The organism is Carboxylicivirga sediminis (genome assembly GCF_018156225.1).
Taxonomy (GTDB): Bacteria; Bacteroidota; Bacteroidia; order Bacteroidales; family Marinilabiliaceae; genus Carboxylicivirga; species Carboxylicivirga sediminis.
The window spans coordinates 1-54,756 of sequence record NZ_JAGTAR010000037.1; the positions used below are offsets into that span (position 1 = coordinate 1).

48 protein-coding genes are annotated in these 54,756 nt (G+C 41.3%); 17 read left to right on the forward strand and 31 right to left on the reverse strand.

Going from position 1 to position 54,756, the window contains the following annotated elements; genetic code table 11:
• Positions 1-268 precede the first annotated feature (268 nt).
• From KDU71_RS18895 to KDU71_RS18920, 6 genes are all read right to left on the reverse strand, one after another.
• Positions 269-859, reverse strand: a complete 591-nt coding sequence (locus tag KDU71_RS18895; RefSeq protein ID WP_212192671.1) for a hypothetical protein — start codon at positions 857-859, stop codon at positions 269-271.
• Between the two features lie 146 nt (positions 860-1,005).
• Entirely contained in the window at positions 1,006-1,353 is a 348-nt protein-coding gene (locus tag KDU71_RS18900) for a trypco2 family protein (RefSeq protein ID WP_212192672.1), read from the reverse strand.
• Between the two features lie 191 nt (positions 1,354-1,544).
• Positions 1,545-2,222 carry a DUF5675 family protein gene (locus KDU71_RS18905; protein WP_212192673.1) on the reverse strand — a complete coding sequence of 226 codons (678 nt, stop codon included), beginning with the start codon at positions 2,220-2,222 and terminating at the stop codon, positions 1,545-1,547.
• Positions 2,223-2,225: 3 nt separating this feature from the next.
• Positions 2,226-2,705 carry a hypothetical protein gene (locus KDU71_RS18910; RefSeq protein ID WP_212192674.1) on the reverse strand — a complete coding sequence of 160 codons (480 nt, stop codon included), beginning with the start codon at positions 2,703-2,705 and terminating at the stop codon, positions 2,226-2,228.
• Positions 2,706-2,732: 27 nt separating this feature from the next.
• Complete coding sequence (locus KDU71_RS18915; protein WP_212192675.1) at positions 2,733-5,048, reverse strand: hypothetical protein; 2,316 nt, start codon at positions 5,046-5,048, stop codon at positions 2,733-2,735.
• Between the two features lie 65 nt (positions 5,049-5,113).
• Positions 5,114-5,833, reverse strand: a complete 720-nt coding sequence (locus KDU71_RS18920) for a DUF6261 family protein (RefSeq protein WP_212192676.1) — start codon at positions 5,831-5,833, stop codon at positions 5,114-5,116.
• Between the two features lie 971 nt (positions 5,834-6,804).
• On the opposite strand from KDU71_RS18920, the gene KDU71_RS18925 reads away from it, so the two are divergent.
• Complete coding sequence (locus KDU71_RS18925; protein ID WP_212192677.1) at positions 6,805-7,413, forward strand: hypothetical protein; 609 nt, start codon at positions 6,805-6,807, stop codon at positions 7,411-7,413.
• A gap of 91 nt (positions 7,414-7,504) precedes the next feature.
• A complete protein-coding gene (locus tag KDU71_RS18930; protein WP_212192678.1) occupies positions 7,505-8,068 on the forward strand; it encodes a hypothetical protein in 564 nt (187 codons plus the stop codon).
• A 66-nt stretch (positions 8,069-8,134) separates the two neighbouring features.
• Here the strand turns inward: KDU71_RS18930 and KDU71_RS18935 are convergent, their stop codons facing one another.
• Positions 8,135-8,917 (reverse strand): GNAT family N-acetyltransferase, encoded by a 783-nt coding sequence (locus KDU71_RS18935; RefSeq protein ID WP_212192679.1) that lies wholly within the window; start codon positions 8,915-8,917, stop codon positions 8,135-8,137.
• A gap of 342 nt (positions 8,918-9,259) precedes the next feature.
• Here KDU71_RS18935 and KDU71_RS18940 point away from each other — a divergent pair, with 342 nt between their 5' ends.
• Entirely contained in the window at positions 9,260-9,799 is a 540-nt protein-coding gene (locus KDU71_RS18940; protein WP_212192680.1) for a ubiquitin-like protein, read from the forward strand.
• Between the two features lie 129 nt (positions 9,800-9,928).
• On the opposite strand, the gene KDU71_RS18945 is transcribed toward KDU71_RS18940, so the two are convergent.
• Genes KDU71_RS18945 through KDU71_RS18975 form a run of 7 tightly spaced genes read right to left on the reverse strand, consistent with a single transcriptional unit; the run spans position 9,929 to position 21,338 of the window.
• Positions 9,929-13,030: a GH92 family glycosyl hydrolase gene (locus KDU71_RS18945; protein ID WP_212192681.1), complete on the reverse strand. Its 3,102-nt coding sequence runs from the start codon at positions 13,028-13,030 to the stop codon at positions 9,929-9,931.
• Positions 13,031-13,050: 20 nt separating this feature from the next.
• Entirely contained in the window at positions 13,051-14,814 is a 1,764-nt protein-coding gene (locus KDU71_RS18950; protein ID WP_212192682.1) for a class I mannose-6-phosphate isomerase, read from the reverse strand.
• Positions 14,814-16,106 (reverse strand): GH36-type glycosyl hydrolase domain-containing protein, encoded by a 1,293-nt coding sequence (locus KDU71_RS18955; RefSeq protein WP_212192683.1) that lies wholly within the window; start codon positions 16,104-16,106, stop codon positions 14,814-14,816. The genes KDU71_RS18950 and KDU71_RS18955 overlap by 1 nt, the downstream gene beginning before the upstream one ends.
• Entirely contained in the window at positions 16,096-18,477 is a 2,382-nt protein-coding gene (locus KDU71_RS18960) for a GH92 family glycosyl hydrolase (protein WP_212192684.1), read from the reverse strand. Before KDU71_RS18960 ends, KDU71_RS18955 begins: the two co-directional genes overlap by 11 nt.
• Before the next feature lie 5 nt (positions 18,478-18,482).
• The gene (locus tag KDU71_RS18965; RefSeq protein ID WP_212192685.1) at positions 18,483-19,658 is read right to left on the reverse strand and encodes an MFS transporter; all 1,176 of its coding nucleotides are present in this window, start codon (positions 19,656-19,658) and stop codon (positions 18,483-18,485) included.
• Between the two features lie 3 nt (positions 19,659-19,661).
• The gene (locus tag KDU71_RS18970) at positions 19,662-20,600 is read right to left on the reverse strand and encodes an ROK family protein (RefSeq protein WP_212192686.1); all 939 of its coding nucleotides are present in this window, start codon (positions 20,598-20,600) and stop codon (positions 19,662-19,664) included.
• Between the two features lie 9 nt (positions 20,601-20,609).
• A complete protein-coding gene (locus KDU71_RS18975; protein ID WP_212192687.1) occupies positions 20,610-21,338 on the reverse strand; it encodes a GntR family transcriptional regulator in 729 nt (242 codons plus the stop codon).
• 8 nt (positions 21,339-21,346) lie between these two features.
• Here KDU71_RS18975 and KDU71_RS18980 point away from each other — a divergent pair, with 8 nt between their 5' ends.
• The 3 genes from KDU71_RS18980 to speB all read left to right on the forward strand — a co-directional run bounded on the left by KDU71_RS18980 (position 21,347) and on the right by speB (position 24,743).
• Positions 21,347-22,393, forward strand: coding sequence for an SDR family oxidoreductase (locus KDU71_RS18980; RefSeq protein ID WP_212192688.1), 1,047 nt, complete (start codon positions 21,347-21,349; stop codon positions 22,391-22,393).
• A 90-nt stretch (positions 22,394-22,483) separates the two neighbouring features.
• Positions 22,484-23,896: a type III PLP-dependent enzyme domain-containing protein gene (locus KDU71_RS18985; RefSeq protein WP_212192689.1), complete on the forward strand. Its 1,413-nt coding sequence runs from the start codon at positions 22,484-22,486 to the stop codon at positions 23,894-23,896.
• Positions 23,886-24,743 (forward strand): agmatinase, encoded by an 858-nt coding sequence (gene speB / locus KDU71_RS18990; RefSeq protein ID WP_212192690.1) that lies wholly within the window; start codon positions 23,886-23,888, stop codon positions 24,741-24,743. Before KDU71_RS18985 ends, speB begins: the two co-directional genes overlap by 11 nt.
• Before the next feature lie 445 nt (positions 24,744-25,188).
• Here the strand turns inward: speB and KDU71_RS18995 are convergent, their stop codons facing one another.
• The 3 genes from KDU71_RS18995 to KDU71_RS19005 form a co-directional block, all read right to left on the reverse strand.
• Positions 25,189-25,869: a hypothetical protein gene (locus KDU71_RS18995; protein ID WP_212192691.1), complete on the reverse strand. Its 681-nt coding sequence runs from the start codon at positions 25,867-25,869 to the stop codon at positions 25,189-25,191.
• Positions 25,870-25,980: 111 nt separating this feature from the next.
• Positions 25,981-26,391, reverse strand: a complete 411-nt coding sequence (locus KDU71_RS19000; protein WP_212192692.1) for a DUF2721 domain-containing protein — start codon at positions 26,389-26,391, stop codon at positions 25,981-25,983.
• Positions 26,392-26,588: 197 nt separating this feature from the next.
• Positions 26,589-27,287, reverse strand: a complete 699-nt coding sequence (locus KDU71_RS19005) for an HAD family hydrolase (protein WP_212192693.1) — start codon at positions 27,285-27,287, stop codon at positions 26,589-26,591.
• A 79-nt stretch (positions 27,288-27,366) separates the two neighbouring features.
• On the opposite strand from KDU71_RS19005, the gene KDU71_RS19010 reads away from it, so the two are divergent.
• Positions 27,367-27,717 (forward strand): translation initiation factor, encoded by a 351-nt coding sequence (locus KDU71_RS19010; RefSeq protein ID WP_212192694.1) that lies wholly within the window; start codon positions 27,367-27,369, stop codon positions 27,715-27,717.
• 75 nt (positions 27,718-27,792) lie between these two features.
• Here the strand turns inward: KDU71_RS19010 and KDU71_RS19015 are convergent, their stop codons facing one another.
• The 5 genes from KDU71_RS19015 to KDU71_RS19035 form a co-directional block, all read right to left on the reverse strand.
• Positions 27,793-28,971, reverse strand: coding sequence for a TolC family protein (locus KDU71_RS19015; protein ID WP_212192695.1), 1,179 nt, complete (start codon positions 28,969-28,971; stop codon positions 27,793-27,795).
• Positions 28,968-32,078: an efflux RND transporter permease subunit gene (locus tag KDU71_RS19020; protein WP_212192696.1), complete on the reverse strand. Its 3,111-nt coding sequence runs from the start codon at positions 32,076-32,078 to the stop codon at positions 28,968-28,970. The genes KDU71_RS19015 and KDU71_RS19020 overlap by 4 nt, the downstream gene beginning before the upstream one ends.
• An 11-nt stretch (positions 32,079-32,089) precedes the next feature.
• Positions 32,090-33,595 (reverse strand): efflux RND transporter periplasmic adaptor subunit, encoded by a 1,506-nt coding sequence (locus KDU71_RS19025; RefSeq protein WP_212192697.1) that lies wholly within the window; start codon positions 33,593-33,595, stop codon positions 32,090-32,092.
• A gap of 173 nt (positions 33,596-33,768) precedes the next feature.
• Positions 33,769-34,053, reverse strand: coding sequence for a hypothetical protein (locus KDU71_RS19030; protein ID WP_212192698.1), 285 nt, complete (start codon positions 34,051-34,053; stop codon positions 33,769-33,771).
• An 83-nt stretch (positions 34,054-34,136) separates the two neighbouring features.
• A complete protein-coding gene (locus KDU71_RS19035; protein WP_212192699.1) occupies positions 34,137-34,490 on the reverse strand; it encodes a hypothetical protein in 354 nt (117 codons plus the stop codon).
• A 247-nt stretch (positions 34,491-34,737) separates the two neighbouring features.
• Between KDU71_RS19035 and KDU71_RS19040 the strand changes: the two genes are divergently transcribed.
• Positions 34,738-35,448 carry a phosphatase PAP2 family protein gene (locus KDU71_RS19040; protein WP_244828593.1) on the forward strand — a complete coding sequence of 237 codons (711 nt, stop codon included), beginning with the start codon at positions 34,738-34,740 and terminating at the stop codon, positions 35,446-35,448.
• Here the strand turns inward: KDU71_RS19040 and KDU71_RS19045 are convergent.
• The 5 genes from KDU71_RS19045 to KDU71_RS19065 form a co-directional block, all read right to left on the reverse strand.
• On the reverse strand, positions 35,445-36,353 hold the full coding sequence (locus tag KDU71_RS19045) for a DMT family transporter (RefSeq protein WP_212192700.1): 909 nt from the start codon (positions 36,351-36,353) through the stop codon (positions 35,445-35,447). The genes KDU71_RS19040 and KDU71_RS19045 overlap by 4 nt on opposite strands.
• Positions 36,354-36,443: 90 nt before the next feature.
• A complete protein-coding gene (gene nhaA / locus KDU71_RS19050) occupies positions 36,444-37,823 on the reverse strand; it encodes a Na+/H+ antiporter NhaA (RefSeq protein ID WP_212192701.1) in 1,380 nt (459 codons plus the stop codon).
• Between the two features lie 10 nt (positions 37,824-37,833).
• Positions 37,834-38,550: a nucleotidyltransferase family protein gene (locus tag KDU71_RS19055; RefSeq protein WP_244828598.1), complete on the reverse strand. Its 717-nt coding sequence runs from the start codon at positions 38,548-38,550 to the stop codon at positions 37,834-37,836.
• A 156-nt stretch (positions 38,551-38,706) separates the two neighbouring features.
• On the reverse strand, positions 38,707-40,143 hold the full coding sequence (locus KDU71_RS19060; RefSeq protein ID WP_244828595.1) for a RapZ C-terminal domain-containing protein: 1,437 nt from the start codon (positions 40,141-40,143) through the stop codon (positions 38,707-38,709).
• A 23-nt stretch (positions 40,144-40,166) separates the two neighbouring features.
• On the reverse strand, positions 40,167-40,856 hold the full coding sequence (locus KDU71_RS19065; RefSeq protein WP_212192703.1) for a DUF554 domain-containing protein: 690 nt from the start codon (positions 40,854-40,856) through the stop codon (positions 40,167-40,169).
• Between the two features lie 213 nt (positions 40,857-41,069).
• Here KDU71_RS19065 and rocD point away from each other — a divergent pair, with 213 nt between their 5' ends.
• Complete coding sequence (rocD, locus tag KDU71_RS19070) at positions 41,070-42,296, forward strand: ornithine--oxo-acid transaminase (protein ID WP_280516755.1); 1,227 nt, start codon at positions 41,070-41,072, stop codon at positions 42,294-42,296.
• A 40-nt stretch (positions 42,297-42,336) separates the two neighbouring features.
• Here rocD and KDU71_RS19075 read toward each other — a convergent pair whose 3' ends face one another.
• A complete protein-coding gene (locus KDU71_RS19075) occupies positions 42,337-42,753 on the reverse strand; it encodes a DsrE family protein (protein WP_244828597.1) in 417 nt (138 codons plus the stop codon).
• Between the two features lie 41 nt (positions 42,754-42,794).
• Between KDU71_RS19075 and KDU71_RS19080 the strand changes: the two genes are divergently transcribed.
• The 3 genes from KDU71_RS19080 to KDU71_RS19090 all read left to right on the forward strand — a co-directional run bounded on the left by KDU71_RS19080 (position 42,795) and on the right by KDU71_RS19090 (position 45,747).
• Positions 42,795-43,322 (forward strand): hypothetical protein, encoded by a 528-nt coding sequence (locus KDU71_RS19080; RefSeq protein WP_212192704.1) that lies wholly within the window; start codon positions 42,795-42,797, stop codon positions 43,320-43,322.
• Positions 43,307-43,711 (forward strand): hypothetical protein, encoded by a 405-nt coding sequence (locus KDU71_RS19085; protein WP_212192705.1) that lies wholly within the window; start codon positions 43,307-43,309, stop codon positions 43,709-43,711. Before KDU71_RS19080 ends, KDU71_RS19085 begins: the two co-directional genes overlap by 16 nt.
• A 92-nt stretch (positions 43,712-43,803) precedes the next feature.
• Positions 43,804-45,747 (forward strand): LTA synthase family protein, encoded by a 1,944-nt coding sequence (locus KDU71_RS19090; RefSeq protein ID WP_212192706.1) that lies wholly within the window; start codon positions 43,804-43,806, stop codon positions 45,745-45,747.
• Between the two features lie 218 nt (positions 45,748-45,965).
• Here KDU71_RS19090 and KDU71_RS19095 read toward each other — a convergent pair whose 3' ends face one another.
• Entirely contained in the window at positions 45,966-46,559 is a 594-nt protein-coding gene (locus KDU71_RS19095; RefSeq protein ID WP_212192707.1) for a hypothetical protein, read from the reverse strand.
• A gap of 186 nt (positions 46,560-46,745) precedes the next feature.
• Positions 46,746-48,539: an arginine--tRNA ligase gene (argS, locus tag KDU71_RS19100; protein ID WP_212192708.1), complete on the reverse strand. Its 1,794-nt coding sequence runs from the start codon at positions 48,537-48,539 to the stop codon at positions 46,746-46,748.
• 209 nt (positions 48,540-48,748) lie between these two features.
• Here argS and KDU71_RS19105 point away from each other — a divergent pair, with 209 nt between their 5' ends.
• On the forward strand, positions 48,749-50,743 hold the full coding sequence (locus KDU71_RS19105; protein ID WP_212192709.1) for a sensor histidine kinase: 1,995 nt from the start codon (positions 48,749-48,751) through the stop codon (positions 50,741-50,743).
• A 9-nt stretch (positions 50,744-50,752) separates the two neighbouring features.
• Here KDU71_RS19105 and KDU71_RS23330 read toward each other — a convergent pair whose 3' ends face one another.
• Entirely contained in the window at positions 50,753-51,394 is a 642-nt protein-coding gene (locus KDU71_RS23330) for an energy transducer TonB (RefSeq protein WP_212192710.1), read from the reverse strand.
• A gap of 160 nt (positions 51,395-51,554) precedes the next feature.
• On the opposite strand from KDU71_RS23330, the gene KDU71_RS19115 reads away from it, so the two are divergent.
• From KDU71_RS19115 to tpiA, 4 genes are all read left to right on the forward strand, one after another.
• Positions 51,555-51,797, forward strand: coding sequence for a hypothetical protein (locus tag KDU71_RS19115; protein WP_212192711.1), 243 nt, complete (start codon positions 51,555-51,557; stop codon positions 51,795-51,797).
• Between the two features lie 279 nt (positions 51,798-52,076).
• Positions 52,077-52,634, forward strand: coding sequence for a DUF1599 domain-containing protein (locus KDU71_RS19120; RefSeq protein ID WP_317195174.1), 558 nt, complete (start codon positions 52,077-52,079; stop codon positions 52,632-52,634).
• Between the two features lie 13 nt (positions 52,635-52,647).
• Positions 52,648-53,856, forward strand: coding sequence for a BT_3928 family protein (locus tag KDU71_RS19125; protein WP_212192712.1), 1,209 nt, complete (start codon positions 52,648-52,650; stop codon positions 53,854-53,856).
• A 16-nt stretch (positions 53,857-53,872) separates the two neighbouring features.
• Positions 53,873-54,628, forward strand: coding sequence for a triose-phosphate isomerase (tpiA, locus tag KDU71_RS19130; protein ID WP_212192713.1), 756 nt, complete (start codon positions 53,873-53,875; stop codon positions 54,626-54,628).
• The last annotated feature ends 128 nt before the right edge of the window (positions 54,629-54,756 follow it).

Here is a 54,756-nt window from a genome sequence, read left to right on the forward strand (position 1 = left end):
GTTCGACGTAAAATTTTGAACTCAGAACGCTTACAAATAGTGAGTTTCAAGTGTATATTGACGAAAGAATAGCGGGCTATTTTGAGTCGATTACACGAAGAAAATTGCTGTTTATAAGCGGGATTGCCAAGCTTTGAATAAATAACTGATTTACTGCTTCAAATTTTATCGCAATAGTTCTCTATTTCTCTAAAATTATTCATTGTAAATCAGCTCTTTATTCTAATCTGAGTTTTAAATTTAAATCGAACTCAGGTTATTACTTCAACTACAAAGTTTTATCCGCATTATTATAAAAACGAATAAGCTGTTTAATTTCACTCTCCCTTAGTTTCGTAGTTCCCACTTTCTTAATGGCTTCCTGAGAATCTTTAACCAACTCATTTAATAAGGCCAACTGTTTCTTTTTACTTTTACGAAGCTGAACGGCCGGATACTCAGGTAACTTCTCAAGGATAAAAACCTCTTCGTAATTAAAGCCATAACCACCACTTGACATGGAACGAAGCACTGTTGAGTACAAATTAATTTTGCCTTTAATCTCAATTTTGGCAAACATGAACTTTTGCTTGCTGTTTCCAATATTGGTGCTCACTTTGGTTCTTACATTTTTAAGAACAACATAATGTTCATATCCCGTTCCATACCCCAGAATTTCGTCTGCTGTATAGGTCTGTTTCTTACTGTTTTCTTTGTTTAAAGGTTTTGTGGAAATACCTCCATCACTAATGTACTTAACAAGGCATTCGGTTTTAACACTATCCTTATCAATAATGTAACCTTGTCGATAATCTAATAGTTGAGCAAATAAATGGCTACCCATAGCAAATAGCAGCCCTAAAAAGATAATTCTCTTCATGGATTTGTTGTTTGGTTAAAATGTGTGTGTAGACACTACAATATGCCTGATTTTTCTCGGAGAATGAAGATATATAAAAAAACAAAAGCCAACGAAATAGCATGGCTTTTGTTGCTCAATTACAGTTCTACAATGTTGCAACAGTATTATACATCAGGTTCGTAGCTTGTAAGTCCTGCGCTTCGTCCTGCTATTTTAATACTATCTCTAATGCTTGCAGAATTTACAAACTTCGCCTCTTCAGGCACTTTAAGATCTAAAGTAATTTTATGTACTTGCTGTTCGGTATAGGTTTTATTTAACTTGCCATCAATTACCTTCAGGTTAACGCCTCCACTTTTGCCACTGATCTTTTCAACCACAAAATTGACTTCAATCTTAAGTTTATCGACTTCAAATAATGTATCCAATCCTTTTTGCTCTCTTAATTCTTCTGATGCGATAAGCTCCTCACGTACTTCGTGAATAAGTTCTTTTAGGTTCAGTTCTGACATAGTTTAATGTTTGATTGTTTATAATATGCAGCCCCCTTTAAGGGCTGAGATACAATAATGATGCACTCTTTGGGCTTCACCCACGGTTATTAGTCGTTTGTCTTTTCAGGACAATTATCAGAGTTAATCTTCTACAAACATAAGCCCTTTTCAGCCCCGCAGGGGTTGAACACATATCACTCACCCGACAATCACCGTAAAAAACGATCACTCAACCAACCTTCGACCATTACTTTACTCCAGCCCATCTTTGTTTGCTTAACAATTACCTGGGTATTCTCATTTAATACACCCAGTAACGGTCCTTTGGGCACTTCCCGAAAATTTAGCTTTGTTGTATTCACCACTTTGGGCTGGCCCTGCTCAATGTGCGGGATGACCGTTGGCGATCCTGATGTCAAATTCTTACTTATCGGCACATTATCCAGGTATGTGATAGTGACCTCTTCACCACTAATCAAAGCATTGGCTACCTTGGGGTACATTCGCACATAAGCTTGTGTACTGTTTTTGACCTTTCCGGACTGAATGGCATTATTATTCACCTCATCACCAACCAGCAGGCAGCCAGAGGTATCGTCATCGGTATTACCTATATGAATAAGGATATCGGTAAACTTGGGTACATTCATTACCTGCAACATACCATAATGCCAATCTGCACCATACTTCTGAAGGTAATCTGTATGATGCCGGCCATGGGTGCGCAGCTGCAGCTTATAGGTACCTGCATCTATGCGTGTTTCATGCATCTTTTTCACGTCGCGGTGCTCATCTTCGAGCGTGTAACACTCAAATACACCATCAATCAGTAACATGCCCAGCGTACTATCCGTTGAGCTGGCATATCGTACAACGGTTAATTTCATAGCTTATCCTTTTGGCTGATCCTTTGTCACTTGCTGGCTCTCTCTTCTGCTGGCATTCATCTGGCTCACCAAAGGAATCACATTCTTTAAGGCTCGTTCACCAAATAAGAAGCCCAGTACAAGGAAGTTGATCACATTAAACACAAATTCAAGATTAGAACCATCGTGTATGATGATGCAATCAAAAAACACCATTAAATCAATAAACAATACGGCAAAACCCCATAGAGGGCGCTGTGCACCACGCAAAAAGCGGATGAAGCGTCCCCACCAACCAAACTGTTTCAGGTCGGCGGTGGTACCTTCCAGCTCCCTAATGCGTTCCAACAGTTCTTCTTTTGCTTCACACTCTTTCAGCTGGTCTTCCAGTTCCTGCTCATAGATGGCCTCCGATAAAAGACGTTTCATTTTCTCCTTTTCGGCATCACTGGCAGTAAACTCATCCACCAGGTTTAAAATATCAAATTTGTCACTCTCTTTCATTACAATACGATTTAGTTTGGTTAGTTACTAAGCTCCAAAAACAAGAGCTTCGTCCTTATTGCCGGTTGTGGTTTGAATGGTAAATGTGCAGCTAATGGCATCGGCCTTATCGGGGTAATGCATTTCAATCAGCTCAAGTATCATGTAGCCAAACCATTTCTGATTAAAGCCCCGCTTATCGTTAACCACCGATTCGATAAAACCGAAAAGCTTGGCTATCTCCGATTTTCGCGCATGATCTACATCTATCTTTAAAGCTTTTGATTTGCTGATTTTCTCATCGAAATTGTTAAAGGCCTTTAAGAGCTCCTGGTAGCTCTTGAGGCTTTCGTCAAAAGGAATACCGCCAAAATAACTTGGCCGATTAACCGGGTTCAGACTAAGCCGGTTTGTTTCGAAGTTACGCCACTTTTTATAGGATCGGCGATACTTATTGTGTGCAAACAAATTATTGGTACTGCGCGTATTGTAAAAATCCAGGATGGGCTGATAGTAGAAGTCTTCGCGACTGGCCATACGTGCACTATCCTCATTTTTATTTTCATACACCGATGCGGCCATTGAACGCGCTAAAATTTCGTAGCCCATTGACGAACGCATGGCGTTTGCCAGGCATACAAACACCTCCGATGGCACATGCAGCTTACATTCGTATTCTACATCATCACAATGCTTAATCTTATTCCAGAGCTCACTTAGTCGCTTCTGCGAGTCGGTGTGGCTAAGGTCGGCCAAAGCGCCCCACACAACTGCCAGCTGGATAAACGCATTTAAATCTTTTACATCGCCCTTCTTCTTGTTTTTGCGCTCCTTTATGCGTCCTTTGATTTTCCCATCTTCCTTGCCGGCTATCAGAGTGAGGGTGTAATCTAAATCATCGTAATGCAATTCCTGGGCCGGATGCTTTGTTTCGGCATCCAGCGATATGGCTATTTTAGATTGCTCGGCAAAAACAAAAGCACCCTTTTCTTTCAGAGAAGAAATACTGATGGCTTTTTTACCATTAACACCTATCTCTTTCTCCTCAACTTCCAGTTCTTTTTGGGTATATGAGCTAAGGGTCCAGTTGCCAATACTCAAACCAAGGGCGAAACGACGACTGAATTCCAATCCCTTTTCTGAGAAGTAGTTGTTCACTTTAAATGGTGCATCATCGGCGTCTCTGTGGTGAACTAATAAACTGGCAACTTTTAGCTTAACCACATCGCCAAAATTCGCCATCAGGAAATCCTGTTGCACAGTTGCTTCGAGCAATACACCTGTAGTCATCGTTTTGCGGTACTCATACTCCAAGCCTATCTCCACTTTGGCCGAAAGCAGTGCAATGACTTTTTCTTTTACATCAGCTATCTTATCCTTGTATTCGTTGTAATGCGCTTTTAATTCCTCATAGGTATCACCAACAAAATCAATCTTTTCAATGATGGTTGCTATCGTTTCATCAGAAAGGTAATCATCAGTTTGTGCAATTAGTTCATCAAGCTCACCAGTGGGTTTGCCAAGATAATTTTCGTAATACTTATCAATGATCTGAATAATTTTCTCCTTCTCAACATCCAGTGATTCAATTGACACCCCCGCATTAATGCCCAATTCCTTGCTTGATGATTTGGCTTTCCCAAGCTTAAGCGCAAATACCTTATCTTCCACCTTACGCACCAGGCACTCAAAATTGTCCTCGCGCTTAAACGAGAAGGAAACACTTATGCTCGGATCGATTGAAACAGGCAGTTGGGTTCCGCTTTTAGTGAGTGTAAACACTGGTGCTAACACTGTAGATAAGAGCTGTACCACATCCACATCAATTTTACCACTCACCTGTCCTTTTAAGGCATACGAACAGGCCTCATTGGGTAAAAATCCATCCCAAAATTCAGCCTTGGCCGAGTCATTTAAAAGGCTTTTAAAGTCAAGTAAATCCTGGTAAACAGCCTCTGAGGTTTTGGTCGATAAATCGTGCAGGCGGTACATCGACACATCCAGCTCTCTGTTGGCACCAATTTCAAAACCCAGTATCTCTTTGATACTTCCACCTGCTTTGGCTCTTAATTTAGCACCTATGGAATAGCGCACCACCGCCTGCTCCTTCATCACCTTTTTGCAGTCGTCATCACTAAGGTAAAATCCATCGAGATCGTCGTTTCTTAAATCATCGGTATTGTTATACACCCATATATTAGCGGCAGCAGAAGTTTCAAAGTCAAGCACTGCATTGTTTAATAGTGGTACATCAAAACTTCCATTTTTACTGATTTCGGCGTTCTTCAATAGTTGCAATTCTGCCTCATCAAGTGGCATCAGACCTACCTTGGCGGCCTTCGGAATAAGTGGATATAGATTCATGGTATATTTGTTTTTTAATAGCGATTCATCATTAAAAAAAGTACTGTCATCCCCCTTCTTCTCAACTAGCTTTCAATATTGGCCCGGTCGCTCAGCGACTTTGATAAACGGGCACTGGTCATGCTTGAGTCAATGAGGTTATTCAAATGATTGACCAGGGCATTTAAAGCATCCGATGCCTTAATCTGCTGCTGTAGTTCAATCATCATTAATAAATTCTTAAGCGCTATAATTAATGGCCTTCGGGTTTCAGTCAGGGTCTTGTCATTACCTGTATCCTGACTATTGCGCTGTTGCACCAGGCTTTCAAAATGACTTTGATCGGCATTTAGCTCATCCAGCCAGTCAGTGGCTTCAACTATTGCACAATCCGACTTGAGAGGTTCCTTTCCAAGATCTGTAAGCAGGTTTTGCATAGCAGCCGTTTGCTCCGGGTACGACAAACGATAAAGCTCATTGCCATATCGCTCGATAACTGCTTTTATGTTATGAGCCGCCTGTTGTTTGCTTTGCTCTTTACGATAAGTACACGCTTCAATATAGTTTTTGAAGCCTAAAAAACGAAGATCCCGTTCCCTGTCAGCATCATTAATCTTAATAGTAAACGGATTCACATCATCACGTGTTAGAGCCTTATCGAACTCTTGCAAGCTACTTTCTGATTTCTCAACAAAGCTGCTGAATGGAGTTACATCTATACCGGCCGTTTTAATTATAGCTAATACTTCACGTGCGAATGTATAAAGAACCTTGTTTGATAATAAGGAATAGGCAATTTTATGCATGGTATTTTATTTTTAGTTAATAAGTAATAATTACAAAACGTGTCTATCAGGCTGATAGCCCAACATTTGATTAAAACCAGACAGATGAAGTAGTTTCTGCGACTATTCGAAATACAATTATCAAGGGTTAGTGAATTGTTCTGCAAGTTGCAGGACTCTTCCAAAGAAGCTGGCGAACTGTCCTGCAAGTCTCAGGAGTTTCCCATAAAGGCTGGCGATAAGCCCTGTAAGTCGCAGGAGACTTCCATAGAAGCTGGCGATAAGCCCTGCAAGTCGCAGGAGACTTCCATAGAAGCTGGCGAACTGTCCTGCTAATTGCGAGAGCTTTCAATAGAAGCTGGTCAATAGCACAGACACTCGTGTAATGCGAAATGACAGACACGTACTAAATTCTGCCTGGTTTAATATGATTTAGAAAATAAAAATTGAAGGCTTAAGAAGGGGGATTACAGTATGTCAAAGAACGTTTAAACAGACAATTGCACCTTGCAATAACCTGATTAATACTGTATCCCTATTAGTTTTTTGGAGTTTATCTGGCTAACTATTGCTTCCCGACAACAGTTAGCAGACAACGATAAGCAATTTACGGTAGGATATTTTAAAGTTCAATAGCCATTGGGAAATATTTTGGTATTATAAGGCTTTATAGCACCATGTTTAAAGTTTAGAGAATTGATATACAAAGTGAATAGTATCGAAAAAGTTACTATTACAATTACATTCACTTTCTTAACCAATTTTATTAAGCAATAATAGTACCATATAATTTTATTACAATTAGCGTGTAATAGATTGCTTTTACTAATTTTAACATGTAATGATTAAGTAAAAAATATACAGTATCTTAAATAGCAATAGAATATAACGCAATTAACAAAGTGAAATGCAAAGTGCAAAACCTAAAATTAACATTTAACAGGTTAGACAGTAGATAACAAACAACCTATCACCCTCAATAACAATAGACTATGAAACAAATATTTTCAATCTTAGCATTTATTTGCATTTATAACCTTGGTTTTTCTCAACATGATTTTTTATTTGAAAAAAAGTGTCTTGGTGATATAAGAGCACATGAAAAATCGATTAATTCGATTTGCCTTGGATTTGTAAAATATCAAGTTCCTAATGACTTTTTTCAAACAGCTAAAAAAAATCATGACTATTACCCATTATGCTATAAGCGAACAAATGATGATTTTTCTCCACAGCTAATAATAAAATACTATTACGATGAGCAGGACTCAACATTACTAGTCACCAGTTATGACTGGAATATAATGGATCATGTAGATTATCTAAAAACAGATGGAGATAAATTTGAAGTTGAGAAAAAACGAAAGAACGAATACTTGAACAAATACAAAACAATTAAGCAAGAACTAATTAATAAATACGGAGAACCAACTACAATCAAAGAAACTATTTCTACGGATGGGTACCTCTACCGCCTAAGCTGGGAAAATGGATCTAATAATATTCATGTGTTATTAAATTTTTCTACAAAGTTGAAAACTCTGCTGGGAAATATGAAATTTGGCTTATACAATATTAGAGTAAAGATTGAGTATATTTAAAATCACATGCTAACATGAATGCCCTCGCTCGGTGAAGTAGGTGAGGCCAGTGATTACAAAAAGCAGTTCTAATTAATGCCAAATCTAACTTATGAAACAACTTTTTACGCTTTTATTAATCTTTGCCGCAACACTAGGTTTTGCGCAGGAAGAAACATTCAACAGCAATAACGGTTTAATCATTGATATTAAAGGCTCAATCCTCTTTGAATCAGACTTTACCATAGCGCCACTATTGGGTTATAAGTTTGGACGATTCATTGTATTTACCAGCTATGAAAAAGCAAATGATGATTTGGAAATGGATATGTCAACCCCTGATGATAATATTCAATATAAACGTGAAGTACTTAAAATAGGTGTACAGATATATCCGCATAAAAATCAAAAAAAAGTTAAGCTCTTCTATCAGGCACACTATAGTTACAAATGGTCTGATGAAATAAGAGCGTCTGAATATTCAATGATTAATGTAGGGACAGGGATACAATATTCAATTACGCATGCATTATCTGCCGGAACCAATGTGTTTATTGGATTTGGCAATGAAAAAACGCCACGGGGTGAGACACTTTTCCCTACCTATGACTTGGGTGGGACCATATTTATGCGCTACCATCTTGATTGGTCACATTTCAGAAAATCGGGCAATTAAAACCTCCCAGTTTGGCCCCGCAACCACGCTAATCCTTTCGCGTGGCGCGGCATCATGCGGTTACAGCTACTTCATCAACTTATCCATTATATTCTCAAAGCGCTTATTACTAATGGGGTGATGGCTAATGACCTCACCATTGTAAATAATGCAGAAAGTACCAAAAGCACAGGGTGTGGCCTGCGCAGCTGGTGCATTATCAAGGTCAATTAACTGAGTGGGTACTTTGTATTTCTTTTGTGCCGTATCAATAATAGCGTGCACGTTTTTCTCGGTATAGGGGCATTGCGGTGAGCGCAGTATGGCGAGGCCTTCTTTGTATTGTTCCGGCATCGTCTGTATGCTTGTTTTAAAGTCAGGAATAGGTGCACTATTGTTGAACTTGTAAACCAATAGCTCAAAGTCGGGCTTAGCTTTTGCCACCACTTCAAAACCATTCTTTAAAAACAGCTTATTATCAGCCATAAAAGAGCCTTTGCGCGTTACCACTGCAACACCATGCTTGTGTTGTGCTTTGGCATCCTGCAGGCATTCATCGAGCATGGCCGAGGCATAGCCTTTGCCTTTATGCTCCTTTTTAAAACCAACAAACAGGCAGTGGATAAACAGGTAGCCCTGAGCATTAACAGGACGATGCGCCAGTTCGCCCGGCAGATATTCAATCATGCCCTGATACGTGCCATCTTCAGCCAGCAGAGCTTTTATCTTTAGTCCTTGCGCATGGTAGGTACTAAACCATTCAATCTTATTGCGAAGCTCTTTGTGCTTGCTGACATCTTTATAGCCACACACACCATAATCGGCAATGGTTTCAGGCGTCAGGTCAATGATTTTAAAAGTTGTAGTCATGTTAGTGAATTGGTTAGTTTATTCAAATATAGTGAATGTTGCTTAGCTGGTAATGCTAGCCTGCAGTCTATTACTGATGGAGTTGTCCAAAAACATTACTATTTCTCGCAAAGTGCGCAAAGCTCTCAATAATTACATTCTACAGTTTGGCTCCTTTTCGCAATTCTTAGCGGTGAGATAACTATCGCACTTAGCGTGAAACTCTATTTTAGGGCACCCTCATCAATACAATCCACAATAATTGAAAAGAAGCAGAAATTCTTTGCTTATAAAAGGCAACTAAACCCGTCTTCATCCGTAGTAAACCAGGTTTATTGTATATCTAATCTAAAATTAACACACATGACAAGCCGAAGAATTGTTTCATTACTACTCCTTTTTATATGGTCAACATCGATATTTGCCATGCAGATTTTTGTAAAAACGGCATCAGGCAAAACAATTACACTTGATGTTGAAGCCAGTGACTCTATAGAAAATGTAAAGGCTAAGATTCAGGATAAAGAGGGCATCCCTATTGACCAGCAGCAGCTAATTTTTGCGGGTAAACAACTGGAAGATGGACGAACCTTATCGGACTACAACATTCAAAAAGAATCGATCCTTCATTTAGTCCTCGGCACACCCACATCCATTGATGACAATACGATTGCATCGATACAGGTTTACCCAAACCCGGTTGCCGAGCAATTACACATTAAAGGCTTGAAGAATACTAAGGATATAACTTATAGCATTTTTAATTCAACTGGAGAATGTATTACAAAAGGTATCATAACAGACAATAAGGCCATAGATGTAAATTCGCTATCTGCAGGTTTATACTTTGTACATTTTAAAGGAGATAATGCTTACACTCCTGTTAAGTTTATAAAAAAATAGCAACACATTCATAAGCCACAGTTGCATTAACTATATAAAATAGCCCTGACAGTATTTCAAATCCTGACAGGTTTGTAAGTTCAAAAAAGAGGGAGCCGTAGCTCCCTCTTCTGCATTTATATATAATTACTACTTAAGGGGCTCTGGTCCCATTTCCAGCTCCAGCTTGCCACCTTTGAGCAGCTCAGCAGCCGGAAACTTAAAATCATTCAGTACTTCACCGTTCAGCTTAGCCGACTGCACGTACTTATTCAATCGCGAGGCATTTTTGGCCTCAATTGTAAAGGTATCGCCACGCCCATAGCGGCCGCCCAGGTCAATCACCACCTGCTCATACAAGGGGCTGGCAATTTCGTAAACCGGCTCAACGCTGCAGCCTCCATCGGTCTGAAACAAGCCCATGGCTGCCATCACAAACCAGGCACTCATCTGCCCCTGGTCTTCGTCGCCCAGGTAGGCATTTGATACGCCATAGCCATAGTAACGATCCATAATGGCGCGGCTCCATTTTTGCGTTAGCCATGGCTGGCCCACCCAGTTAAACAGGAAGGCAAAATGCATCGACTGCTGGTTACCCTGCACCACCGGATAATCCCAATACTGGTCGTTGATGCCATTGTAGCGTGTTTTATCACTTTCTTCAAAGCCCCAATCGAGGCGTTCAATAAAGCGATCCTGACCAATCATTTCGGCTAGTGCAGGCACATCCTGCGGTACAAAATAGGTCAGCTGCCAGGCATTACCCTCCACATAGTGGTGGTTAGCACCCGATTTATACGGATCAAAGTCGTCTTTCCAATTGCCTTTGGCATCGCGCATGCGGGCATAGCCCATCTCCTTATCAATCACATTGCGCCAGTTGTAGCCACGCTCTAAAAAGTACTGGTAATCGGCTTCTTTACCCAAAGCCTTGGCCAGCTGCGACACCGTCCAGTCATCGTAGGCATACTCCAGCGAATTAGAGAAACGCCCCTCATCGTATGGCACGTAGCCATGCTCAAGGTAAGTCACCAGGTCGCGGTTGCCGGCATAGCCACCGCCTACCTCCTGCCCCGGTGTGGTTTGCATCTTCTTCACGGCTTCATAGGCCTTCTCCACATCATAATCGCGTATGCCCATCTGATAGGCCCCTACAATCATGGGAATCTCGTGTTCGGCCACCATCACCGGGATGTACTCCATGCCTGCCGGTCCTTTGGCCAGCCAGCCACCGGCATCGTACATGGCCAGCTGCGATTGCACCCAGCGGTTGCTCCACTCCGGTGTCACCAGATTCCAAAACTGGTTAAGGTTCCAGAAGGTGTTCCAAAAGGCATCGCATCCCAATGCCGGCGATGAAGGATCATCCAGCTGACAGATGTTCTCATCGGCATCACGCCACTGCCCATTCACATCACTATAGGTGTTACGGCTGCACAGCGAGCGATACATACTGTTATAAAAGCGCATCTTCTCCATGCTGTTGGTAGTGGATATGGTGACGCGGCTCAGGAGCTTGTTCCACTCCTGCACATGGTTGTTGCGCACCGCTTGAAAATCCCAGCCGAAAGGCTCAGTAATCTCAGTCTGCAGGTTTTCGGCCGCATTGGCAATACTTACATACGAGATACCGGTGCGTGCCTGCACCTGCTTGTTGTCTTTAGTATCAAACTCCACAAAACAACCAGCCTCATCGGGACGCTCATAGCTCATGCTGTTTACATCCAACACCTCATCGTTAATCCAGCCACCCATCTTGGCTATAGGCTGATCAAATTCAATCACAAAGAAGATGATGTACTCCTGATCAATGCCACCTGCCCAGGTGTTTTCGGTGAGCTGATGACTATAGCCCTCGATGCGGTAATCGCTCACCTGCTTCCATTCAACAGCCAGGTTCTGATACCAGTATTCAGCCGGTATATGCAAATCAATCATCACCCGCGACTGCTCATTATCAGGGAAGGTATAGCGCTGAAATCCACAACGTGTGGTGGAGGTTAGCTCCGCCTTGATATTATAATCGGTCAACTGAACGCCATAATAACCAATGGGTGCCTCTTCAGTGGTTTTATCAATGCGCGAGCGATAGCCACTGTCAGGGTCGCGCTCATCTCCCACCTTAATCTGCAGTGGTCCGTTAACAGGCATCATGCCCAGGCCGGCCAGTGTCCATTCATGTATATGACTAAAGCACCCAATAGACTCAAAATTAGGCTCGTAGCCACCCTGCCACGAGGGATTCTGGTTATCGGGACTCAGCTTCACCATGCTGAAGGGCATCCATGGTCCGGGAGCAATCATCCAGCGCGAGTGGCCGGTACCCACCTTCGTATCCACGTATTCGGCCGGTGTAATAAGCGCTTGAGGCTGTCGTACCACTTTGCCTGTTTCAACTTCCTGCCCATCTACACGGATGGAATAGGTACTAACCTGTTTCTGGCTAACGGCCGGCATGGGCGCTTCAAACACATAGCGTCCCTTCTCCACCACCTCCTGAAAGATGGGGGTGTTATCCACCAGCACTTCCAGCTTAGGCAGGTCGTTAAGATGTTCTACATCTACCAGTAATGGCTGATAGTTTTTGCCATCCAGCACAATCTCATACGCAGCCGGCTTGACCTCTCGCAAATGGATGTCTTTATCGATGCGCAACTTCACCCCTTTAGACCCTTCCAGGCGAATCTGTCCGTATTTCAACCATGAGCCTTCAAGAGTAGTCATCTTGATTTCGTTACCTCCTGTACGCAACAGCTTATGTGGTACAGGTATATCAATGCTATAGCCCGCTCCCGCTTTGGGCAGTTCATCAATAGAGCTGGCAGCCTTGGCAGGTAACTGGTATTTCCACTCCCTGCCATTAATGGTCACTTTAAATAAGGGCAAATCTTCGGCGTTATAGTCGATTAAATCAACCACCAGCGTCCAGTGGCCTTTTTTAGGCAACTTATCCACCCCGAACAAAACCGTCAGTGTACTTGAGCGCCAGCCCGAGGTGCCCCAGGTACCGCCCCAGGTATCGCTGATACCCGGCATAATATAAGGCCAATCGGTTTTGGCATCAGATGTACCTACCAGGTAGTAGGTATCTTCCCACCCAAAATCGTTGGCTATGTAATCGTTATACCCATCAGGATACAAAGCAAAATCTGCTCCTGTTTTATCGCCGTCGCCTATTTGCCACACAACATGTTGCGCGTTAGAGTTAAAAGTCAATAAACACAGGAACGAGAGTATTACGGATATCTTCATAATATCACTTTTTAAAAAGTTTACTTCATGTAGGCTTTAACTACCTTGGCCTCATTACCCCCTTCGTTGATGATTTTGTATGCACCGGCAGCAGCTGGAATCACAAACGTTTCGGCGTAATTAAAACGTTGACGCATGCCATTTTGTGTTTCCACAATAATGCTGCTTCCTTCCACAAGCGACAATACATTACACTTGTTCGCAGTATCAATCTCAATGCTTGAATTGAAATGGTAACGCTCCACGTCATAGGTATGCTTGGCGTGGGTTGCCAGGTGGTAGTGTTTCCAGTCATCACCTTCGGCCAATAAAGCAGGCTTGGCAACCAGCTTCTCCGTCACATACTCACCTTTACGGTCGAAACACAGATTCTCCATACCTCGCTCCACATTAATTGGTCGAGGCTGGCCATCTAAATCCACGCGCAACCAGTCATACATTTTGAAGGTAAAGATGTAGGGCGTGGTGCTGATTTCAAGCACCAGGTTCTCGGTTCCTGAGCCATGAATCGTGCCCGGAGGAATCAGAAATAAATCGTGCTTATGGCTGTCGAGCACCTGCACGTGTTTGGTAATATCAATTGGCTCCTTATTATCGAAGCTGTACTTTAAATCGGCCTCAAACCCTTTCGGATCGATAGACTCCTGGAAGCCCAGGTAGCACTTCGCATCCTTACCGGCATCCAGTATGTAATAGGTCTCTTCCTGCGTAATGGTTTCGCCAAAGTGCTGCTGTATATAATCCACCTGCGGATGGCATTGAATGGAAAGGTTGCCCCCATCGAATGTATCCAGAAAATCGAAGCGAAGAGGAAACTCATACATAAACTGCTCGGCATGCTGCCCCATCACCGCCTTATACTCCTGAAACATAATAGAATCGAAAGACACCTCCAGCATCAGCCCATCGCTTTCGAACAGCAGACCATTCTCCGGCACAATCAGTTCAAAGGACCAGGCGTAGTTAATCACATCCGGATTCAGCTGCTTGATTTTGTCTTTGATCCATTGACCGCCCCAGGCCCCCGGCTCAAACCACGGACGCACACGAAAAACGTTTTGCGCCATATTGTGTAAGCCCTGGCGAAGCTTATCGCCACTCATCCATACCAGCTCTTCGGTTTGTTGACCGTCAATCACTATATCAATAGCAGGCAATAACACTGCCTTGTGACTGTTGAGCACCACCCAATCGACAAAATAAAAGCGTTTGTACATCACCTTACCGGCAGCTGGCTCCTCAGCTCCCAGGTTACATACCGATTTGGCACGCGCCCTGAACTGCAGCTCATTCTTAGGCAGATCGACATACACCAACAGGCCTTCAGCACCTGATAAAGCCGCACCCGGCCCGTAAATAATGTTGATATCCGCACTGGCATCCAGCGGCAGGTTCTTCAGCTTTTCCTCCTGATAAAAGTCTTTTAACTGCAAACTGGTGCGCTTGCCGAAAATGGGGTCGTCACCACCCAGGAAAGGCGCAATCATAGCATCAATCACATTAGACGGCTTTAAGGCCTCCTGCATTGAGATGCTGTTAACCACCTTACCTTTCTGGCGAAGTGCTTCTTCCAGCTCCTTTACTATCTCCTCGTAAAATACACCCACATAACCATCAATAATGATTACTTTCTCATTGGCCATGCGCTCAACCAATGCCTTGCTACCTGCCTGAATAGCACCTTTATCCAACCTGGCGGTTGGATAAAGATCATAATTCCCTTTAGTTACATTTGCCTTCTGCAAAGGCAGTAAAAACTGTTTTGTTTCCCTTATCTTACTCATTACTCTTCAATAACCTGTTCCAACATTTCAATTGCCTTATACAGCACACCAGCCGAACCACGGAAAGTACCTGAACCGGTAGGTTCGTTATTCACCGTGTACCACTCAAAGAAACCATCGTTCTTCACCACACGCTCAGTCATTGGTAACAGCTGCTCATAGGCTTCCTGGTAGAAACCGTAGTCAATCAGCTGCTGTATTATACGTGCCCCAAACCAGGTCCAGTCACCACCATTCTGGTAGCCATAAGGGTACATGCCCTTGTTCTCGAAGAAACCTTCAGGATATGGTGGGTACATAGTCAAACCAATAGAACCTGCACCTGATGCTTTTACATTGGCAATCATCTTATCCAGTGATATTTTGATTTGCTCATTACTCAGTAAACCGGCCTCGATGGCAACGGCCGTACCTCCATGATAATAAATCTCGTTCTCGTCAAAATCAGCCGGGAATGGCGAACCATCGAGGTACACGTGTGGGATGAACTTGTCATTCTCCGTATCCCACAGGTGAAGCATGGTATTTTGGGCCAATCCATCGCGAATGGGTTCCCATTTGGCTTTTGACTCAGGCACTATCTCCATCATGTTATTCAACGCAATGATGAACATGGCATTGTCGTAGATATCCAAGCTAAACTTGGTATCCTCATCGATGAAAACACCCCATGGATGACTTTGCTGCACATCGCCCCAGTCGGCAGTAGTAGCACCCCAAATCAAACCATACTCATTGCTCCAGCGATGATTTAACAAGAACTCCATTGCCCATTCCATGCGCTCGGCTACTGTTTTATCGCCAATCTTCTCTTTTAAGAAAGCGGTATCGCCTGTTTTGGTAACATACTTGTAAACGGCCTGCACCAATGATGTCTCATGGTCGGTCTCCACATCGTTTTTATGACCGCAATAGGTAGGTTCCAGCTCATTGTAGTAATACGTGTAGCCCCCTTCGGATTGAACTGCCTTACTTTGAGGAATAAAACCATCAAGAATATTGCCATCGTCACCTTGTAAACGGAAGAAGACGCGCAGGTTTTCCTTCAACTCATCGTGTGGATACACTTCGGCCGACAATTCGATAAAGGTATTGTAATCGCGAATCCACACCTCACCGTAACCATCACCGGCATTAAACCCGGTCTTAACCACTTCCAGTGCCTTCGTTTTAACAAACTTGAAACTCTCATTGGTCTGAATAGATGTCTTTAACTCTTCGCTCACCTTTGGAGCTTTTCCACATCCCATTAAAGCAATGGCCATGAGGCCAATCATTAGTTTATTTCTCATTGTCATATAATGTTTCTGTTGTTTTTTCTAATTCAATAAACGCACCGTTCACCAGGTCTTTAAAGGCCACTTCGTACTTATCAAGCTTCTTGCCATTGAGCTTTGCCGACTGCAGCAACTTATTGTCTGGTGTGTTGTTTTTTGATTTGATCACGATTTGTTTCCCAGAGTAATAATCCGGATTGAGGCTGATGCACACCTCATCAAAAGCCGGACTGCCAATCTGCATGGTTGGTACTTCATTGGTTAAGCCAGCTACATCGAACAAGCCAATGGATGCCATTACGTACCAGGCACCCAGCTGTCCCTGGTCTTCATCCTGCCCGTAGCCATAGCCATGAATAGGATTAGTACCATAAAACTCATCGCAGATGGTGCGTGTCCAGTACTGTGTTTTCTCAGGCTGACCAGTGAAGTTGTATAGCCATGAGATGTGCAGGCTGGGCTGGTTACCATGATTATAAATGGTTTCCACACCCGCAAAGGCATCAATTTCGGTACCACCGCCAAAGTTATTGGCGCGCGACGAGAGGAAAAGCGTATCCAGTCGTTCCACAAACTCAGCTTCCCCCATCTTATCTACCAATTGCTTGATGTGATGGGGTATATAAAAACTGTACTGCCACGAGTTGCCTTCCTGAAATCCTCTCCAGGCCTGAAATGGTTTAAAATCAGAAATAAAGTTGCCCACACTGTCCCTGGGGTGAATAAAACCACTCTCTTCGTTAAAAATATATTCCCAGGCCGATGACAGCTCTTTCAATTGTTTGTATTCTTTTAGCTGTCCCAGTGATCTGGCCATCTGTGCCACGGCATTTGCACTAAATGAATACTCGAGCATGTGAGAGGCACAAAAAGCTGTAGCTTCGGGTATATCACCCCAATCGTCGGTATGCGCGATGTAACCATTCTTCACAAACTGTTCCACATCAAGCTTTCCCGCTCCCATGGGTCGGTTTTTCCATTCCAATTCGTTCTTGAGAGCCGCCTCAAGGGCCAAATTAACATCGTAATTACGAATGCCACAATTATAGGCCGCTGCAATGATAAGTCCCACAAAGTTGGTACCCACACCCGATACGTAGCGGCTGTTAGCCAGGCCATCGCCCAACCAGCCCGTATCCTTATATACCAGCAAGTGCGACTGCACATAGTCGTTATAGTACTCAGGCCAGGCCAATGCCCAAAGCTGTGTCAGGTTCCAGAAAGCGCCCCATATAGCATCGGTGTTATAGAAATTATATTCAGGTTCACCGGCTGCATTCAAAGGAATTTGCCCAACTGAACCATCATTCTTGGGATAAGCCCCGTTCACATCACTGGCTAAGCCACGCCCCAGTATAGCATGGTATAAGCCCGTGTAGAACTTAGTCTTATCAGCCTCAGTGCCGCCCGACACCTTTATTTTATTCAGTTCATTGCCCCATATTTCCGTGGCTGCCGCTTTGGCATTATCAAAACTTAAGCCTTCGCTTGTGCGATTAAGGCGGGCATTGTCAATGGATGTGTAGGATAAGCCTACCTGTATTTCCACCTGTTCGTTTGCATTGGATTTAAATGTTACATAAGCCCCCGCACCTTCACCACTGATTAGATCAGCTCCTGCATAAACGGTATCACCTCTGAACATCCCAAACTCATCAATTGCCCGGTCAAGCTCTGCAGAGAAATAAATATCGATGAAAGCGCCGCTTTGGTATTTCTTCACATACTCAGGCTCTGTTCTCACCCATCCTTCAATGGTGTTGGTGCCTGCTTTTCGTACCATGGCATCCACTACTTTACCGCTTTCGCCTTGCCTGCGACCAATATCAAATAAAATATGAGCATGCTCACTCTGCGGGAATGTATAACGATGAACGGCCACCCGCTTAGTGGATGTCAGTTCGGCTTTGATGCCATAATCATCCAGCATTACACTATAATACCCTGGCTGTGCCACTTCATTTTCTTTTGCAAAACGTGAGCGATAGCCCGCATCCGGCTCTTCCAGCAAGCCTGGTTGAGTCAACAATTTCCCAACAGTAGGCATCATGGCAATGCCTCCCACCTGGAATTCATGCACATTAACAAAGCTCTCAATGGAGGTATGCCTGTCATCGTAGCCCACAGCTTCCCAACCCCATTTATTTCCATAATGCCCGTTGGTTGATGGTGCAGGCTTGGCCATCCCGAAAGGCTGTGCTGCCGGTGTATAAAAAAACCAGCGACTATGAGCCGTTCCAATATTCGGATTGACATAGTCATAAGCCGCCTTTTCCGATTTGTTACAGGCAAACAGAGCCGTTGCCAATAAGCCGGCTGTGACGAATCGCTTAATCCTTGTTGATATGTTTGAACATATGTATAGATACATCTTTATTTGATTCATTTTATCTATGATTTTTTAACGCGTGTTAGCAATAGAATAAACACCAGCAGACCGAATATGATCCATAAACCACCGTTCAGGTGTGATCGCATAGCCAGGCCAACCAACAGTGGAAAAATGGCACCTCCTGAGATGGCCATCATCATCAGACCAGATATCTCATCGGACCTGTCGGGATAATTACCTACTGTAATGGAATAGATCAACGGAAATATATTGGAAACGCCCAGACTGATAAGCCCCACAAGAATCCAGGCCGCAATGCTATGCTGCACAAAAGTGAGTGCAAATACAAATACCAACGCCAATAAGGTGGACCATTTCAGGAATGTGTTGGCATTGCCTTTCATCAGTAAAATACCGCCTACCAGTGTACCCAGCATCTTGGCAAAAAAGTAAACTGATTTGCCGTATTTGGCGGCCTCTTCGCTAACACCAATCTTTAGCTGCAGAAATGTGCCAATATTAGAGTTGATGGCCACATCAATACCCACAACAGCAAAGATGCCCAATACCATCAATGCGATGTAACGATTACCCAACAGCTTTAGGCAAGAGCCTATGGTCACCTGCGTATCTGCATTCTTTTCCTCCGCTACAGGCGTTAGGCTAAGCCACAACCATGCCATAAAAGCAACAATACCAAATAAATACAAGCCAAACCGCCAGGTTCCCTCTCCTTCAAAACCAATGGCGCTGGCTACCAATGGCCCAACTACAGCAGCCACATACGGTCCCACCATGGAACCAAGGGACTTGATAAACTGCGACAGACTCAGGTAACCGGAACCTTTCTCAGCGGGTACCACACTCATCAATAACGGATTGGCAGCCACCTGCATAATGGTATTGCCAATACCCAATAGAGCGAATGATACCAGTATAACCAGCAATGTGTTACCCAACAGCGGGACAAACAATCCCAAAACTGTTATGAGGATGGCTATATTCAACACCCGCTTTTTGCCATAACGCGCCTGCCAAATTCCAGCCGGAACCGAAATAAGAAAGAACCAGATAAATGCCACGAAGGGAATAAGCTGTAACAAGTAATCGGGCGTATCAGCACCTTGCTTTAACTCATCCACACCGGTACCCACCAGGTCGACGAAGCTGACCACAAAAAATGAGAATAACACCGGCCATACGGCCTTCGATTTAGTGATTTGCGTATCTGTCATGGCTTACATGTATTTGAGCTGTTCACTAATCGAACTATAGAACTCATCATTCAGCAAGGCACCTGCTCCAATGAACGCTGCATCCTCCAGCAGTTGCGACTGAACCACATCTACTTCGAGCCCCTGAGCTAATAACGCTTCATTTAATACCTCATTAAATAAAGAGAAGGCTTTGGAGATATTCCCACCGATGAGCAATCTATCCACCTGAAAACTTTCGAACCATGGGGACAGGAATGCCGCCAGCTGCTTACCAAAATCAGTAAATACTCGTTCGGCAGCAAGGTCATCGTTATATAATTCGGCAATATCTTTCACACCAGACACCCGTTTGTTCGAATGCGCTTCATACCTTTCAACCAAACCGCGAGTGGAGAAATAATCATCAGCTATACCATTTTCGAAAGGTAAATACCAAAGACAGCCTCCTTCGGGCACTCGCTCGTCGTTAATAACAGGAATACCATTTTGCAGAAAAGCAGAGCCAAAGCCGGTTCCAAGGGTAATTGCCAGCGAATTATGACTACCCTTTAAATTGCCACTAAAGAACTCACCTATGGCAAAAGCTGTGGCATCATTCACAAATCGAATGTTATCAGGACGAATGTTGAGCCTTTGACTCAAGGCTTCTTTCATGTCAACATTATTCAGGTTTACATACTTTGCGTTCTCACCTGAAAACAAGCCAATGCCCTTCACATAATCGAATGGACCTGGCATTGCCAAACCAACACCAGCCAACTCAGAAGTTGCTAACTGTTCAAGCGCAGGCTTAATCAAAGCTTCAAAAGCATCCAAAATAGCCTCCATGCTGCCCATATTATCAATGGGCAGGTGCCTTTCCTTTTGATTTAAAAGTATGTTCTCATTAATATCAAATACCTTACAACTGATATGGCTGCCGCCAACATCAACACCAATGGCATATCTTTTAGTTTGCATATCGTATAATTATCGTGTGATTGTGATCGAATAGGTAAATTTCTCAGCATGATAAAAGCCAATATTGTATTCAATGGGCCGCCCGCCTGGATCGGATACATAGCGCTCGCGCACCAACACAGGTTCACCTGGTTTTATAGCTAAGCGTTTAGCCGTTATAACGGTTGCAGACCGTGCTTTTATCTTTTCTCTGGAGGTGGTAGGAATAACATTATAGTCATTCTCCAATATCTCATATAGAGGACGGGTAAAGTCCTCATCAGGGCTCACCTGAATACGCGGATGAAAGTAACTCTCGAAATAAACAAATGGCCCTTCCTTATCGCCTCTTAATCTTGACAAACAAAGCACTTCGGTACCTTCATTAACATCAAAGAAAGATGCCACTTTAGCATCCGCCTTAACCATCTTTACCTCCGATGAGTAGTTTTTAAAGCTCACCCCTTGTACTGACATTTCCTGAGTGAAGCTCATCCAGTTGTCGAGATTCGTGGTAATGCTTTTTTCGGCCACCTTGGTACCAATACCCTTTTTTCGAATAAGCAGCCCTTCGTACTCCAGTTTATTTGTTGCCTGCCTTAAGGTATTGCGTGAAATGCCAAGGCGTTTAGCCAAATCCACTTCACGGGGTAATAAGCCACCGTTCTTGTATTCAGGCAACTCAATCATCTTTCTTAACAGCATTTCTACCTGTGCGTGCAAAGGAATCGGGCTGTTGTGGTCAATTGCTAGCTTCATTTGTGCATATGTTTGAACATACGAATGTATTTAATGGAAACATCCAGTCCAATGGTGATAGCAAGAATTCTGCCAGTTTTAAACATTTGTCACCATTAAAAGAACGATTGAACGGCTTCCTGCAACCACAATCCTGCAACTATTGCATGGAAAGCACTACATTTGGTTATAACAACACTAACCAATCATTTATGATAGAACCAACACAAAGAGTACTTGTGGCAGGCGCCACCGGTTACCTCGGACGCTTTCTTGTGCAAGAACTAAAAAACAGAGGCTACTGGGTAAGAGTACTTATACGCAAGGAGGCACAGCAATCTTTATTTACTGATGTTGATGAATTTGTTATTGGTCAGATTACCCAACCTGATAGCATCAGAGGAATTTGTGACACAACAAACTACGTAATATCAACAGTGGGCATAACCCGCCAAAAAGATGGCCTCACATATATGGATGTTGACTACCTGGGGAATGCTAATTTACTGGCTGAAGCGAAACAATCACAGGTAAAACACTTTATGTATGTATCGGCGATAAATGGCGATAAGCTGAGGCATCTGAAAATATTTGAAGCCAAAGAACGCTTTGTTGATGAACTGAAAGCATCAGGTATAGACTACACCATTGTAAGGCCCAACGGCTTTTTCTCTGATATGCAGGATTTTCTGAGCATGGCAAAAAAAGGAACCGTCTACTTATTTGGGGATGGACACTACCAACTCAACCCCATTCACGGTGAGGATTTAGCGCATGCCTGCATTAATGCCCTCGAAACCGGTGAACACGAAGTATTGGTGGGCGGACCTCAGATTTTGTCGCAGAAAGAACTGGCGGCCATGGCATTAAAGGCGTGGAATAAACCCATAAAAATTCGACATTTACCCGATTGGACTCGCCGATTAAGCATTTGGTTACTACGAAATTTTACTTCATCAAAAATCTATGGACCGTATGAGTTCTTTTTAAGTGCCATGGCCATAGACAACGTTGCTCCATTGCATGGCAGACACCGCTTAAATGATTATTTTGATGAAGTTGTAAAACAAAGCTGATATTTATTTTTTCAATACTATATATTACTGGTATTTTAAATACATTTGCTGCGATATAATATTAATAAAATACTACTTGGGATTACCTAAATGAAGAACACGTATTTTGATTTGATTGAGCAAAGTTTTTACTTTCCTCAGGAAGGTTTCGACCTTAAGAATGATTATCTTACTTTTCACGGTGTATCGTTAAAATACCTGATAGAAAAGTATGGTACCCCATTCCGATTTATTTACCTACCAAAAATTGGTGACCAAATCAAAAAAGCACGTAACCTATTTAACCGTGCGATTAAAAACAATGCCTACAAGGGCAAATACCATTTTTGTTACTGTACGAAGTGTAATCACTTTAACCATGTGATAAATGAAGCCCTTAAGCACAATGTTAATATCGAAACATCTTCTTCATTCGATATTGACCTGGTGCGCTATCTTCATAAAAAAGGTAAAATCAACAAAGATATTATCACCGTTCATAATGGTTACAAAACCGAGGAATACCTGAAGAAGATTATCAAGCTGCAGGAGTCGGGTTTTACAAACTCTATCATTGTGCTGGACAGCATTAACGAGTTTGAGCGCCTGATGAAACTGAAATCAAAGCAAAAGATTAAAATCGGGCTACGCATGGCCATTAATGAGGAGGCTCAATCGGCCTATTATACTTCGCGTCTGGGCATTCAACACAATAAGATACTTGACTTTTATAAAGAGAAAATCAAGCCAAGCGAAAAGGTTGAGCTGAAGATGCTGCACTTTTTCGTTGATTCGGGTATTAAAGACACGCCATATTACTGGGGCGAATTCCAGAAAGCCCTGAAATTGTATGTGGAGTTGAAAAAAGAATGCGCCGATCTCGAATCGTTCAACCTGGGAGGTGGATTTCCTATTCGTAACCACTTAGGCTTCGAATACAATTATGAGTACATGATTCATGAAATCATTTCAAATATTAAAACCGCCTGTACAAAGGAAAACGTGATGGAGCCGGATATTTATACCGAGTTTGGTAAATATACCGTTGGCGAAGCCGGGGCGATCATTTTTGAAGTGCTGGAACAAAAACAGCAGAACGATACAGAGAACTGGTACATTATCAACAACAGCCTGATGAATACCATCCCTGATGCCTGGTCGATTCAGGAGAAATTTATTTTGCTGCCTGTTAACAAATGGAACAATGAATATGGCCGGGTAAATATTGGTGGCATCAGCTGCGATCACTCCGACTATTATAACTCTGAGGATTTTAACCAGGAGGTGCTGCTACCTAGTTATAACGATTCAGATGAAGAGCCTTTATACCTGGGCTTCTTCCACACGGGTGCCTATCAGGATTCGGTGAGTGGCTATGGAGGTATAAAACATTGTCTGATACCTGCACCCAAGCATGTTATTATCGACCGCGATGATACGGGCAATATTGTAGATACTGTGTATCGTGAAGAGCAATCAGTTCGTGAAATGTTGGATATTTTAGGCTATTTAGATGAAGAATAGGATTTTTGGAGATATAGACGATAAATACATATCGCTGGAGGAGGCAGAAATAGTACTTCAACCCATCCCATACGATGGCACCAGCACTTGGGGTAAAGGAGCTGATAAGGGCTTTGAGGTATTTATGAATACCACGCCTAATCTGGAGTTTTATGATATTGAAACCGATTCGGAAGTATACAAGAAAGGTATCCATATTCTGCCAACCATTGACGAAAACCGAAGCCCTGAACAGGTGTATGAAGCAGTGTATGCGAAAACAAAAGAGCTGCTGAAACTTAATAAGTTCATCACCTTCTTTGGTGGCGAGCACTCGGTAAGCATTGGCGCCATTGAGGCCTATCGCAAGAAATACGATAACCTGACAGTACTGCAACTGGATGCGCACTCAGATCTTCGTCCATCATACATGGGAAGTGCATACAATCACGCATGTGCGTTGCACAAGGCCTCCAAAACAACTAACCTGGTGCAGGTCGGTATCCGCAGCATGGATGTGGTGGAGAAACCATTTATAAATAAAGAAAAGTGTTTCTTTGCTGAAAATATATATGGTACCGAAGAATGGATGGATAAATGCATTGAATTAATGACTGATGATGTTTACCTCACCATTGATCTGGATGCTTTTGATCCATCAATAATGCCATCGACAGGTACACCTGAGCCGGGAGGTTTGTCGTGGGATACCACCATTCGTTTCCTTAAAAAGGTATTTGAACGAAAAAATGTTGTGGGGTTTGATATTGTAGAGTTTGCGCCCATTGATGGTTTACATGCACCTGATTTTTTAGTGGCTAAACTCTACTACAAGTTATTATCCTATAAGTTTTTTGCTAAACGATAGTTGGCTGACCGGCCATAAACTCATATACTAGAAACTTCTTGAGGTACTGAATCAACTTTTCCAGAGTTTTGAACTTTGGAAAAGTTGACACATAGTGCCAATGGTCATTTGAAAGCTGAATAAGGGCTCCACTAAAATTGAACGCTCATTTGACACATGAATGAGCCTTCCATGAAAATTGAAGGGTCATTCTATATCAGAATAAACGCTCTGTGTATATTGGATGGTCGTTTGATAACTGAATGAGCGGTCCATGGAAATTGGACGATCGTTTGACAGTTGAATGAGCGCTCCATGAAATCTGAACGGTCATTTTATAACTTAATAAGCGCTCAATTGAATTTGAACAGTCAATCGACATCTGATTGAGACCTTTTAATCCATAAACATATAAATGCCACAGCTCAAAATGAACTGTGGCATTCTTTTATTAATACACTATGGCTTAATCAGCATACACCAGCAATTTTGATTGCTCAATATTGCGTATGATCTGCTGATACAATTGTTCGTTTTCTGTTTTGCTAACCACTACAATCCCATCTTCATTGGCTATGCCTGACGAGAACTCAACACTTTTAAACCACTCATTAAGTTTAAACTCCATAACAATGTTGATGTTCTCACCCTCAATTACTTCAAATAGGTAAGCCTGACCAACATCTTCGGCCTCAGCCTCAGCCTCAAAATCAATATCCTCATCGGCCATAAATACGAAATCAATTGAATTTTCGTCATCAATGTACTGACTACCGGCCACCTGAATATTTGGTGATACATCATCATCTAACTCCACTTCTACTTCTTCATATTTACCTGGTAGCAGATAAGCAGTCGGGATTTTGGGCTGACTAATACCGGTCAACAAATCAATTGCAAATGGGCCTTCAAAATCAACATCAAAATCATCACCATCAATTTCCAATGACTCAAATTCAACCTCTTCAACATGTATTGTCGCCTCTGCGAAGGTTATTTCGTAAGCCGTTTTAAGGTTCACAGCTGATGATTTCATCAACAATGTAGCGTTTTTTGATTCAGGAGATTGGTTATCATCATCTGAACAAGCTAATACACCCAGCGTAAGCAAAGCCAATACACTTAGGTTGATAAAATTATTCTTCATACTAAATCAGTTTTAACGCGAAGTGATTATCAAAGCCTGTGCCATATATTACGTCATTAACGTTCATTGGCTTTTATTAATGGATAATGCTTAATGAACTACCTGATCTACTTACGAATTATCTTCACTAAAGTGCTCCATATCATTTAAATGCAGATCGAGCGCCCTTACCGATATCTTTATTTCCCAGCCCGATAGCAACAGGGAGATAATTAAAAGAAGTAATCCCAATCCGAAAGCATAGGCTGCCGGTAGAAACACCTCGATATAGATCAGGAACATGGATAAGACACAAAACATGAGACTGGCCACCCCAAGCAGCTGCATATTCTTAATCAGGTACAGGCGTTTGCGCAGGTTCATTATCTGATCTAGTAATACCTGATCGGGGTTGGCTTTCAACTTTTCGTATAGCTGACGAACCAGGCTGGCATAGCCCAGAAAACGGTTGGTATAAGCTAATAAAATCAATGACACCGCAGAAAACAGCAGGGCCGGCGTTGTTAATGTTAAGGCTTCCATAATTATATATTTTATTAGGGAGAAACCAAGGCCTGAAGGGCTTTGTTCGACATTGGAGTTGTTTTTAACAAAGTTTTAGAAAGACGAGAGACCGATGAAGGAAAGCAGAAAGCAGATGACAGAAGAAACAAAATTTTAAAAATACATTATCCGACATGGGTATAACTGATTGCTAGCTGGTAGCCTCAGTTATCTCTTCAAAAAACCAACTCCGGTAACTGCTTTATAGATGTCAGTTCATAGAACTGATTGGAGACGATCTCTTCAGTCACCAACTCATGATGCCAGGTGGTATGAAACGGAATATGTGCACCCCACCCGCCACATTCCAAAATTGGCAATACATCTGACTTGAGCGAATTACCTACCATAAGCACTTGCTTGGGCTGACAGTCAAGGTGAGCTATTAATGATCGATAGGCCTCTGTATGTTTATCGCTCATCACCTCTATGTGATGGAAATAACTGCCCAATCCGGATTTTTCCAGTTTCCGCTCCTGATCCAGTAAATCGCCTTTTGTGGCTACTATCAGCTTATAATGTCCATGTAACTGCTGCAATACCTCTTCCACGCCTTCAAGTAACACAACCGGCTTTTTCAGCATCTCTTTGCCCAGGTCAATTAATTCGCTAGTTTGGCGCGCCGTAATGCGAAAACCAGATAAGAGCTGGGCTGTTTCAATCAGTGATAAAATAAAGGCCTTAATACCATAACCGTACACCGGCATATTAGCCATCTCTACTTCGTATAAAATTCGAAGCACCTCGTCCCGGCCAGCATAGTCTTTTATCAGTTCCGCAAATTGATTTTCGGCCTCTCTGAAGAAGGTTTCATTTTCCCAGAGTGTATCATCCGCATCAAAAGCAATCACTTTTATTCCCGGTATCTTATTCATACGCTACTATAAAGAATGGTTCGTAGAATTTAAACTAATCCTTCGTTTGTTATTACATTTGCAAAAACACATTACAAAGATGGCAAAGAAAAAGAAGTGGAAAAACCTGGATGGCGTAGTTTTCTCAACCAATCAGGATTTTGATTACCAATATAACGAGGATGAACAGGAAGAAACGCTTGATCCTCAGGAACAGGATTTACGAGTGATGCTTGACAAGAAACAACGTGGTGGAAAAAAAGTAACCCTGATAACCGGCTTTATTGGCAATGAAGATGACCTGAAAGAGCTGGGTAAAATGCTTAAAAGTAAATGCGGCGTTGGTGGCTCTGCCAAGAATGGTGAGATATTGATACAGGGTGATTTTAGAGATAAAGTAGTTGAGTTACTTAAAAACGATGGCTACAAAGTCAAAAAATCCGGTGGTTAATCACCTGATTAAGAACAAAACCGTTCCTGTCAAACATTAACTACAGGAACGGTTTATTACATATCTCACGCTTTATCAGTTTATCTGGAAAGCATTCATTTGTGCCACACTCAGGTAATAATCCAGTTCGGCATTAAGCGCATTTTCCACAGCCTCATAGTAAATACCTAACTCCATCATATATTCCAGAATACTTATCTCCCCATTTTCAAGGGCTATCTGCAGCAATTCAGTATTGTTCAGTGCATCCATGGCACTTCGGTAATCTGCAGCAACAGCCTGCATGTTACCGGCTTTTAAATAAATTGCTTTTAACCCGTGATAAAGTTGTAAACGCGTATCAGCCATCTGATTTTCTAATGCCAGTGTAGTTAGCCTGGCTTCTTTTACTGTATTCTTATTTTCCCACAACGGAATCGTTAATCCTACATTTACCCCGCGGAATTTATCTACAGCGCCCGTTTCGGCACTATAGCCACCTGTTAGTTTAGGCAAGGACATCGCTTTGTTTAGCTTCTCATTATATCGGTTAGCTTCCAGTCCATCTTGCAAACTACCAAGTACCGGTATGATATCGGCATTAGCATTAAACCAGTCATCGTAATTTTCGGGTAGTTGCGCTAATGGCCAAAACTTTGTGTTAAACTCAATAGCTATTCCACCATTGATTTGCTGCAGCTGCTCTTCCTGCAATTGCTTGTCGGACTGAATCCGGGCAAGAGCATTGCGGGCATTAAGCAAATTAATATTGGCCTTGTTTAGCTCCAATATATTGGCATCCCCTTCATCAAACTTCAGCTGGTAAGCCTTCGCAATCTGTTCAGCATGCTTCAATCGCTTCTGAAACTCCTCTTCCAGTGCATTCTGGTAGATCAACCTGTATAGGATCTGCTGAGCAGAGAGCATCACTCTATTATAAGCATGGAGGTATTGCATTTCGGCCTGCTCATTAAGATTTTCTCTCATTTGCCTGCGATAGCGATAAGCAGTAGGAAAGTCAAAACTCTGTCTGACATGAAACTCCTGCTTATTACCCAACTGGCTGGTATTACCCCACTGGTAGATGTACTCCACTTCAGGATTGGAGGGATTCATCCCAGTTTTATTGCCCATAATAAGCGCGTCAGTTTGTGCCCGCAGCGATTTCAACATCAGATTATTCAGCTCAACCTGCTCAATCAACTGCGGAATGGAATTTTGACCTGCCAGGTGTATAGATACCAATAGTAAGTTTAAAATTAATAAACGCTTCATAACAAACCTCCTTTCGCTTCACTAGCTGATTTTCTTTTTTGTAACAGGTAATACACAATTGGTATCACATACATATTTAATAAAGTAGAAGTGAGCAGACCGCCCAATATGACTTTAGCCATCGGGCTTTGTATTTCGTTTCCGGGTTGATCGCCATTAAGCGCCAATGGTATCAGGGCCAGTGCAGCTGTAAGAGCTGTCATGAGTATCGGATTTAAACGATCAACCGAACCATGTACCACCAGATCAGTTAATCCCAACTTATCCGTCTTCATGTGCTGATAATTGGATATCAGCAATATGCCATTACGCGTAGCAATACCAAACAGGGTAATAAATCCGATGATAGCAGGAATACTAACAATACCCGATGTGAACTTAATGGCAAATACACCTCCAATCAAAGCCAGTGGCAGGTTTATAAGTATAATAGCCGCCAACTGCATGTTTTTAAATTCCTGATACAGCAAGAGGAAGATAATACAGATTGCCATAAAAGACGTCAACATCAGTGTTTGCGATGCTTTTGCTTCACTCTCAAATTGCCCGCCATACTCTATGCGGTAGCCATCAGGCAGACTTACTTTTTGCTTCACCTTTTCCCTGATATCATTTACCACACTTCTTAAATCACGTTCAGCCACATTCGCAGATACGACCAGCTTGCGCTGCACATTTTCCCTGGTGATAATACCAGGACCTGCTGCAGAGCTGATATGAGCCACTTCTTCGAGTGGCACTTTTTTGCCATCACCGGCATCAATCAAAGCCTTCTTTAACCCTTCAATTGAATTGGTATAATCATGATTGAAGCGTAACAACAGATCATAACTCTGCTGTCCTTCATATATGTCAGCCAGCTTTTCTCCGGCAAAAGCCACATCTACAAATTCATTGAACTCATTAAGTGTGATACCATACATGGCCAGCTTTCCTCTATCAGCCTTAATCTGAATCTGCGGAACTTCGGTTTGTTGTTCAACATTTACATCCACCAATCCTTCAATATCACTTATTGCTGCCTTAAGCTGGTTACCTAACACAAACAGTTGATTTAAATCCTGCCCAAACAGCTTTATGGCAATATTAGCTCGTGTGCCCGACAACATATGATCAATGCGGTGCCCCAATGGCTGGCCAACAGTAGTGGCTACTCCAGGCACATTAGCCAGCCGATGACGTACTTCAGCCATAAAAGCCTCCTGCCCACGTTCACCAACAATAAAATTAACATCAATCTCTGCACTATTGGTTGTTTGTGAGTGCTCATCCAGTTCTCCACGCCCAGTACGACGAGCTGTACTGGTGACCTCAGGTATATCCAGCAATTCGGTTTCGATGAGATTACCAAGTTCATTACTCTTCTCTAAAGAAACACCAGGCTGACTGACAGCTGAGATAGTAAGGGCACCTTCGTTAAATTCAGGTAAAAAGCTACGTCCCATAGTGCCTAATACACCCATTGATATAACAAACACTATAACAGACACTATCAGAAATCCTGCTTTATGCCTCAACGCCCAATGCAATGATGCCTGATAGCCGTTTTGTAGAAATCGCGTTAAGCGACTGTCTTTTTCTTTACGGTTCAAATAATTATCGCCCGTCAACAATAAGCGACACAATAGAGGAGTAATTGTCATGGCTATGATTAGCGACATGAACAGTGCAACAATATAAGCAATACCCAGTGGTCGTAACATACGCCCTTCCATACCAGATAAGAAGAATAACGGCACAAACGCCACTATAATAATCAACGTCGCATTTAATATGGAAGCCCTTATCTCTTTCGATGCTTCATAAACGATTGTAAGCGTTGATTCACGTTTTTCTTTGGCCAACTGATGATTCTGTCGCAGGCGTTTGTATACATTCTCAACATCAATAATGGCATCATCTACCAACGAACCAATGGCAATGGCCATACCACCAAGGCTCATTGTATTTATGTTCAGGTTCAGGTACTTCAACGTGATCACTGCGCCCAGCAGAGACAAAGGAATGGCCAGTAATGAAATTACTGTGGTTCTGAAGCTTCCTAAAAACAAAAACAGGATGATAACAACAAACACCCCCCCCTCAATAAGAGCGCGTTGCACATTGTTTACTGATGTTTCAATAAAATCAGCCTGGCGAAATATTTTTGTATCCAGCCTGACATCAGCGGGTAAGGTTTCTGACAGTGTCTGCAGGTTAGCTTCAATCCTCTCGGTTAATTCGAGTGTATTGGTATTTGGTTGCTTTGATATTGACAAAATTACCGCCGGTGTAGCATTCTGAGAAGCATACCCCATCTTGACAGCAGGCTCTATAACAACATCAGCCACATCATATACGTACACAGGCTGCCCGTTATTTTGTCTGATAAGCGAATTACCCAATACCACAAGGTCATTACTCCGCCCGACTCCGCGAACAACATATTCATTACCATATTCCCGAATAACTCCTCCGGTACTATTTTGGCTAATACCACGACACACATTGGCCAGTTCATCTAATGTCACACCATAATGCATCATCTTATGCGGATCGGCCAGTACTTTATACTGTTTATAGTCACCACCAATAATTGTTACCTGAGAAACTCCACCGGTTGCCAGCAACAAAGGCTTCACCTGCCAATCGGCAATTGTCCTCAATGTCATCTTATCCGTACTATCAGATTGCAAACCTATAAACAGGATTTCCCCCATAACACTTGACTGAGGTGCCAGAACCGGCTGAGAAATACCCAGTGGCAGTTGACCAGCCAAAGTTACCAGCTTCTCACTGACAATCTGCCTTGCCCTAAACACATCTGTTCCCCAATCGAACTCAACCCATACAAACGAAAAGCCATGTGAACTGGCCGAACGTACTCTTCTCACATCAGTAGCCCCATTTACCGCCGTCTCAATTGGGAATGTCACCAGTCGCTCAACCTCTTCAGCTGCCATGCCATGGGCATCGGTCATCACCACCACTGTAGGGGCAGTCAGATCCGGGAATACATCCACATCCATATTGTTGGCCGTATACAGGCCACCCAACATTAAGATAGCTGCCCCCAACAGCACCATAAGCTTATTGTGGAGCGAAAATTTTATGATCGTATCTAACATAGCCTGCCCTCCTAATGTACATGCCCGGCATGGGCGTCAACAGTATTGGATACAGCTGCCAGCTTCACCAAAGTAGCTCCTTTGGTTACAATACGCTCCCCGCCTGTCAAACCCGCTTGGATAACACAATTCCGGCCATCACTTTTTCCAGGCTTTACCTGTTGGCGTTCGAACAGTTCAGGTGTTAACTGCACGTATACAAAAAATAAACCTTGAATCTCAACGAGGGCAGTTTCCGGGACAACTAACTCTTCATTTGTTTCATCAGATTTCAAGTACACGTTTACAAAACCACTACTTAAAAGCTCTTGATTGTAGTCAACTTCAATGGTGACAGGTAATAGATAAGCCTCTTCATTAATTGATTGGGCAACAGAAACAATACGCCCGTTTAAATCCTGCAGCTTATACACCTTTCCGCCATTCGTTTCGATGGTAGCGTCATTAATGGCAGACAGTTCGGCCACCTTACTTAGTCTTACCATTGCGGTTAACAGCATTCGTTTATTTTCAACCATAGTAAATAAGGGTGTACCGGCCGATACAAACTCTCCATTCTGTACATGAACCGCATGAACGAATCCTTTACCGGGAGCCTGCACCTTCTCACCCGTTGTTCCAATAGCACTTTGAAGATTATTCCATTGTGTTGATGCCTTTTCATAACGCGCCTTTGACTCAAGCAGTGAGCGTTCCGAAACGATTTTTTTCTCATACAAGCGCCTATCCCTGTCATAATCAGATTTCGCAGTCTCATATTCCACTTTGGCCTCTTGCAGGCGCAGAACAGAATTATTCTCCGTTAAACCTTGTCCGGCGATAGTAAGTGCCCATTCCCCTTTGTTCAGTTTTTGACCAATAGATATAATATCGGAGGTAAACTGAATAACACCTGATGATTTGGCCACCACAATTCGCTGATTAATGGGCGATGCACTTACTTTAGCCGGCACCTTTATAACAGCACCAAAAGGGATGCGTTGCACCTGCCGGGTTTCAAACTCAACCTTCCATGATTGTTCCTTAGTAAATGCAATGGCATTGGGTGATGAAGGCAGATCTTCTTCTGCCAGGTGAACAGCATCGTGTTCATTAGAATATACTTTTACATCAGGAATAAGCACCTGATGCACTGCCCCATCCTTATTAAATTCAAACCGGAGTTGCCCCGCACCAGCGGTTGTTGGTTGAATTACAACTTTGAATATACCCTGCTGAACAGGTGATTCACTTTTAACCCTCACACCTTTTGCTCCAATAACTAGTGATATCGTTACATCCTGAATATCAACAGGCTTAAACGACTTTAGGTCCGTTATATGCACAATCAGCTGCGAATTAGCACCAACAGCTAAAGGTTGTGCATCTACAAAAATCTCCACACTCTCTGAATAACCGGTGTATGGAATAGTCATATCATCATGACTATGTGTATCATGTGTTGACTTGGAACTGTTGCTACAGGCTGATAAGATAAACGCCATCAACAGGTACCCAATTATATAATGTATTTTCATGTGTATACTTTACTTCAATTGTCACATGAAACTCGCCTATAGAATAATCGTCTTCATCGCTAAAAACTCCTAGTTATGGCTCGTTTCATCAAAACATCTTTTAATTCAATCTTTGTCGTGTGTAAAGCAAACTTAAAACAGGTACAAATCCTGCTTAAGTTTGCTAATACCTTCTACTCGTGTGAATGATCATGAGCATGATCGTGATCATGGCCATGGTCGTGATCGTGATCCTCTTCCGATTTTGTTACGCTGTCACAACTATCTTTGGCACATTCAGCAGAGCAACCTTTCTCTTTCACTTCGAAAGTTTCCTGCTGAGGAGCTGCATGCTCATGTGCCCCATGAACGGTTCCGTCTTCATGAACATGAGTACCTTCTTTGTTATCTGCTTTTTTGGTTCCACACGATGATAGAATTAAGGCTGATACAGCCAGAATAAATAGTAATTTCTGCATGATTAAAAGATTGAATGTTAGTAAATAGAAAGTTGCAACCATCCTATATTGAATACAATGGTTGATAATTTTTTAGAAACAAATCATACAGAGAAAGGCGGTGCCCTCAACGGGACCGCGAAATTGTAGCCCTCAGGAAACTTAATTGGGCTGTGATCAATATCGTATTTAGGAAGTTCTTTTACTGTAACCTGAAGTTGAAAAGTGTGATTAACAACGAGGAAAGGATGAAAATCAAGTGATTTAGCTGCCACAGGTCGCACATCAAAATGACAAGCGGCATGCTCCTCATTCTCGTGTTCATGCTTCAGGCATGAATCACTATACTGTGAATCAGCAAAAGAGTGATGATGTTGATGAACGTCATGGCCTTCGTGGTGATGATGTGCTTCATCTTCGTCACAAAACAATGCCACCACATTGGCCCCCAAGTCCATATGATGATGATGGGGTATAACATTATGAGCGAAAACCACACTGTATATCGCCAATAGAAAAAATGCCATATGTGAACGCCATTTATACATCGCTGCAATAATACAATTTTTTAACGTGTCTTGATACATTTTAATAACTTATTAACAAGCATAGCGCAGCAGTAGAATGTATTAAATTTTATTATTCTCAATCTGCAGCTGCTATTTCGGTAATAAAAAGTTATTTTCGGGATCTAAATTGAAAATCATGGGGCTTTTGCAATCTCTAATCGAACTCGATAAGGAACTACTTCTATTTTTAAACAGTTTTCATAATGGTTACTGGGATAATTTCTTCTGGATGTTTACCAGTAAAGAAGTATGGTTGCCTCTTTATTTAGTCATTGCCTATGTGATTTTTAAAAACCATGGAGCCCGCGGCTTAGTGACCATGCTTGCTGTGGCCGTATTAATCGTATTGTGCGATCAAATATCCTCAAATGTATTTAAGAGTGGTTTTGAACGATTACGCCCCTCGCACGATGAGGAACTAAAGTACCTGGTACATCTTATAAACGGTAAAAGAGGTGGTTTATACGGTTTTGTATCTTCCCATGCTACTAATTCTTTTGGTTTAGCCATGTTTACCTCACTCCTTTTCAGAAATAAGGCTTACACACTATTTATTTTCCTCTGGGCAACGGTTAACGCATACTCGCGCATTTACATGGGTGTGCACTTTTCGGGCGATATCATTGGAGGTTTCTTATTGGGTATCATTCTGGGACGAATCGTCTATGGCCTTTACCTGAGAGTTATACCACGGTTTGTGGTTATATCGCATCATAATAAACGGCTGCTTAAATCTGGTTTGGCTGAATCGTTTGGCACCGATGCCAGGTTGATTTTCTTTACCATCATTATCATGACAGGCACTTTACTAACAGCAGCCAAAGTGATGCTGAAGATTACAGGTTAAAACCAAAATAGCACAGCCACACCCAAAACTGCTAATGCCGCTCCTGCCACCTCTTTTAGTGATACTTTTTCTTTAAACAGTAAGATGGCTGGTGGAATGATCAACACAGGCACAATTGACATAATGGTGGAAGCAACACCTGTTGTGGTATATTTGATGGCCAACAGCGAAAACGAAACACCCAGAAATGGGCCAAAAAAAGCACCAATGGAAATGCGCACCATGGCAGCTCCGTATGTGATTGCTTTAATAACTCTTGGCCAGTGACCGGTAAAAATAAAAAGCACTGCAAAACCAATAGTACCGGCTATAACGCGTATCATAGTGGCCGATGCCGGATCATAATCGCCCATACCTAATTTACTTAGTACCAATCCTAATCCCTGGCCAGTTGCACCGCCAAAAGCCAGTAAAACTCCACGAACCGGATACTTAACCTCAATACGTTTGCCTTTGACAGGCTTTCCTAATATTACCAAGGCAATACCGGATATAGTAACCACCATGCCCACAATGTGACTCATCAATAGTTGCTCGCCCAGTAATAACCAGCCAAACAACGCTGCTAAAGGTGGCGACAATGACATAACCAGCATCGAAATACGAGCCCCTACCACTACAAAGGCCTGAAACAGCAACATATCACCTATCACAAAACCTACCAGGCCACTTATCGATAACCATATCCACTGATAGCTGGTAGCTCCTTCAGGAAAAAAGTAGCCAAAACGAATATATTGTAGTGTGCCCAACAAACCAATGGCCATTACCAATCGAATGATATTAACGGACATTGAACCTACCTTTTTACCGGCTGACTCAAATGAAAGTGAGGTAAACGTCCAGCATATAGCTGTAATCAGAGCTGCCAGCTCTCCCAGATGCGATGTAATATATTGATTCATGAAGCTAGTAAAGTTGCAAATGTAAATAGTCTGATAATCGTAGCAAATAAAAAAGGAGTGTCATTCACACTCCTTTAGTTTATATTAATATTATCTGGTGGTTATTGGCTTTCGCTCTTCGTCTTTTTTCAACGAGTATTTCAGCAAATAAAAACCAAACAGACCGGCCACAATTGAACCAACGAAGATACCTATCTTAGCTTGGTTGAGTAGTTCGGCGCTCTCTTTGAATCCAAGACTGGCAATAAAAATAGACATGGTAAACCCAATACCTCCCAAGAAACCTAACCCCAGGAATGACATCCATGATGACCTTTTAGGCTTTACGGCAAAGCCCAATCTAACTGCCAACCAAGAGAATACTGTGATACCAATACCCTTTCCGGCCACCAGACTAAAGGCTATGGCAAACGATAAAGTTGTAAATACATCACCGTTTCCATCGCCATGATGCACCAAAGTAACACCCGCGTTTGCCAAAGCAAATATTGGCAGTACGAATAGGCTTATAAAACCGTGGAATTGGTGCTCGATATATTGCAAAGGACTCTGAACCTTTTTTACACTGTACTCAACATCATTAATGGCGTACAACTGATCATCGGTCAACACACGTTCGTTTTCACTCTTAGGAACCGAATCGAAGCGTGTCAGCCCGGACTTGATGCGCGCTAAAAATTCATTGATATGTACCTTTGGACGAGCAGGAATGGTAAAGGCAATAAGCACACCAGCAATGGTAGCATGCAATCCTGAACCTGGCCCGTCAACACCTGACTGCAAAAACAGATACCAAATAATAAAGCCTAAGAAAGTGTAGATCTTCAGGTCTTGAATATTTTTTAGATTGGCAACTGTTAAAACCAACAATAAAATACCTGCAATCATCAGGTACGTCCAGTTTAAATCGCCACCGTAAAACAGTGCTATAACCAAAACAGCTCCAAGGTCATCAACAATGGCCAATGCGGTTAGAAACACTTTTAGAGCCAGTGGAACACGTTTTCCCAGAAGGGATAATATACCTAATGAAAATGCAATATCGGTAGCCATTGGAATACCCCATCCTTTAGAGGCTGTACCTTCAAACCCAAAACTGAAGTATAAAATGATTGGTACAACCATACCTCCAATGGCAGCGAATATTGGCAAAGAAGCCTGCTTAAAAGAACTCAGCTCACCAGCCAAAAACTCACGTTTGATTTCCAATCCCACAACAAAGAAGAAGATAGCCATTAGACCATCATTAATCCAGTGCGTCAGTCCCATTTCAACAGAAAACAATCCTGATGATATACCAAAAGTACTATGCCAGAAATGGTGGTAGCTGTCATGATCAACATTAGCCCAGATAACGGCCACTGCAGTTGCCATCATTAATAAGGCACTACCATTAGTGAAAAACTTAATAAATTGCTGAAGCGGGTCGCCTAACCTCCGCCTCCCGGTTCCACTTTGAATTTCGTTCATTTTGTTCTAATTATTTCCCTGATTTATAATATTGTTCTGCTTGTCTTAATTTTTCAATAGTCCCTACATCAAACCAGGCGTCATCATCTGCGACAGAAAAGCCCCTGATTTGCATATCCTGCGCCAATTGAAGGTAAGCTTTGATGATTGAAAAAACCCGCTTGCCTCCTAACTTATCAAGCAAATGTGGTTCAATCATGTGTATCCCGCTAAAGGCCATTTCCTTTATGTGATCACAAGCCAACACTTCAATGTGCTCACTTGTTTTGGCATTTCGCCAACCACACAGTTGCATATCATTATTAAACTGTAGGTAACGTGATGTATTACGATTCTTTACCATCAAAGTTGCATCATTGGCATTTTGTTGATGCGAATATATGAAACTTTCTAGATTTGTAGATGTGACAATATCTACATTTCTTACTAGTATTGACTTATTTGGAATGAATAAAGATTGGGCTCGCAATAGTCCACCCCCGGTATCCAGCAGTTCATCTGATTCATTGGAAATGAGCACTTCAGTCCACCAATCATTGCTTTCAATGTAATCAATAATTTGGGTTGCAAAATGGTGTACATTCACCACAATGCGCTCAATACCGAGGCCTTTGAGGCTATTGATGGCATGACCCAACAGAGGTTGCCCGTTAAAAGGAGCCAGTGCTTTAGGGAGTTGATTGGTAAGAGGTCTCAGACGGGTACCAAGACCCGCCGCAAAAATCATGGCATTCACTACTTCTTAATTTTTTTTGGCTTGCACAGGTTTTCCTCTTTTTTAGAGCCTAGCCCACACTTTTTGCATTCGTACTTATGACTGTCTTTAATAATCGGATTTTTCAACTTATCCGCATCTTTACATTTCTTCTTTCCCATATCAAAACTAACGCTTCTTCATATCTTGCTCTACGTGTTTTAATTCAACATTTAACTTGTATTTATGTTGAAGATGAGACGCCAACTGCTCGGCACTATAGACTGAACGATGCTGTCCGCCAGTACATCCGAAATTAACCATCAGGTTTTTAAATCCTCTGGAGATATATTTCTCAACCGACTTATCTACGAGGGAAAACACATCAGTCAGAAAATCGGCCATCTCGGGCTCTTTGCCAAAAAAAGCAATCACCTCTTCATCTTTACCAGTTTTATCAGCATATTCGGGATAACCACCTGGGTTGTGAATAGCACGACAATCGAATACAAAGCCACCTCCGTTGCCTGATACATCAACCGGAATACCTCTTTTATATGAAAAACTACTAATGCGCACCGTTAACAGAGAACTACGTTGTCCGATGGTCATTAGCTCCTCCGATTCGGTAACATTGGTAAGAGCTGCAAAGAGCGTAGGCAACTCAATACCTAAATCAATTGTCTCCAGCAAATATTTCAGATTATTAATAGCATAAGGTATACTCTTTAGAAAGTGCTCTTTCTTTTCATAAAAGCCCCTGAAACCATAGGCTCCCATAGCCTGCATAATTCTAATTAATACGTAACCCTGATAATGTTGTTTAAACTCTTGCTTATCAACCACTATGTGATTTTCCAGCTCCTCAACATAAAAATTAAGTAGCTCTTCACGGACACTATTCGGTATATCAGCCTTGGCATCAAATAATAACGAAGCCAAATCATATTGCAAGGCACCTTTACGACCACCCTGATAATCAATAAACCAAGGCTCATCATCCACCACCATCACATTACGCGACTGGAAATCGCGGTAGAGAAAATAGTCATGATCAGCCTCCAATAAAAAGTCGATCAAACGATGGTAATCATCTTCCAGCGCCTGCTCATCGAAAGGAACCCGTGCCAGCTTTAAGAAATAGTATTTAAAATAGTGTAAATCCCATAACATCGATTGCTTGTCGAATGCCTGTCGTGGATAGCACTTGCTATAGTTAAGTCCTTCTCCTCCTTGTACCTGAAAGCAAATGAGTTTGGTTATGGTTTTCTTATAGAAGTTAACCAGCTCTTCAGGAAAAGCTTTGCCTTTGCGTATACCTTGCAAAAAACTATAGAGCGTTACATCGCCCAAATCTTCCTGCAGATAGACATGATGGTCCATATCAACACCGTAAATAGCAGGCACTGGCAGTTGTTTATTCTTAAAGTGCTCTGAAAATTCCAAAAATGCCTGATTTTCCTTTGCATCGGCATTATATGCCCCCATGGCTGATTTGGTGCGACCGGCAATCCGGTAATATTCACGATAAGAACCAGAAGGAGGTAACATAACAAAAGAGCGTGCTTCTTCACCAGCCCATTTCTCAAATAGCCCTATCAATATTGACTTTGTATCTTTTTCCAAGGTGTGTTGTTTTATTAATCTATTTACAGATAGGCATTAAGCCAAATCAATACTACCACCACAATTAACGATGGTAGCATATTCATTATTCGTATTTGCTTTATTTCTAAAATATTAATCCCCAATCCAACTAACAAAATACCGCCAACAGCCGTTAATTCAGTGATGATATCCTTGCCGATAAAGTCGCCCAGCCAATAGGCCAGTAAAGTTATACCTCCCTGAAAAATAAGCAGAGGTACCACTGACATACAAACCCCAACTCCAAAAACAGAAGCCAGAGCTATGGATGAAAAGCCATCCATAAGTGCCTTTGTCATTAATACCTCTGACCCATTGCCCATACCTTCATCTATTGCGCCCACAATCGTCATAGATCCTACACAGTAAAGCAAAAAAGCAGTTAGCATACCTTCGGCAAACTTTGGATTTTTTAAGCGGAACTTTGTTTTAAGTACTCCTGATAACCCATCAACCTGTTTGTCCAGCGACATCAACTCACCTAAAATGGTACCAATAATAAGACTAAACACAATAATCAATAGCATTTGACCTTTAATAGCCATACCAACGCCCAAAACAATGGTAAAAAGCCCAATAGCCTGAAAAACACTTTTCGTCATTTTTTCAGGAATGCGATTTCCTATCAGTATTCCAATGGCGCTTCCTGCCAGCACTGTTAACACGTTTACCAGTGTTCCTCCAAACAGCATTCTATTAGCTTTTCGTGATTAATCCGATAAAAATAAATTAATATCAACTAAATGCGAAATTGTTTTTCATTTCAGAGCATCTATTGTACGTGATGCAATCTCATCGAATATGATAAAACTCAGCTTTTCAAGGCATTTTTTTCTCACTAATTCTCCTATTTTTGCTAGCAAACCAAATAAATTAGAGAATAATAACCTTTTTAAATCTTTGTTATGACCGACAAGAAAATGACACCTGCAGATTATATTGCTCGTGAAGATAAGTACGGTGCACACAATTACCACCCACTACCAGTTGTACTTGAAAAAGGCGAAGGTATATATGTATGGGACGTTGAAGGCAAGCGCTATTTTGACTTTCTTTCAGCCTACTCGGCGGTAAACCAGGGTCACTGTCACCCTAAAATCATTAATGCACTAACTGAACAAGCCCAACAGCTGACGCTCACATCAAGAGCTTTCTATAGCAGTGTATTAGGAGAGTTTGAAGAATACATGGCTAAATATTTTGGTTATGATAAAGTATTACCGATGAATACCGGTGCAGAAGCTGATGAAACTGCACTAAAACTTTGTCGTCGATGGGGATACGATAAAAAAGGTATTCCTGAGAATCAGGCAAAAATCATCGTTTGTGCCGATAACTTCCATGGCCGTACTATTACAATCATATCAATGTCAACCGATCCGGATTCGTACAAAGGATTTGGTCCTTATACACCTGGATTTGTAACGGTACCTTACAATGATTTGGACGCATTAGCCAAAGAATTAGAAGATCCTAATGTAGCTGGTTTTCTGGTAGAACCAATCCAGGGTGAAGCTGGTGTATTTGTACCGGATGAAGGCTACCTGAAGAAAGCCTATGAGATGTGTAAGGCGAAAAATGTACTGTTTATTGCGGATGAAGTACAGACTGGTATTGCTCGTACGGGTAAATTACTGGCTTGCGATCACGAAGGTGTTAAACCTGATGTACTGATTTTAGGTAAAGCTATCTCAGGTGGTGTATTCCCTGTTTCAGCAGTATTGGCCAATGATGATGTGATGCTGGTAATTAAACCAGGTGAACATGGCTCAACATATGGCGGAAATCCACTTGGATGTAAGGTGGCCATTGCAGCGCTTGACGTTATTAAAGACGAGAAACTAGCAGAAAATGCTGAGCGTCTTGGTAAGATATTCCGCGAAGAAATGCTAAGCATCGAATCTGATATGATAGAGCTGGTACGTGGTAAAGGGTTGTTAAATGCTGTGGCCATCAAGCCTAAAAATGGCAAAACAGCCTGGGATGTATGTGTGGCTATGAAAGAAAATGGCCTGATTGCCAAACCTACACACGAACACATTATACGTTTTGCTCCTCCATTGGTAATTAACGAAGAACAATTGCGCGAAGCTATTGATATTATTAAGAAAACATTAGCACAGTTTGCTTAAATGAATGTAAAGCCGACCTCCATGGTCGGCTTTTTTCTTGTCAGAAATTCAGCTGCTTCCAATTGGCTTTTAACCGATCGGTTAAAGGCTTGCCCATTCCTTTGACATCAACACCCAAGGCTTTCAACTCATCACTAACGCCGTACATATCGGCACAATTAACGCAGGCTTCAACCACAACACCATTTTTCTGCATTATTTTCAATTGCTCCTGCAGCTCTTTATCATTCGACAGCAACTGCGCCGAAGGTCCCCACACAATCAGGTACACTTCTTCAAACCACTGCATTTTTTTCGCAGCATTAGTATACATAAAACACACCTTCAGTGCCACATCTCTGTCGCCACTGCTCCAAATTATCATTAGCTTGTCTGCTTCCCTCATCTCCTTTTTATTAGCTGTCATCCCAAATAAAGGTACCGTCATCAAAAACAAAGTAACAATTAAATGCTTCATCCTATAATTTTTTAATTTAGAACTCAATATCATTGTATTAAATGAAAAACGCAATTATGAATACGGCTGCCTCCTATTTGAATTTATTGCAACAACAGCTTTCTAAAATTGACGACCGTGAGTTTGATTTAATCTCATGGAAGAAAGCAACGATTCTTTTAACAGCCTCGTGCTTTGGCAGCAATTCGCCACAGGTAGCGGCGCTCGACAAAATAGATTATGCATACAGCAGCTGGGCATTGAGAGACGAATCAGGCACTACAGATCCGGTTAAAACCGATTGCAAAACAACTCTTTCTACAATCATTGAGGAACTAAAAATAAAGCTGGAATCATCAACAGAATTGAGTAGTGCAGGAGATTTAAACAATCTTAGCTTTTTGTGGTTACCCTTTGAAGATGAATTAACCGGCGCCTCCTTAAAGCGGTTAAAAGCTTTAATAACAAAAGCCAATGTATCAGAAGACGAAGTACAAATGTTTCTAAAAGATCTGCCTAACCAAACACTCATCAATATAATCCAGCAAATGCTTATGTCCAAAGAGTTTAAGCAATGGATAACACAGTAGAACCAATACTTATAGCGCGACCTATGATTTCATACGCCTTTATTAATGATATACTTCACGTTTCCATCGATGGCCCTTCAACAATTTATGATTTATATGACTTTCTGGATGAGATAGGGAGTCTGCATACTTTACCCGATGATTTAAAGGTGTTTTATGATCTTAGAAATGCGGTGATTGATTTAAGGCTGGATGAAATAAGCCTGCTATCGAAAAAAGCTGAAGAAAAAACATTAAACTGCAAATCTGTTAAAACGGCTTTTTGCGTGCAGGATCCCAAAGTAACCGCCTATGCCATGCTGTTTTCGTGGTTGCCAGAGAACTCGAAAATCAAACGTGAACAATTCTCCACCAAAGAGGCTGCTCTAGAATGGCTTAACGCTGATTAGGAGACCATTAACGATTCTTAATATAAAAAACACTAGAAAACTTAATCTCATTATTAACTTTGTCCAAATTTTTTAGACAAGCTTAAGTTAATATGAAGATTTCTGTAAAAGAAGGAAAGCAGCTGAACGAATACCTTGTACTCACCTACAGATTGCTGCTAATAATGGCATTCTACAGTGCATTTCGTATTCTTTTTTACCTTTTTAATACCGAACTATTTCCTAACATCACCTTTAATGGCTTTTTAACCATTATGAAAGGTGGGCTCTTGTTCGATTTAAGTGCCATGTTGTACTTAAACGGGCTGTATGCCTTACTGTTTTTACTACCTCTTCCATTTAAGTTTCATAAAAGCTACCAGATTTTCTTAAAAACCTTATTCGTGCTGTTTAACAGCATTGGTCTGGCACTTAACAGCATCGACCTGATTTATTATCGATTTATTCTGAAACGTACCACCTACAATGTGATTAATATACTGGAAAACGAAACAAACATGACCAAACTATGGGGCCAGTTCATCATTGATTACTGGTATGTGGCCATTATTTTCATCGCTTCAGTATTTCTATTGGCCAAAAGTTATTCATTCATTAAGCCAAGAGCCATTAAGTTTTCGAATCGCTGGTTTTATCCGGCCCTATCTGTCGTAGCCCTTACTATATTTACTGGTTTTTCGATTGTTGGAATGCGCGGCGGCTACCGTCATTCAACCCGACCAATTAACATGGCTAATGCAGGTAAGTACGTTAATACACCTGACGAGATGGCTATCGTTCTAAACACCCCATTTTGTATGATTCGCACCTGGGGCAAAAAGAGTTTTACAGCCTATGATTACTTTGAGACAGAGGAGGAGTTAAACGAAGCATTCAACCCGCTTGTCTTAACCGATAGCATTGCTGATAAACCTAAGAAGAACATTGTCATATTTATTCTGGAAAGCTTCAATAAAGAGTTTCTGGGTTCATTCAACCCCGAACTTGATAATGGGAACTACAAAGGTTATACACCATTTCTTGATTCTTTGGCTCAGCATGCACTGATTTTTCCGAACACTTATGCCAATGGCCGCAAGTCAATTGATGCTATGCCATCGATATTAGCCAGCATACCGGCCCTGGTATTGCCATACGTTGTATCTGAATATTCATCCAACCACATTAATGGCTTACCCTTTTTATTGAAGAAGGATGGTTATAACAGTGCCTTTTTCCATGGGGCACCCAATGGTTCAATGGGATTTGACTCCTTTGCTAATGTTGCTAATTTCGATGCCTATAAGGGCATGACTGAGTTTAACAACGATGATGAATTTGATGGCATGTGGGGCATTTGGGATGAACCATTCTTCCAGTTTTTTGCCAATGAGATGAATAAAATGCAGGAACCTTTTATGACCTCGGTCTTTTCATTATCATCGCACCACCCATTTAAAGTACCCGATCAATATACCGATGCATTCCCCAAAGGCACATTACCAGTACATCAAGGCATTGGCTACACCGATTATGCATTGAGAAAGTTTTTTGAAAGCGCTAAACAGATGCCGTGGTATAGCAATACATTGTTTGTTATTACAGCTGACCATAGCACACAGGCACATTACGATATTTCGCAAACCAGCGTTAATAAGTTCCAGATTCCGCTGATATTGTATAGCCCGGGCGACAGCACCTTAAGAGGTGTTAACAACGAACTGGCACAGCAGATTGACATTATGCCAACGCTACTTAACTATATTGGTTTCAATAAAGAACCATATATAGCATTTGGTAAAGACTTATTGCATCCTGAAAATGACAGGTTCGCTATTAACTATACCAACAACAGCTATCAGATGGTGCATGGGGATTACGTGCTGCATTACGATGGTGAGAACCTGATTAGTGCATTTAATATTGCAGAAGATCCTTACTTAAAGCACAATCTTAAAAATACCGAAAGCGGCTACAAAAACAGCTTACCATTATTAAAAGGGATCATTCAGCAATACAACAACCGGATGATTGAAGACAGGCTGGTTGTAGAATAAGTAACCTGTCCATATCATTAAATTTAGAGCCTAACCTTGCAAATGAAAAATCCGGAAGAACAAATGATATATGTATCGGATCGACACTGCAAGGTTGAGTTTGTCATTAGTCTGGTGATGTCATCCTCTAAGTAGAAAGGAACGTCCTTTTGATTATGATACAAAAAAAGGAGGCAATTTGGGCCTCCTTGTATATTTATAACTAATCGTTCAACAGCTTAAAATTTATGCTTCAGGCGTTCATCCATTAACTCACGGGCCAACTTCTGCTCACGCTTTAAAGCTGATTTGCGATGCGTCTCAAATTCTTCTTCAACCTCGCTTAAGCGGTGCTTTGTTTCATTTGTAACGGCATGGCTACGCTTAAACATCAGGATTAAAATAACGGCCAATGCGAGTAAGCTAAAAACCAAACCCCACATCATTGAGTTATAAGCACCTTTAGCTAACTCTGCACCTAAAAACTGCATACTATCTTTACTATTCCTTGTCGACTCTAAATTGGCAGTTAAGGTACTAATCGTCTCATCCTTTGCCGCCAGCGTTTTTTCCAGTCCCGCAATATCATCAATTCGTTTTGTCAAATCACTTCTATACACATTGACACTATCAAGCGAATTACTCTTAAGCAGGTTATAAGTACCAATTTTTATCACCTTATAGCGCTCATACGTTTCTGATTTCTCATAAACGTACTCAAACTGTGCTTTTAAGGATAACGAGTCGAACCTTGAAGACAAATCACTCTGTGCAAGTAAATTAGTTGATTGAACAACCAACATAGTAGTAAAAACCAGCGAAAAAAATTTCATTATAAACAGTATTATTTGTGGGTGTTAATATACTCTGCAAACGGGCTGACACGGCGGTTTATTGCTCTTGCCACATTAGGTTAACCAAATATATTGATTATTCCTTAATAATTAGCCATTAAAAAAAGTTGAACTATAATAAAAAAGCCTGCAAATAGCAGGCTTTTATCTCGTTTTCAATTATTTCTACATCCTTTCGGGCACATTAATACCCATCATCCACATCGCATTTTTAATAACGGTTCCTACTGATTGACAAAGAAGCAAACGCATGGCACGCTTAGCTTCATCCTCTTCAACCGCAATTGGCGATTCGTGGTAGAACTGATTGAACTCTTTGGACAAATCATAAACAAAGTTGGCTATTAAAGCCGGACTATAAACCTTACCGGCCTCAGCTACAACAGATGGGAAATTGCTAATCATGCGCATTAACTGAATTTCCTTCTCAGACATAGCCGTATCAACACTTATCGCTTCAGGCAATTCAATACCATTGGCTTGGGCTTTGCGATTGATGGACTGTATACGGGCATAAGTATATTGAATAAACGGTCCTGTATTACCATTAAAATCAATCGATTCTTTAGGATCGAAAGTCATATTCTTCCTTGGGTCAACTTTAAGGATAAAGTACTTTAAAGCACCTAGCGCAATGGTTTCATAAACGCGTTCGGCTTCTTCTTCACTATAGCCTTCCAGCTTACCTAGTTCCTTTGACATATCACGGGCAGTATTGATCATGTCTGCCATCAAGTCATCGGCATCGACAACTGTTCCTTCACGCGACTTCATTTTTCCTTCGGGTAACTCAACCATTCCATAGCTAAAGTGCACCAAATCTTTACCCCACTCAAGACCTAAACGGTCCAGCAGGATGGCCAACACTTTAAAATGGTAGTTTTGCTCATTACCAACCACATAAACCATCTTATCAATATTGTAATCATCGTAGCGCAGTTTGGCTGTACCAATATCTTGTGTCATATACACACTGGTACCGTCAGAACGCAGCAACAGCTTTTCATCCAGGCCATCATTCTCAAGGTTAGCCCACACACTGTTATCTTCACGACGATAAAACACCTGTTTATCCAAGCCTTCCAGTACCATATCACGACCTACCTTGTAAGTATCCGATTCGTAATAAATCTTGTCGAAATCTACACCCATTTGCTTGTAGGTAACATCAAATCCCTGGTAAACCCATTGATTCATTTGCTGCCAAAGTGCATACACCTCAGGATCGTGAGCCTCCCATTTCAGAAGCATTTCACGCGCTTCCTTCATCAAAGGAGAGTTCGTTTCAGCCTCTTCTTTTGACTGACCGGCTGCCATTAACTCTGCCTGTTCTTTCTTATATTCCTGATCAAATTTCACATAGAAATCTCCAACCAGGTGATCTCCCTTTTTGCCTGTCGTTTCTGGTGTTTGTCCTTCGCCCCACTTTTTCCAGGCCAGCATCGATTTGCAAATATGTATACCGCGGTCGTTTACAATATTGGTCTTTACCACTCTATTACCATTTGCCTCAACAATGCGGGACAATGAATAACCCAAAAGGTTGTTACGAATATGTCCCAGGTGAAGTGGCTTATTGGTATTGGGCGATGAATATTCAATCATTACCAAGGGCGACTTGTCCGTTGCTTCGGTTTTTCCATACTCGGCATTATGCACATGTAAATTTAAAAGCCCCAACCAGTATGCTGTTGATAATTGCAAGTTCAAAAAGCCTTTCACTACTTCGAATTCGGCCACTTCAACACATTCCTTCTTGATATAGTTTCCAAGATCATTACCTGTTTCAACCGGATTCTTCTTAGAGATTTTCAAAAGCGGAAAGACAACAACGGTATAATCGCCCTTCATGTCTTTACGTGTCAACTGCAATTGAACGGCCTCTTCTGTAATGCTGGCTCCATATAAATCATTCACTGCTTTTACTACCGAAGCTTTTATCTGACTTTCAATTATCATTTTCGTATATTTAATATGCTCGTTAATTTTCTGACTGGCAAAGTTAATAAAGTTAACGTTTATGGACTGTAAGAATATTCGAAATATCTGTATAATTATGGGTTTTTAAGTTGACTTTGATTTTTTTTCAAACGCTTTTATTGTAAGCAGTCTATAAAAAAATACTTTTGTTGCTTATTTTGATAGTTCACAACTGAAAATATTTATTGATGTTCAACCGACAGGCTGTTCGCTACTATAACTTATTCTTATTTCTGGCAACTTCTACCAATGCTATAGCCAACAATGGCCAACTGGACGTAGAAGATGTCCAAAGTTTGTTTTACCAAATTATTGCTCTTCTGGGATTATCACTGATGGTGTATCTGTATATCAATTTCAGAAACAACAATAAAAAACAAAGCACGAGAAAAGCCCATATTAATATCAATCATGAAGCCCAAACAATTGCTGGTAACCTTCAGCAGATGATTGAGCTTATTCCCTACCCAGCTTGCATCTCAAATGAAAAACAGAAAGTCATTTATTGCAACTCCTTATACAAACAGTTAGTAAAGCATCAAAAAATTACTGAATCGCATCACTGGGACAAACAACTAAAACTGAATTCGCAGCAACTGCAACTGGACTCTTCTGGTGATGTAATTGCCCAAAGTGAAGATACGAGGTATTATAAAATTGCGATACGACCTGTACAAGTAAGTGATGTAAGCATCCAGCTATTTACCGTTATCATTGAAGAGATTAGCCATCAGTATATAAGCGAACAGAAACAACATCAACTCACAGCTAGCATTGCGAATGTTCAATTACCCATACTACTGCTTAATCAAGACAATACTATTACTGATTTTAACCACAGTGCCATACATCTATTAAAAACTGATTCGCAGGCCTTACAACAAAAGGCACTGACTGATATTATTATTGAGGATGAACATGCCGCAATCTCTCAACTTCTTAATCGTGATTTTTCGCATAAGTCACCTTTTGTATTTCATTTACTTACCCCCAATAATACCACCCAGCCAGTAGAGGTCTTTAAAATAGAACTTTTAAACCATGGTAAGCCTAACAATTTACTCATTCTAATTGATATCTCGGAACGAGTACAAATGCAGAATGAGGTCAAAAAAGCCACACAGCGTGCTGAGGAATCTGATCGTCTTAAATCTTCATTTTTGGCAAATATGTCTCACGAGGTTAGAACGCCCCTAAACAGCATCATGGGATTTACGGAACTTATGTGCGACGACCAACTCACAGGCACTGAGCGAAAAGAGTTTCATAACATTGTTAAAACAAGTTCGAATGAATTGTTGCGACTCCTCAACGACATTATGGAATTTTCTAAAATTGAGTCGGGCTTAATAAGCCTTGATTTAAAGAGTACATATGCCCATGAAATAGTTAATGAGCTGAGTGAATATGCAGCCCCTCTTGTGGCGAACAACGCCAACCTGCAGTTTCGGGTACAAGAGCCAATTGGTTTTGATACTCCTGCCATCATTACCGATAAAGAGCGTGTTAAACAAACGCTCAGACACTTAATTGATAATGCGTTGAAATTTACATACAGTGGTACTGTTACCTTAAGCTATCAGTACCGAAAAGATAATTCAGTTGAGTTCATTGTGTCGGATACCGGAATTGGTATTCCGAAGCATAAAATACCCAATATCTTTCATAAGTTCAGACAAGCAAATGATGAAAATTCAAGAGATTTTGGCGGTGCAGGACTGGGGCTTAGTATTTGTAAGCATCTTGCAAATGCACTTGGCGGCTTCCTATGGGTAACATCAGTTGAGAAAGTAGGCTCTGAATTTCATTTTGTTATACCGGCTGATGGACATTCTGCACAGGACAGTAAAACAGCTAACACAATACTGTTTTACTCCAACAAGCCACAGGATGCACCCGTTACTATCGAAGACACAAAGGTACTTTGCCTGTTTCAGTTTCAGGCGCTTTTGAATGTACCACTCGCTCACACTAGTCCAGTCATTCTAATTGATGCAAATTTAAAGTCGGAAGAGATGAATCTGCTACTTACTATTCCGCAAGTTAGAAAAGCTTCGTTGATTAAAGTAGGACAATACGAATCCGAAATAATTTATAGTCCTGCAGAAGGAGAAACAGGCCGCTTACTGACTGATAAACAAAAGCTCAAGAAATACATCAGTAAGTGCATCGAACGAATTTAACCGATTACACTATTCCAGTTGAAATTCAATGGCAATATGGTATTCACTAGCAACTGGATGGCCCATGTTAGTTGCTGCAATGAAACGCCATTTATCGGGCATTGTTTTAGCCACTTCTACTACGGCCCTGTCAATGATTGGATGTAACCTTTCGGCTATATAAAAGCCGATTACCTGACCTGTTTCATCAACCCTTAAAGCTAAAACCACCTTACCTTCTATAGACTCTTTAACTGCACTTCGCGGATAACTTAAATTATTTACTAAAAACAGATAAGGTATTAAAGGGCTCCCCATGAACAGGCAAGGTGTTTTCAATTTTAATTCATGCCTATCCTGACCACTCATCATAACAAGTTCATTCCTGTCAAAATCATATTCATAATCAAGGATACTCTCCAGGTTATAAAAGCGCCATCGTCCAACTCGGGTATTTTTCAAGTATCGGCCCTGCTCAATAACTTTACCCTTGTAATACGTTGTACTTTGTCCATTGCGAATAGCTGTATCATTGACATCTACCCAGCAAACCTCTTTGAAAAGCCCCCGCTCTTTTGTTACCAATTCTCTATCCTGCGCACTAACAACAGTGCTGGCCAAAGCCATTAAACTAATGCAAAAACACATATATAACCAGCCTGTTTGCTTCACTTTAAATACATTTTGGTAGTCATTTGCTGAATATACAACAATTTTGGAAGGCTCATGCATTAAGCCAGTAAATACTGCTTAATATGCAATTGCCAATCAATAATTCCTAACTTAGCCGGGCGCAATAGTGCAACCTATTTAAAAATAAACCTTCAAAATTATGAAACATTCGATTGTTAGTGTATTGATTTTTGCCCTTCTCGGTCTTGTTATCGGCTACCTCTTTTTTGGTAAAATTGCGGGTGAATATGTGAGCATAAGCACTTTACTAAAGCCTGCATCTAACGAACTCGTGTCACTGGGGCAAAAAATATCGGGCATCGCAAAAGTCAGAAATAATATTGCTATCTGTGGTGGTATCGGCGCTGTAGTTGGGATAGTTATTCGCTTGGTAAAAAAATAATGCATCATTGTTACTTTTTGTATAAATATGCAAAAACAAAGCACTATATTCGCTTTTGGCTTTTGACTGGAATTTCCTTCTGGCAAGGACATTTCCATCACAGCAGCCCGTGGGTCGATTTCGGCCAAAAGCCGCTTTATTTTTTTCTTCTATTACAATACTTCCTAATTATCAATTCAATATAAATAATGCGATTCAATCGTTAGAATCTAATTAATTATACCTCAATATTTATCATTTTTTGATAATTTTACGCCTCCATTCAAAAAAGCATATAACGTGTCAAAAACAGATAGTCAATTCAATCACGTCATTAATATTTGTAAAGACATCTTTGAGAAAAAGATGAAAGATTACGGAACAGCCTGGCGCATCCTCAGGCCATCAAGCATGACCGACCAAATATTCATTAAAGCACAGCGTATCAGAAGTATCGAAACAAAGGGCACCTCAAAGGTGGATGAAGGCATCAGGGATGAGTTTATTGGCATTGTTAACTACTGTGCTATGGCTCTTGTTCAGCTCGAACTTAAACCCGCCGAACAACCAGAGATGGACCACGATGAAGCTCTGAAAATGTACCTCAATAATATACACAGTGCTAAGGCACTCATGGAAAATAAAAACCATGATTATGACGAAGCATGGCGAAAAATGCGCGTAAGTTCATTCACCGATCTTATTCTTATGAAGCTTCACCGCACCAAACAGATTGAGGATAATCAGGGGCAGACAATTATTTCTGAAGGCATTGATGCCAACTATATGGACATGATTAATTATGCCATTTTTGCCCTTATTAAACTTGAATTTCCGGAAGACGAAGAAAACTTATAAACACCATAATTAGATGCTCAAGCTGATAAGTCGCCTGCTAACAGGGGCAGTATTTGTTTTTTCAGGGTTCGTTAAAGCTGTTGATCCCAAAGGAAGTGCTATTAAAATAGCTGAATACCTTGAAGTAATAGGAATACATAACAGCAATGGAATTGCCATTATCTTATCAATTGCTTTGTCATCTATTGAGTTTATTTTGGGTTTTCACTTACTACTCGGCTTCAGATTAAAGCGAGTAGCCTTGCCTGCATTGCTCTTTATGGCTGGGTTTACTATCATCACTTTTTTCATAGCTATATTTGAACCGGTCTCGGATTGCGGCTGCTTTGGCGATGCTATCAAGCTAAGCAACTGGGAAACATTAAGCAAAAACCTTATCATTCTTCCATTCAGTATAATTGTCTACTACAGAAGAAATGATTATAAATCTAATTTGTCTGGCGGGCGACAATTTCTACTTACCAGTACAGGACTACTTTTTATCATTGGTATCTCAGTGTATAGTATGTATTGCCTGCCTCTTCTTGATTTCAGGCCTTACCACATTGGCGCTAATATACCTGAAAAAATGAGTATACCAGAAGGGGCCGATGAAGGTGAATACGAAACCACATTCATACTGGAGAAAGACGGAGAAAGAAAAGAATTTGATGTTGACGATTATCCGTATAATGACAGTACTTGGATTTTTATCGATAGCAAAACAAAAATAATTCGCGAAGGTTATCAACCACCTATTACGGCCTTACATTTCACATCTACTGAAGGAGACGACATTACTGATGCCATTATTAATAATGAGCAGCCTGTATTTTTAATGGTGGCGCCTAAACTAGAAAATACATCAACAGATAATATCCAACAGTTTATCAATATTAAAAGTGTAGCTCAAAAACATAGTAGCTATTTTTACTTGGCCACAGCTTCATTAACGGAGGATTGCTACAAATTTGATATGGCGCATCAGGCTGCCTTTGAATATGCCCAATGTGATGAAACCACCCTTAAAACCATTATCAGAGCCAACCCCGGTTTAGTTATTATTCAAAAGGGTACAATTATTGCAAAATACAGCTACACCCAACTACCCGATGCAGAAACCTTAAAGAATCCACTTTCACAATCGATTCAGTCAATGCAAAGGGCCCATGATAAAACATGGCTTTGGCTATGCTTATCAGTTATAACAGGGTTAATCATTATCATATACAAATTCAAATAAACTTAAATTTTTATCAATGAGACAAAACATTGTTGCAGGGAACTGGAAAATGAACAACACCTTAGAAGAAGGTGTGGCATTAGCCAAAGAAGTGAACGAAATCTTGAAGGCCAACAAGCCTAATTGTCAAGTTGTATTGGGTGCACCATTTATTCACCTGACTGAAGTCGTTAAAACTGTTGATGCAGAATTAGTAGGCGTTGCAGCTCAGAACTGTGCTGATAAGGTAAGCGGTGCATACACTGGTGAAGTATCAGCTTCAATGGTGAAGTCAACTGGTGCGCAGTACGTTATTCTGGGTCACTCAGAAAGACGTGCTTATTATGGTGAAACAAATGCCATTTTAAAAGAAAAAACAGATTTAACTTTAGCTAATGGTCTGACACCAATCTTCTGTATTGGCGAAGTATTGGAGGAGCGTGAATCTGGTAAGCATTTCGAGGTTGTTAAAGAGCAAATCGAAGAAGCTTTATTCCATCTTTCAGCAGAAGAATTTGGTAAAGTTGTATTGGCGTACGAACCTGTATGGGCAATTGGAACAGGTAAAACTGCTTCCCCAGAGCAAGCTCAGGAAATTCATGCATTCATTCGTCAGACTTTAGCTAACAAATATGGCGCTGAAGTTGCTAATGAAACAAGCATCCTTTATGGTGGAAGCTGTAAGCCTTCAAATGCCAAGGAATTATTCGCAAACCCAGATGTAGATGGAGGATTAATTGGTGGTGCTTCGTTGAAGGCTGAAGATTTTCACGGAATTATCGCCGCATTTTAATTAGAGTATAATAAGCTCAAAATAGTTTTTCAGAATAAAGAGGGTGTCCAAAATTGAGACATCCTCTTTTTTGTGTTTTAAAATAGATTTGCTTTTGCATTATTGCTATGCTGCTATGAAGTTGTGCA

What these genes read in the sequence shown, in the direction of transcription:
- KDU71_RS18895 (WP_212192671.1), bottom strand. Translation starts at nt 859, where the DNA reads ATGAAGAGAATTATCTTTTTAGGGCTGCTATTTGCTATGGGTAGCCAT.
- KDU71_RS18900 (WP_212192672.1), bottom strand. Translation starts at nt 1,353, where the DNA reads ATGTCAGAACTGAACCTAAAAGAACTTATTCACGAAGTACGTGAGGAG.
- KDU71_RS18905 (WP_212192673.1), bottom strand. Translation starts at nt 2,222, where the DNA reads ATGAAATTAACCGTTGTACGATATGCCAGCTCAACGGATAGTACGCTG.
- KDU71_RS18910 (WP_212192674.1), bottom strand. Translation starts at nt 2,705, where the DNA reads ATGAAAGAGAGTGACAAATTTGATATTTTAAACCTGGTGGATGAGTTT.
- KDU71_RS18915 (WP_212192675.1), bottom strand. Translation starts at nt 5,048, where the DNA reads ATGAATCTATATCCACTTATTCCGAAGGCCGCCAAGGTAGGTCTGATG.
- KDU71_RS18920 (WP_212192676.1), bottom strand. Translation starts at nt 5,833, where the DNA reads ATGCATAAAATTGCCTATTCCTTATTATCAAACAAGGTTCTTTATACA.
- KDU71_RS18925 (WP_212192677.1), top strand. Translation starts at nt 6,805, where the DNA reads ATGAAACAAATATTTTCAATCTTAGCATTTATTTGCATTTATAACCTT.
- KDU71_RS18930 (WP_212192678.1), top strand. Translation starts at nt 7,505, where the DNA reads ATGAAACAACTTTTTACGCTTTTATTAATCTTTGCCGCAACACTAGGT.
- KDU71_RS18935 (WP_212192679.1), bottom strand. Translation starts at nt 8,917, where the DNA reads ATGACTACAACTTTTAAAATCATTGACCTGACGCCTGAAACCATTGCC.
- KDU71_RS18940 (WP_212192680.1), top strand. Translation starts at nt 9,260, where the DNA reads ATGACAAGCCGAAGAATTGTTTCATTACTACTCCTTTTTATATGGTCA.
- KDU71_RS18945 (WP_212192681.1), bottom strand. Translation starts at nt 13,030, where the DNA reads ATGAAGATATCCGTAATACTCTCGTTCCTGTGTTTATTGACTTTTAAC.
- KDU71_RS18950 (WP_212192682.1), bottom strand. Translation starts at nt 14,814, where the DNA reads ATGAGTAAGATAAGGGAAACAAAACAGTTTTTACTGCCTTTGCAGAAG.
- KDU71_RS18955 (WP_212192683.1), bottom strand. Translation starts at nt 16,106, where the DNA reads ATGAGAAATAAACTAATGATTGGCCTCATGGCCATTGCTTTAATGGGA.
- KDU71_RS18960 (WP_212192684.1), bottom strand. Translation starts at nt 18,477, where the DNA reads ATGAATCAAATAAAGATGTATCTATACATATGTTCAAACATATCAACA.
- KDU71_RS18965 (WP_212192685.1), bottom strand. Translation starts at nt 19,658, where the DNA reads ATGACAGATACGCAAATCACTAAATCGAAGGCCGTATGGCCGGTGTTA.
- KDU71_RS18970 (WP_212192686.1), bottom strand. Translation starts at nt 20,600, where the DNA reads ATGCAAACTAAAAGATATGCCATTGGTGTTGATGTTGGCGGCAGCCAT.
- KDU71_RS18975 (WP_212192687.1), bottom strand. Translation starts at nt 21,338, where the DNA reads ATGAAGCTAGCAATTGACCACAACAGCCCGATTCCTTTGCACGCACAG.
- KDU71_RS18980 (WP_212192688.1), top strand. Translation starts at nt 21,347, where the DNA reads ATGTTTGAACATACGAATGTATTTAATGGAAACATCCAGTCCAATGGT.
- KDU71_RS18985 (WP_212192689.1), top strand. Translation starts at nt 22,484, where the DNA reads ATGAAGAACACGTATTTTGATTTGATTGAGCAAAGTTTTTACTTTCCT.
- speB (WP_212192690.1), top strand. Translation starts at nt 23,886, where the DNA reads ATGAAGAATAGGATTTTTGGAGATATAGACGATAAATACATATCGCTG.
- KDU71_RS18995 (WP_212192691.1), bottom strand. Translation starts at nt 25,869, where the DNA reads ATGAAGAATAATTTTATCAACCTAAGTGTATTGGCTTTGCTTACGCTG.
- KDU71_RS19000 (WP_212192692.1), bottom strand. Translation starts at nt 26,391, where the DNA reads ATGGAAGCCTTAACATTAACAACGCCGGCCCTGCTGTTTTCTGCGGTG.
- KDU71_RS19005 (WP_212192693.1), bottom strand. Translation starts at nt 27,287, where the DNA reads ATGAATAAGATACCGGGAATAAAAGTGATTGCTTTTGATGCGGATGAT.
- KDU71_RS19010 (WP_212192694.1), top strand. Translation starts at nt 27,367, where the DNA reads ATGGCAAAGAAAAAGAAGTGGAAAAACCTGGATGGCGTAGTTTTCTCA.
- KDU71_RS19015 (WP_212192695.1), bottom strand. Translation starts at nt 28,971, where the DNA reads ATGAAGCGTTTATTAATTTTAAACTTACTATTGGTATCTATACACCTG.
- KDU71_RS19020 (WP_212192696.1), bottom strand. Translation starts at nt 32,078, where the DNA reads ATGTTAGATACGATCATAAAATTTTCGCTCCACAATAAGCTTATGGTG.
- KDU71_RS19025 (WP_212192697.1), bottom strand. Translation starts at nt 33,595, where the DNA reads ATGAAAATACATTATATAATTGGGTACCTGTTGATGGCGTTTATCTTA.
- KDU71_RS19030 (WP_212192698.1), bottom strand. Translation starts at nt 34,053, where the DNA reads ATGCAGAAATTACTATTTATTCTGGCTGTATCAGCCTTAATTCTATCA.
- KDU71_RS19035 (WP_212192699.1), bottom strand. Translation starts at nt 34,490, where the DNA reads ATGGACTTGGGGGCCAATGTGGTGGCATTGTTTTGTGACGAAGATGAA.
- KDU71_RS19040 (WP_244828593.1), top strand. Translation starts at nt 34,738, where the DNA reads ATGGGGCTTTTGCAATCTCTAATCGAACTCGATAAGGAACTACTTCTA.
- KDU71_RS19045 (WP_212192700.1), bottom strand. Translation starts at nt 36,353, where the DNA reads ATGAATCAATATATTACATCGCATCTGGGAGAGCTGGCAGCTCTGATT.
- nhaA (WP_212192701.1), bottom strand. Translation starts at nt 37,823, where the DNA reads ATGAACGAAATTCAAAGTGGAACCGGGAGGCGGAGGTTAGGCGACCCG.
- KDU71_RS19055 (WP_244828598.1), bottom strand. Translation starts at nt 38,550, where the DNA reads ATGATTTTTGCGGCGGGTCTTGGTACCCGTCTGAGACCTCTTACCAAT.
- KDU71_RS19065 (WP_212192703.1), bottom strand. Translation starts at nt 40,856, where the DNA reads ATGCTGTTTGGAGGAACACTGGTAAACGTGTTAACAGTGCTGGCAGGA.
- rocD (WP_280516755.1), top strand. Translation starts at nt 41,070, where the DNA reads ATGACCGACAAGAAAATGACACCTGCAGATTATATTGCTCGTGAAGAT.
- KDU71_RS19075 (WP_244828597.1), bottom strand. Translation starts at nt 42,753, where the DNA reads ATGAAGCATTTAATTGTTACTTTGTTTTTGATGACGGTACCTTTATTT.
- KDU71_RS19080 (WP_212192704.1), top strand. Translation starts at nt 42,795, where the DNA reads ATGAAAAACGCAATTATGAATACGGCTGCCTCCTATTTGAATTTATTG.
- KDU71_RS19085 (WP_212192705.1), top strand. Translation starts at nt 43,307, where the DNA reads ATGGATAACACAGTAGAACCAATACTTATAGCGCGACCTATGATTTCA.
- KDU71_RS19090 (WP_212192706.1), top strand. Translation starts at nt 43,804, where the DNA reads ATGAAGATTTCTGTAAAAGAAGGAAAGCAGCTGAACGAATACCTTGTA.
- KDU71_RS19095 (WP_212192707.1), bottom strand. Translation starts at nt 46,559, where the DNA reads ATGAAATTTTTTTCGCTGGTTTTTACTACTATGTTGGTTGTTCAATCA.
- argS (WP_212192708.1), bottom strand. Translation starts at nt 48,539, where the DNA reads ATGATAATTGAAAGTCAGATAAAAGCTTCGGTAGTAAAAGCAGTGAAT.
- KDU71_RS19105 (WP_212192709.1), top strand. Translation starts at nt 48,749, where the DNA reads ATGTTCAACCGACAGGCTGTTCGCTACTATAACTTATTCTTATTTCTG.
- KDU71_RS19115 (WP_212192711.1), top strand. Translation starts at nt 51,555, where the DNA reads ATGAAACATTCGATTGTTAGTGTATTGATTTTTGCCCTTCTCGGTCTT.
- KDU71_RS19125 (WP_212192712.1), top strand. Translation starts at nt 52,648, where the DNA reads ATGCTCAAGCTGATAAGTCGCCTGCTAACAGGGGCAGTATTTGTTTTT.
- tpiA (WP_212192713.1), top strand. Translation starts at nt 53,873, where the DNA reads ATGAGACAAAACATTGTTGCAGGGAACTGGAAAATGAACAACACCTTA.